This window comes from Wolbachia endosymbiont of Frankliniella intonsa, from assembly GCF_029856955.1.
In the GTDB taxonomy this organism is placed as follows: domain Bacteria; phylum Pseudomonadota; class Alphaproteobacteria; order Rickettsiales; family Anaplasmataceae; genus Wolbachia.
The window spans coordinates 1,038,086-1,095,756 of the sequence record NZ_CP097148.1; the positions used below are offsets into that span (position 1 = coordinate 1,038,086).

Below are 57,671 nucleotides of genomic sequence, written 5' to 3' on the forward strand. Positions count from 1 at the left end.
CACAAAACCCAATTCATTACTCGCAATCTTGATCCAAGTACTGGTATGACACCATCTGTTGTATCTGCTATTGAATGACAAACAGGAACTACAAAACAACCTTTGGTTCGCGAAATGGAGAATACACCTTCTTTACCTCAGATAAATGGCTACTTACTTCTGATTCACGATTTTTATAGAGAGCAGAAACATGCTGCATAATACCTAGCTTTATTTGCTCAGGAACTCTGTCATAGCCAGCTTCGTATACAACATCAGCCCTTATTATGTTCAAATAATTGAAAATTCAATATAGCTTCCTATATCACTAAAATAATAACTAAGTTTTCTATTCTTATCAGTAGCCAATATTATTTTATTCACAGGACCATAGCTTAAATAGATTCTACGAGGTATATAACCTTCATATGAAACTTGCCACGTTTGCTTTACTAGAGACTTTTCCATATGCCACTGAGCATAATCAGTTGCCATAAAAATAAAACTTGAAATCAACTTATCATCTTGATCATTTTTAATTCGTAAAAAAGATTTAACCTCTCCTAAAGTTACTGGAAAAGATTTAGGCTTAGACTTACGTTGTATATTTATAATTGGATACTTTAGTCTTGTTGACATAACAACCCTCCTTTTCTATATATAGCTAAAATAAGTAAGACTTATCCATAAAAAATCTTACTTATTTTAGTTATCACTTAATATTAAATTGCAGCAGCAACTCTATCGTACAAGTATATTGAGAAGAGAACGTATTAACGCTGTTTCTCCTTTTTTATTGATCAAGTTTACTAAGCCGGATTTTAGTAGATTGACATTCTGAGAATGAATGTTATTGAAAGTGGAGTTTATCTCTTTAGCAAGTAGAATGCGAAATTTCTGCACACTTTCATATGCGATATTTTCAAGTTCATGTGCAAACTTATCTTGAGCTACAGCTGATATGTCTTCAACTTTCTCATTGAACTCTTCTAGCCTTCTTTCCTTACCTTTAAAATTTTTCGTAAAAGTTTTCATATTAATTGGCCTCAACTATTCTTATAATTATAATGACAATAAAAAGACTACCGAAGTAAAAAATTAGCACTACAATACTGCAAACAACAGCAGCACACCAAACCGGTTCACTTTATAGCGTAAATTCAAGTGTGTCATTCAAGTAGCCCCTTTGTGTGATTCATAGAGGTTATTGCAACTAATTTGTCAGATCAAGTCTGAACTTAAAATACCTGTTAAGAGGTTTTATTTTTTGAAGTGACTTTAACTCTTGGTTGTGTTTGTAATTTTGCATGACAAATGTTTCTTTTGATGAGATATAATTTTTTTGTATTTCACTTAGACAAGGAATTGTTTTTTCCAGTTCTTTATATTTTTCCCAAGGAGTCTTTCCCTGAAGAGAGCTATGAGGACGTTGTTTATTATAATATTCTTCCCAATCCCTAAGCTTGACTTGCAATTCATAATCCTTAATGTTAACGCTACTATAAAATTCATCTAAATCTGTACGCTGCGCTCTTTCTACTTTACCATTTAAATGTGGGGAAAACGGCTTAATTGGACGGAATTTTATTTTCCATTCTTTTAGACACTCTTGCACTTCGTAAGCAAAAAATTCTTGTCCTCTATCGGTCTGAATCCTTTGACAATGAAATGGAGCCCTTTCCCTTAATTGTTTTAGGAAATCCAGAGTATTTTTTGAAGTACGCCTTGAGTATAATGCGATAACTTTATAACGCGTACAATCATCTATAGCAGTATATTGATAAAGCCCCGAAGATATTTTGCAAACATCCATTTGTACACGCTCTCCTGGCACTTTGCAGTTATAACGCTTAATCTGCTTGCGATAGTGGCGCTTAATACGTAAAAGACTTACATCGTGTTTCTTCAAAACTTTGTGTATAGTAGCCAATGCAAAAGAGATATCATGTAAACGCTTTAATTCAGCTTGAATACGTCTTGCTCCTAATTTTCTAGCTTTTCTCAGATGAAGAATGAGCTGTTCATTTGACTTGTTGATTTTTTGTAAGGGTAAAGTTTTAGTCCTGCTACTAAGGTTTGACAATCCCTGTTCACCTAGCTTTTCATAACGTTTGTACCATTTTCGTAAGGTAAAGCGTAAAATGTTATAGTGTTGACATACTTTGCCTGCATGACCTAATTTTTGTATAATTCTATCCAATTCAGACGCAACTTAACTTTGGTATCCATTTACTGATTGCCTCTTGTTGATGAATTTATTCATATTATTTTAATAAGGTATTTAAACTATCACAAGTCAAAGTTTTTATTTTATCTTACATTTTTGCTGTAATAACCTCTATGAATCACACAAACTCGTTTAATAGTAGTACTGGAAATATTGACAATAAAATTACACAAAACATCTTCAAGTAAACCTATGGTATCGTAGATACTATTGCGTAAAGTATTGTATTTGATATATTGCCACAACCTTTCAACAGGATTCAGTTCCGGTGAATAAGGAGGCAAGTATATGATGGTAATGTTTTCCTGAATTTTCAAACTTTTTGATCTATGCCAACTTGCACAATCCATTACAAGAAAGGCTTCTTTCGTGCCTAAATCTTTCGACATCTGCTCCAGAAATATATTCATACAATCAGTGTTTACATATGGAGCAAGTAGGCTAATTTTCTTACCACTTCTTGGATTTACCGCACTTTAGATATAGAAATTTTGTCTACCAATTTTCATTTTAACCTGCGTTCTGACCCCTTTTAAACCATCCGTGTCCGATTTTTGAATGGGCCCCAACTCGTGATTCATCAAAAAAACACCTCCCTTTTAGGGTGGAAATTGACTATTTTATTGAAGTATCTTTTAAACTCTTCTTGCTTGTTTTTATCTTGTTTATGGTGCATTGGCCTCGGTGTTATGTAAGAAAATTTCATCCTTTGTATCTCACGGTGCACTGTTGATTTGCTGATGTTTAGGGCAAATTCCTCTGAGATTTTTATTTGTACTTCCTTAATAGTAATATTTGGATTTCTTTCTACCCATATTTCAATTTGCTCACGTTGATTTTTGTTTAATTTGCTTTTTCTTCTCCGCTGAAACGGGGCAAATAATTTTTCTACTCTACCAAATTTTAGATGCTTTATCCATTCAGTCAAAGCAGTCCTTGAAATTTTACATATTCTTGCCACAGCGCTTATACTACTTTCTTTTCCTGCTATCACCGCTTGTAACTTTTTTGAAACATATGCGTTATTTCTTACCTTTTTTAACATTTCTTTCGCTAAATTTACAACTCTTTCGTCTAATAGTTTTGACCTTAATGCCATTTATACCTCGCTATTTCACTTACTCTAGTATGACTTTTTCCCCATTATTCTCTATCTGTTCTTTCTATAGCGGGAATTGGTATTACCACAATATAAAGAAACACCCAAGAAATTTTCGTAATATAACAGGCTTAACTGTAGAAGAATTTGAAAAGGTGATAGAAAAAGTGGGGAACGTTCAAAAAGGTGTGTCAAGCCGAAAAGAAAAGTAATAAATTGATATAAAAAATGGAGGTTTGAAATGAGTCAAGCAAATAGAACTACCGGATTAGTAGACTATAAAGAACTAGAATCAAATATTTTATCATCTATAGCTAACCCAAGAAAGGTTTAGCTATATGGCAAAATTGGTTAGAATGGTATAATAAGTAATGAGAAAGAAGAAGATGCCAAGTCCATATAGTGAGGATCTTAAAGAACGTGTTCTCAAAGGAGTCGATAAAAAAACAATGACGATAAAAAAATCAGTCAAATATTCAAAGTGAGCATAAAACCAATATATTTGTGGAGGAAAAGGAAAAAAGAAACAGAAACCATCTTCAGGCTATCACAAAGGATATGGCCATAAGATTAAAGATATGAATAGATTTATCAAATTTCTGAATGGAAATCAGGATATTAGAATTGAAAAGATAATTGAAGAATTTGGTAATATGTGTAGAAGCACAGTATATAACTACCTTAGCAAAGTAAACTATACATATAAAAAAAACTTTTCTTTATCGAGAAAGAGATAAAGAGAAACGCAAAGAGTTCATAAAAAAAAGTAGAAGAAATAAATAAAGGAAACTTGATATACATAGATGAGTCTGGAATAGAGGACAATGAATTTTATGAATATGGGTGGTCTCAAAGAGGAAAGAGGTTATTTGCCCAAGGTTTAAAAGAAAGAGGATAAGCATAATTGGAGCACTGAATGAAGGAAAAGTTAAAGCACTATAGTGCACCCATTTGTCTAGACCATTTTTTTAAAGTGATCCGATTTTTAAAATGAATATGTTGATAAATACGTCGACACACATTTAAAGTATTTATCAATATATTCATTTACTGTTTATGATAATAAAGATCAGCAGGAACTTTATAATTTAGAGTCTGATGTAGCCTTCTATAGTTATACCAACCAACAAAGTCATTTATTATAAGATTCAAATCTCTGATACTATTTGGTCTATAATAATATATAGCTTCTTGCTTTAAAGTTCTCCATAAGCGCTCAACAAATATATTGTCGAAGCAACGTCCTTTATGGTCCATACTGATTTTAATATTAGCATGCTCTAATTCCGTAATAAAGTTGTAGCAAGTAAACTGTACCCCTTGATCACTATTAAAAATCTCATGTTTACCTTGTTTTAGAGCTTCTTTGAGAGTATAAAGGCAAAATCCAGCATCGAGATATGGTGATAATGAATGAGCAATAATATAGCGACTATACAAGTCCATTATTGCCACAAAATAGACAAACTTACCTTCTACCATAATATATGTTATATCAGTAGCCCATACCTGATTAACTCTACAAATAATCAAATCTTTGAGTAGATAAGGATATATTTTATGCTTTTTCTTTAATACTTGTATTACATCTTTTCTACAATACAGCCCACTAATCTTCATTTTTTCATAATTCTTAAGATTTTTTTGCGATTGACTACTACCCCACTCGCTATGATTTCAGCAGTAATTTTACGATATCCATAACGGCAATCAGAAGCCAAATATACTTCTTGAATCAAATTTGCTACTTCACTTTCGTTATTAATTATAGGCCTATAATATAGGCTAGATCTGCAAATCCCCAATAAATCAGCATGTTTCCTAATTGACAGATCAGAATCTTTTTCTATAAACCTTACTCTATCTTTTTGCTTATTTCAGTAATTTTTTTTTCAAATAGCTATTTTCCACTGTCAATTCTCCTATTACTTTATGTAAACTTTCTATTTCTTGCGCTAAGATTCTTTGTTTTCTCGCACTTTCACTTTCTTCAACAAATAGGTCTTTTAACCTTGCCAATACTCTATCACGCCAATCATATAGATTTGTTGATGGTATTTTATATTCACTACATATCTCAGCTGTGCTTTTTTGATTTTTTATTGCTTCCAAAGCTATCTTTGCTTTTAACTCTGGTTCATATTTTTTTGTTTCCATTCTTTTACCCCTTTACCTTCCTACTCGGATCAACCATTTTTTTGTCTAGTTTATGGGGTGAATTATAGGAGTATACTGGATTACTTTATTTCAAATACTTGAGTCATATAAATTCGAGGTAAGATTGGTAAATGCACGGCATGTAAAGAATGTACCTGGTAGGAAGTCTGACGTTCAAGATTGCCAATGGCTCCAACAACTGCATAGCTAAGGACTGCTTTATGGATCGTTTAGGCCAGATAATCAGATGTGTGTATTGCGCAGTTACGTGCGGCAGCGCAGAAATCTCACTGAAAGTGCATCTACGCATATTCTACGTATGCAGAAGGCATTAATTCAAATGAATATACAATTACACAAGGTTATTAGTCATATTACTGGGATAACTGGTATGAAAATCATTGAAGCTATAATTGAAGGCGAAAGAGATTCTGAAAAATTAGCAGAATTCAGGGACGTGCGAATGAAAAATGATCAGTCTACTATTGCAAAAGCGTTAGCTGGTGACTATAGAGAAGAACACTTATTCACGCTAAAGCAAGAATTTGAACTATATAATATTTATCAAGAAAAAATAGCAGAATGTGATAGAAATATTGAAGCCTATTATAAAACGTTTGAAACAAAGTCTTGTGAAAGCAAACAGCTAAGTAAGCAAAAGAATAAAAATAGCAAAAGTAAGCCAAGCTTTGCTTTGTATGAGGAACTGCACCGAATCACTGGTATGGATTTCACTAAAATTCCTGGATTTGATGTATTAAGTATACAAACCATAATTTCAGAAGTTGGTATAAACCACAGTAAATGGCCAACAGAAAAGCACTTTTCGTCGTGGTTGGGACTCAGTCCTGCTAATAAAGTTACAGGGGAAAAAGTGTTTAATACAAGAACACGTAAAGTCATTAACCGTGCTGCAAATGCTTTGCGAATAGCTGCTCATTCTGTAGGAAAGAGTAAAAGTGCGTTGGGTGCATACTACAGAAGATTGAAAAAACGACTGGGAGAACCAAAAGAAATAACAGCTACTGCAAGAAAAATGGCATGCATATTTTATAGTATGCTCAAATACGGACAGGAATATGTAGAAAAAGGAATGGAATACTATGAAACACGCTATAAAGATAGAATTGTAAAAAATTTGATCAAAAAAGCGAGGGAATTTGGCTACATATTAGTTCAACAAGAAGAGTTAGTTGAGTGAGTTTCTTAGGAGAATTATGTAAGAAACTAGAATTAAATGCTAAAATAGAAGAAGATCTAAATAAGCTCGAGGACATAAAGAAAGAATCAGAAAAGTGTTGCAGAGAGTTAGTGAGCTATATGCCTAATTCAAATAATCCTAGAATGTTGTACACTGCTGTTATTGGTGTTGGTCTTGCTGTTGGGCTGGTAGCAAGTACTATACTTGAACATACAACTAGACTAAGTATATTAGCAATAATTGGCATAGCTACAGCATCTGCACTCGTAGCTGGTGGTGCTACATATGAAGCACTAAGACCTAATACTAAAATAGATGAATCAAAAGAAGTCCAAATAAAGAGTTCTCATCACTCACTTTCCTAATCACACTTTAATTCAAACTTTATCAGTTTTATTCAAGTTGCTTCTAAAAGGAGAATATCAAAGGTGTTCTCCTTACTGATTTGGTTAAAATGCAGAAAACGCCTATGTCAAAATTTACACAGATGTTAAGTGCTGCCACTAATTCCCAGTTAGTACAATTTGTGTATCTTATTGACATATTTAATTTATTCTGTTACAATTTTTAGTAATTAGGTTGGGGTAAAACAATGAAGAGTTTTAAATGGCTACTTAATCAAGTCAGACTTTCATGGATTAGCTTAATATCAAAAGTAAAGAGCTTTTTTCAAACTAACGATACACATTATCAAACAACTGCTAGCAATGGAAATGATCATACAAGAAAAATAAGTGTAGAAAATACAATAGAGGCGAAAGTTAATGAAGAGGATGTATGGTATGATTCTCTGAAAGAACAAGAGCCAGGTGAAAAAGAAAGAGATCTGGATGAAGAAGAATTTTTTGATGATATTGAAAATTTGGATGAAGAGGAAGTGAGTGCTAACATAGAAGGAAAAGAGTATGAAAAAAATAAGTACTATAGTCTACAAGATGGTCTACAAGAAAAAAATGAATTTGATCACACAACGCACACTCTTACACTTGCTTTTGAAATTAAAAAGCCATTTCCAGACTCTGACCTTAGTAAATTTAAGTTATGCGAACTTAAGCAAAATGGTGATAAATATACGTTTATCTTAGAAAATGATCAGAAAAATCGAATAGAATTACACTCTGAATATCTCAATATTTATTTTCCTAAGTATTTTGAGAAACACAGAAAAAAAGGAGCTTATACCGAACTTTTTTCTCAAGAAGAAAATAGAATTAGCAATGATATTATAATACCGCTACAAGTTCCAAAAGAAGCAAGCATACTTACCAAAGAGTGCAATTGGTTAATAAGAAAGGTTGTAGGTGAAATACCATATTATCCAGTGGGCAAATCGCTTGAATACTGCAGGAGTCGTGTAAATTTCTTTCTTAACTTAAACAATATTATGTCTTTTTCTCTAAAATCAGCAAAAGCACAATATGCAGCTATGCTATCAGGTACTCCAACAGAAACAAACTGGCCAATAAAGGATATTCTAGTCAGAGGTAGTTTTATTAATCAGCATATTCCTAGAGTTGAAGAAGCTTATATTGATAAGCATTATATAGTTGAAGAAACTTTTGAAGTAGTTAACGTAGAATGTGCATCAGAGCTGAAGATTTCTCAACCTAGCATATAGCCTTATATTCTTTCATCAGCATGATATAATTTTGTGCAGATTGTGTAATATGTTTTATTTCTTCATTTGACATTTTTTTGAAGAATTGTGCTGGCCTGCCAGCCCATACTTCACCACTTTTTATCACTTTTCCATGTGTCACCAGTGAACCAGCAGCTACCATAGCTTCAGACTCGACAATCGCATGATCCATTATAACAGAGCCCATACCAATAAATGCTTTATCATGTATCGTGCATGAATGTAACACACAAAAATGTCCAACCGTCACCATACTACCAATAATCGTGTCACCGCCTTGATTTCTATCTACATGAATTACGGTGCCATCTTGAATATTCGTTTCATCACCTATTTCGATTGATCCAACATCTCCTCTGATCACACAATTAAACCAGATACTCGCATTCCTTCCTATTTCAACGTTACCTATAATACGCACACCATCTGCGATAAAAGAACTTTCATCCATTTTTGGTTCATAATCTTTGTATTTTAAAATGTGATAGCTCATAATTTAAATAAGGTTTAATACATACTTGGGTTCCAGTAGTCAAGTTACTCGGGTAAAGATATTCTTGACTTATGATCCCTATGCTCCTAAAATCTTTATTTTTAGCTCTATTTATAATGTCAGTAACAGTACTTAGTGTACTTCAAATAATATTAGTTGTTGTATTGGTAATTTTAGTGCTCCTGCAGCCACCTGGAAGTAGTTCATTAAGTGGCTTTAGTAATTCACAACAGGGAATGAATTCAATAATTCCGGTAAAGTCTTCTGAAAATCCACTCAGTAGAATAACTTCTATAGTTGCTGGGCTGTTCATTATAAATACACTGTTACTATCAGGATTATGTTCAAAAGATGTACATAAAAAATCAATTGCAGAGAAGATTATATCAGAAAAGAAGCAAGAAGGCCAATCAACTTCTGTTCCATTTGAAAATTAATGAAAGAAACCAAGTTTATCTTTGTTACAGGTGGAGTTGTTTCATCACTTGGTAAGGGTTTAGTTGCTTCAAGTGTGGGAGCACTTCTTCAAGCTCATGGATTCAATGTTCGCATCAGAAAGCTTGACCCATATCTCAACATTGATCCTGGAACAATGAGCCCAGCTCAGCACGGGGAAGTATTTGTTACTGAGGATGGTGCTGAAACTGATTTAGACCTTGGACATTACGAGCGTTTTACTAAAATTAAAGCAAGCAAGGACGACAATATAACAACTGGTAAAGTATATAATAAATTATTAAAGAAGGAAAGGTGTGGTGATTATCTAGGCAAAACTGTGCAAATCATTCCTCATGTGACAGATTTAATCAAATCTTTCATTTTTAATGGTACAGAAGATTTAGATTTTGTAATATGCGAAATAGGCGGAACCGTAGGTGATATTGAAAGCCAACCGTTTTTGGAAGCTATACGCCAAGTTAATTATAAACTAGGAAAGCAAAAAGTTATCCTTATTCACTTAACTTTAATACCATATCTCACTGCAGCACAAGAATTAAAGACAAAACCGACACAGCATTCAGTTCGAGAGTTAAACTCTGCGGGGTTACAACCAGATATTATATTATGTCGCAGTGAAAAAGAAATTTCCGATAATCAAAAAGAAAAGATAGCCAATCTTTGCAATGTTTCTTTATCTAACGTAATACCTGCTCCTGATGTAAACCATATATACGAGTTACCGTCCTTGTATAATCAATGTGGGCTCGTGACACAAATTTTGGATCACTTTAACTTAAGTAAGCCAAAACCAAGCTTACCTGAATGGGACCAAATAGTACACTCTATTAGACATCCAACACAAGAAGTTATCGTTTCCATAGTAGGAAAATATACTGAATTTCCTGACGCATATAAATCACTGATTGAAGCATTAAACCATGGTGCAATTAGTAATAAAGCTAGAGTGAAGATAAATTGGGTCAACTCAAGAGAAGAGAATGGAAAATCTATAGATGCAAAGTTTATCAGAGAAAAATTACAAAGCTCTAATTCAGTCCTTGTTCCGGGAGGATTTGGTGATAATGGAATAGAAGGTAAAATATTAGCAATAAACTATGCCCGTGTAAATAACATTCCTTTTTTAGGAATATGTCTTGGTATGCAGCTTGCAGTGATTGAATTTGCTCGTAACGTTATTAAGCTTGAAGATGTACACTCTGAAGAATTTTATACTTGCAAACACCCAATCATCAAGCTCGCTGATGGTAAGAACGTTGATCTTGGTGGAACCATGAGACTTGGAACATACAAGTGTAATGTAAGTCCAAATTCAAAAATGGCAAATGTGTATAGTAGTGTCACTATTTCAGAAAGACACAGACACAGATATATAGTTAATTTAGATTATAAAAATAACTTAGAAGAGAATGGAATGATATGCAGTGGTATATCAGAAGATAAAACATGCATAGAGGCAGTGGAGCTAAAAAATCACTCATGGTTTATTGGTGTGCAATTTCATCCAGAATTTCAATCAAGACCATTTTCTCCTCATCCTCTCTTTACATCATTTATTAAGGCAGCTATTGACAATAGAGTTTAATAGAACTTAATAAACTCTATTCTAATAGAGAGGTAAAAAATGTTACTAAGAAATAGTAAAGATAGCATTACATATGGATCTGCGACCTTCGAGGAATTGAATAGGCATGTAGAACAAATAATATATAAATTAGAGGAGGATCAAATTATAGAGGATATAATGGAAGAAGTAGTTGTAGCTATAAACGAACTAAAATCGGTAGAAGAAATAAAAAAATATTTAAAGCGAGAAATAGATAGCCTTGTAAAAAGGACAATAGTCCTTAGTGAATTCTATAACCTAGAAAAAATAGAAAAGACAAGAAAAGAAAATTATATTTACCCAAGCACCTAATGTTTAAGTACCAATACATGGAACTTGCCATAGAGCAAGCAAAACTTGCTCAGAAAGATGGCGAAGTGCCAATAGGTGCTGTAATAGTTAATGGAAACAATATCATCTCCTCTGCACACAATATATCTAATGATCCAACTGCACATGCAGAAATGTTAACAATTAGACAAGCATTTTCAACTTCCACGCTTTATGAAGCTGAAATGTACGTAACGTTAGAGCCGTGCCCGATGTGCGCTCAAGCTATCTCTTTTGCAAAAATTAAACGTCTGTACTTCGGGGCTTACAATCCCAAAGGTGGAGGAGTTGAAAACGGCACTAGAATATTTCAATTCTGTAACCACATACCTGAAGTTTATGGTGGAATATTAGAAACAAAATGTTCTCTTTTGTTAAAAGATTTCTTTGAGAAATTGAGAACTTAGTTTAAGATGTGTGAGATTGTTTCAATATTTTTTGAGTAAAATCTGTATTATAACTCTTTCGTATATTTGACCAATTTGCTCATGCAACGTACATAAGGGGTGTTATTACGATAACTCCGTTGCAGAAAAGTTTACTCAAAAGGGAGCTTCTTATTGATACTTATCAACGTTCTGTTCAACAAACTAGAACTTCCATATTTAACGTAGAAATTAGATTTCTTGCACTACTGACCCCAGTTATGGATTAGAAAACAGATAAAAGCAGAATTAATAAAGAGGGAAATAGGGTAAACTCAAGTATTTTAGCAATAATTTAAGAGGTTACCCATGAAGAAAGATATTACAGAACTTTACTGCTGCGTCGAGGATTTTTGTCGTGTAGTAGATGAAAATTTTGCAAATAAGTTCTTATCAAATGGCAAAAAACGAACCAGAGTACCAGAAATAGCGCACTCAGAAATACTAACCATAATCCTGTTATACCACCAATCGACATGTAAAAACTTCAAGGCTTTTTATCTTTGTTACCTTAAGTTATACCAAAATCCATTATAATGCACCCCATAAACTAGACAAAAAAAATGGTTGATCCGAGTAGGAAGGTAAAGGGGTAAAAGAATGGAAACAAAAAAATATGAACCAGAGTTAAAAGCAAAGATAGCTTTGGAAGCAATAAAAAATCAAAAAAGCACAGCTGAGATATGTAGTGATACCAATTCCCGCTATAGAAAGAACAGATAGAGAATAATGGGGAAAAAGTCATACTAGAGTAAGTGAAATAGCGAGGTATAAATGGCATTAAGGTCAAAACTATTAGACGAAAGAGTTGTAAATTTAGCGAAAGAAATGTTAAAAAAGGTAAGAAATAACGCATATGTTTCAAAAAAGTTACAAGCGGTGATAGCAGGAAAAGAAAGTAGTATAAGCGCTGTGGCAAGAATATGTAAAATTTCAAGGACTGCTTTGACTGAATGGATAAAGCATCTAAAATTTGGTAGAGTAGAAAAATTATTTGCCCCGTTTCAGCGGAGAAGAAAAAGCAAATTAAACAAAAATCAACGTGAGCAAATTGAAATATGGGTAGAAAGAAATCCAAATATTACTATTAAGGAAGTACAAATAAAAATCTCAGAGGAATTTGCCCTAAACATCAGCAAATCAACAGTGCACCGTGAGATACAAAGGATGAAATTTTCTTACATAACACCGAGGCCAATGCACCATAAACAAGATAAAAACAAGCAAGAAGAGTTTAAAAGATACTTCAATAAAATAGTCAATTTCCACCCTAAAGGGAGGTGTTTTTTTTTGATGAATCACGATTTGGGACTCATTCAAAAATCGGACACGGATGGTTTAAAAAGGGGTCAGAACGCAGGTTAAAATGAAAATTGGTAGACAAAATTTCTATATCTAAAGTGCGGTAAATCCAAGAAGTGGTAAGAAAATTAGCCTACTTGCTCCATATGTAAACACTGATTGTATGAATATATTTCTGGAGCAGATGTCGAAAGATTTAGGCACGAAAGAAGCCTTTCTTGTAATGGATTGTGCAAGTTGGCATAGATCAAAAAGTTTGAAAATTCAGGAAAACATTACCATCATATACTTGCCTCCTTATTCACCGGAACTGAATCCTGTTGAAAGGTTGTGGCAATATATCAAATACAATACTTTACGCAATAGTATCTACGATACCATAGGTTTACTTGAAGATGTTTTGTGTAATTCTATTGTCAATATTTCCAGTACTACTATTAAACGAGTTTGTAATGTTTCTTATTTGTTCCGTCAGTAATGGATTTTGGTATGAATATAAAATACCATCAACAAATCTATATGATTGGCGTGATAGAGTATTGGCAAGGTTAAAAGACCTATTTGTTGAAGAAAGTGAAAGTGCGAGAAAACAAAGAATCTTAGCGCAAGAAATAGAAAGTTTACATAAAGTAATAGGAGAATTGACAGTGGAAAATAGCTATTTGAAAAAAAAATTACTGAAATAAGCAAAAAAGATAGAGTAAGGTTTATAGAAAAAGATTCTGATCTGTCAATTAGGAAACATGCTGATTTATTGGGGATTTGCAGATCTAGCCTATATTATAGGCCTATAATTAATAACGAAAGTGAAGTAGCAAATTTGATTCAAGAAGTATATTTGGCTTCTGATTGCCGTTATGGATATCGTAAAATTACTGCTGAAATCATAGCGAGTGGGGTAGTAGTCAATCGCAAAAAATCTTAAGAATTATGAAAAAAATGAAGATTAGTGGGCTGTATTGTAGAAAAGATGTAATACAAGTATTAAAGAAAAAAGCATAAAATATATCCTTATCTACTCAAAGATTTGATTATTTGTAGAGTTAATCAGGTATGGGCTACTGATATAACATATATTATGGTAGAAGGTAAGTTTGTCTATTTTGTGGCAATAATGGACTTGTATAGTCGCTATATTATTGCTCATTCATTATCACCATATCTCGATGCTGGATTTTGCCTTTATACTCTCAAAGAAGCTCTAAAACAAGGTAAACATGAGATTTTTAATAGTGATCAAGGGTACAGTTTACTTGCTACAACTTTATTACGGAATTAGAGCATGCTAATATTAAAATCAGTATGGACCATAAAGGACGTTGCTTCGACAATATATTTGTTGAGCGCTTATGGAGAACTTTAAAGCAAGAAGCTATATATTATTATAGACCAAATAGTATCAGAGATTTGAATCTTATAATAAATGACTTTGTTGGTTGGTATAACTATAGAAGGCTACATCAGACTCTAAATTATAAAGTTCCTGCTGATCTTTATTATCATAAACAGTAAATGAATATATTGATAAATACTTTAAATGTGTGTCGACGTATTTATCAACATATTCATTTTAAAAATCGGATCACTTTAAAAAAATGGTCTAGACAAATGGGTGCACTATAGCATTTTGTGGCAATGGAGGAGGTGGTGGAGGTAGTAGTGGTACAATGGGTATTCCAGACATTACTGGAAATGATGGTGTAGGAGTATTGCTATGTTCAAGTCCTTTTGCTTTCTGTAAATCTTGTGATTGTTTTCTACCAGGATCAACTTTTTTCTCGCTGTTTATTGCAGAAAGGTGTGAATTGATAAGATATGCAGCTAAGCTCAACATAACCGATGCAGAAACAAAAGCAATAACTGTGAAAAGTACTGGATCACTTAGTGTTACTGAAATCGAAAGATATGTATATATACCAGCTGTAACACTAGATATACATAGCAACAAAGTAGCAATTGAATATTTTAAGGCAGCTGTCTTACTTATTCCAACTAAAGTATTAATCAAAATGGGAGTATCGATTTTTTGTTCTGTTGCAAGTTGAACAGGATTCTCAGATAGCCCTTTTTCTGATTGAGTACTATTGTTAGTTCCTGAAGGTTTGTTACTATTACAATTATCTTCTTGAGGACTCAAAACTCTAGGTGATACAGGCTTGGGAGTTAATCCTCTATTTGGCTCACTATGTCTAATATTGCTTCCTTCATCTGCAGTTTCGCTATCCACATTATTTTTTTCTTATATTTTCTTAAATACTAAACTCTCTTCAAAATTGAAAGGTGATTGTTGAACAGGACTCTTAGATTGAACTTTTTTTAATTGAGTGCTATTGCTGGTTTTTGATGGAGTACTACCAAGAGTGTTTTCATTTTTATCGTTATTTTTCGCTGGCTTCGAATTTTTTCTCCAATCTGCAGGTGGTGGAGGTGGGGGTGGTGGCGGAGCTGATGATGGTGTGTTATTATTAGTAATACCAAAATCCATTACTGACGGAACAAATAAGAAACATTACAAACTCGTTTAATAGTAGTACTGGAAATATTGACAATAAAATTACACAAAACATCTTCAAGTAAACCTATGGTATCGTAGATACTATTGCGTAAAGTATTGTATTTGATATATTGCCACAACCTTTCAACAGGATTCAGTTCCGGTGAATAAGGAGGCAAGTATATGATGGTAATGTTTTCCTGAATTTTCAAACTTTTTGATCTATGCCAACTTGCACAATCCATTACAAGAAAGGCTTCTTTCGTGCCTAAATCTTTCGACATCTGCTCCAGAAATATATTCATACAATCAGTGTTTACATATGGAGCAAGTAGGCTGATTTTCTTACCACTTCTTGGATTTACCGCACTTTAGATATAGAAATTTTGTCTACCAATTTTCATTTTAACCTGCGTTCTGACCCCTTTTAAACCATCCGTGTCCGATTTTTGAATGAGTCCCAAATCGTGATTCATCAAAAAACACACCTCCCTTTTAGGGTGGAAATTGACTATTTTATTGAAGTATCTTTTAAACTCTTCTTGCTTGTTTTTATCTTGTTTATGGTGCATTGGCCTCGGTGTTATGTAAGAAAATTTCATCCTTTGTATCTCACGGTGCACTGTTGATTTGCTGATGTTTAGGGCAAATTCCTCTGAGATTTTTATTTGTACTTCCTTAATAGTAATATTTGGATTTCTTTCTACCCATATTTCAATTTGCTCACGTTGATTTTTGTTTAATTTGCTTTTTCTTCTCCGCTGAAACGGGGCAAATAATTTTTCTACTCTACCAAATTTTAGATGCTTTATCCATTCAGTCAAAGCAGTCCTTGAAATTTTACATATTCTTGCCACAGCGCTTATACTACTTTCTTTTCCTGCTATCACCGCTTGTAACTTTTTTGAAACATATGCGTTATTTCTTACCTTTTTTAACATTTCTTTCGCTAAATTTACAACTCTTTCGTCTAATAGTTTTGACCTTAATGCCATTTATACCTCGCTATTTCACTTACTCTAGTATGACTTTTTCCCCATTATTCTCTATCTGTTCTTTCTATAGCGGGAATTGGTATAAGCATTCCTCTTCCTTATTATTAATATAATATTAATAATAATTAAATCATTAGTACTTGTCAATAATTTATGAGTAAGTTAGTATTAAGATAATAAAATAAAAAGGAAAGAGAGAGGAGCAGTCTTCTAAGAAGAAATAGAAGCTATCTTAAACCTCAAGTCATCACTTTGTTACCACAGCACATCATCGATGTTTTGGTATGGAGTAATCAGAATCATAAAAATAGCTTAGTGTTAGCTATTTTTATGATAACCTCTCTTAAACAATTGATATTTTACAGTGTTTTTGGTAAAATAATAGCTTAAGGCTTAGAATAAAAGTTTATGAGTGAAGCACAAGGTCCAAATATTGCAGAATGGCAGGCACAGCAGCAACACCAGGAAGCCGCTAGTGAGAAAAGTGGTTTCGGTCTTGGTCATAGTGACTCTGTTGCAACAATTGTGGATGGAATGAAGTGGATGTTCAACTTTCATGAAGGAGCAATTGCTGCTTATAATAATGTGTTTGAAGGTTTGGTCAGTGGTAGCAGTCTAGTAACGTTATTTGGGAAATCAGGTAATATGTTTGGCATAAAATTTCTTGAAAGTCTTGCTGAATATTTTTCAGGTGGTGGTGGAGAAGATATGCCATCAGAAGCAATGGGTATGGACTACGGTGATGAGGGGCATCATCCGTATGATTATCCCCACTCTAACAATGAAATAGCTCAAAGTGCCGATGGTTTGCATGATATGCATGATGCAGGTGATCATCATGGCCAATCTTTTTCACCTGGTCCTTCACCATCTGTTGGTGATGATCATGAGCTTGGTTACTAAATAACTAAGAAGATTTTATTGTAATTAGTGAAAAAAGTTTCAGTTTTAGGATCAACAGGAAGTATTGGAAAAAAGACTGTAGATTTGCTTTCAAAGAGAAAGGAAGAATATCAGGTGGAGGCACTAAGTGCCCATTCGAATTTTAATTTACTTGCATATCAAGCAAAACTGCTTAATGCAAAATATGCTGCCATTTCTGATGAAAGGTTCTACAAAGATTTAAAAGAAGATCTACTTGGTACAAACGTCAAAGTAGAAGTTGGTGCTCCAGGTCTAGCAAATGTTGCTTCTCTACCAGTTGATCTCTCAGTTATTGCAATAGTTGGCATTGCAGGACTTGATCCAGTTATAAAGGTTATAGAAAGCGGTACTAAAGTTATTGCTCTAGCAAACAAAGAGAGTATTGTTTGCGGTGGTAAGTTACTACTTAAAAAAGCTAAAGAAAGGAGCGTACAAATAATCCCTATTGACTCTGAACACAACGCAATTTTTCAAGTTTTGCAAAATGATGATAAATGTGTAGAAAAGATTATACTCACTGCCTCTGGTGGACCATTTTTAAATTATAGCCTTGAACAATTAAGAAATATCACAGTAAATCAGGCACTAAGTCACCCTACTTGGAAAATGGGAAAGAAAATCTCAGTTGATAGTGCAACAATGATGAATAAGGCACTAGAAATAATAGAAGCACATCATTTGTTTAATATGAGTCCAAATAGAATTGAAGCAGTAGTTCACCCTGAGTCGATAGTACACGGAGTTGTAGTTTATCAAGATGGGTTCAGCTTTGCTGTGCTTGCAGAAACTGATATGGAAATTCCTATTGCATATGCTTTGTCTTGGCCAGAAAGATCAACTTTGAACTACAAGTTAGACTTAACAAAGCAAGGAAAATTGACCTTTCAAGAACCAGAACACAAATGTTTTCCTGCACTAAAGCTCAGTATGGAAGTGTTGAATTCTTCTTCTCCACATACAAACAGTATTGTTTTCAATGCTGCAAATGAGATGGCTGTTAACGAATTTTTGAAATCACGAATCGGTTTCTTAGAAATATTAGAGGTAGTAAAATCAACAATAGAAAATTTTGACAAGTACTCTGATGTTAAATCACTATCTGACATAACAAGTATCGATTTTGAAAGCCGTATTATTGCTAACAAAATTATTGAAAATAAAGGTATCCGTTCATCAGAGTGATAAAATAAGGTAGACGAGAAAAGACAACTATAGTATTTTCTAAAATGAATGGATAAATTTCCATTATGCTATTACCAACCAAAAGTTGTAAGTCTGTACATTTATACATTAGAGGTCTGAGGCGGCTTTTGATGGTATGCCAACAGTGTTCTATGGGATTCAAATCTGGTGAATATGTTGGAAGATACAGCACATGAAAGCCAAAAGACTCTATTAATGATTTTGTTTTAGTGGTCTTATGAAATGTAGCATTATCCATAACCATGGTTGTGCCAAGTGGCAATTTAGGTAATAACATCTTCTCCAACAATATATTGAATACCTCTTTTTCACACCCACCTTTGAAAGTCATTGGTGCAATAAATCTCATTCCAATCCACTCGGCTACTATACTGATTCTCTCTCGAGTTCTCCCTGGAATATCTGCATAAATTTTCTTTCCTCTTGGAGCACGTCCATATTCTCGGTATAACTTATTATCAACTCCTGCTTCATCTATATATAAGATGCTGGAATGTTCTATTTTTGAGATTTTATCAATAAATTGCTGCCTATCTTCTTGATTGCGCTCTTGATATAGTGTGACTTTTTTTTAAAGTAATTTTTAGCTGTTTTAGTCTATACCAAATTGAATTTATTCCAAATCCAAGATTTTGTTTCATCTCTGCCAGAGTATGATCTGGATTCTTTGTAACATATTCTTCGAGTATTTTTGGGTCTATTTTTCGAATAAAGCTACCGTTTTTAGATGGCTTTAAGCTTTCACCATCAGCTTTCTTTTTTAACCAGCGGTACAGAGTTGCTATTCCTATCTCCATGAGCTCTGCTATCTCAACCTTTGTCTTCCCTTTTTCTATCATCAATACTGCCTTTTCCCTTAAATCCACACTATATGCCATTATAACTCAAATACTTTGTTATACCTTTATCATTTGCTTTGGGAAATACTATAGTTCTCTAATTGCGTACAAGTCAACAATAATTTTCACATAGATCAAAATAGCATATTTCCTCCATAATCCTTGATATAAATTAAAAATAGCATGCTTCCATGGTTCTCTCCGCGGTCTGATATGGCTAGTTTAATTTTAGCCAAGCCGCACTATACTTGTTAGGGCGGAAGTGGATGGCAACATGTTGTTTACGAAGTCTACGCTTCAACCATAGCTCTTGCTTATCCCTTCCATCGGCATTACTATCTTTACTTTCAATAAAATTATTGTCCTATACTCCTTTAGTGTTTATTGATAATAAAATTCTGTTTTATCAACCAACATTCTATGCATAATTAAAGCTAGTTTTCTTGCTAATGCAACTACTGCTTTCTTTACACCCTTCTTTTTTGCAAGCTTTATTCCCCAGCTTTTAATTTGAATTTTTTCTTGCTAACTGTCAGTATTGTATGCGCAGCTTCATACAACATATTTCTACATTCTACCGGTCCCATCTTTGATATGCTACCATGACGATTAACTTCTCCAGAAGCGTACTGTCTTGGCGTCAATCCCATATAGGCTCCGACTGTATCAGATGTTTCAAACCTATGTGGATTATCAATTGTAGCCTTATACGTCATTGCTACTATAATACCAACTCCTGGTACAGTAGTTAATAATTTGCAATCTTCGTCTTTCTTGCCTTTCTCTGATAATATTTTATCAAGCTTTTTTATTGATTCTTCTATTATTTCCAAACTACAAACTAATGCTTCAATTGAATCCTTACTGACTTTATCTAGATCTTTTATTGCTTCTTGCACTTTTAAAGAAAAGATTACAATCTTTGACTTCTTGCCAAGATTTATTCCGTATATCTTCAATAGCCCTCTTATTGTTCCCATAATTTGCTCTCTGCAATACATTAACTGCCTTCTACTTCCGAGCGTTACCTTAACTTGACAAGACTCATCTGATTTTACTAATACCTCTTTATACAGCCCAGCTCTCATCATTTGTGCTATACCCCTTGCATCATTTTTATCGTTTTTATTGATTCTCGCAGACAATGATGCTGCCATATGCCTCGCATCTACACAAATTACTGGTAATTCAAAGCTCCTTAACTCTTTGCACATCGATATTGACAATTGCCCACTTTCTATTCCTATGGATTCGTATTCTCTGCTTTGACTAAGCAGAAACTCAGCTATTGCACTGCTCTCACTTGCAACAATTTCTTCTTTAACAATTTTTCCTTTCTCATCAACGATACTTACAAAAGTTTCTTTGAGTGACAAATCTAATCCGCTATAATATTTCATAAGACTACTCCTACTGTAAAGGTTTAAATTATTTTTGAAGAACAGATTCATTGAACTTGTTACTTCGTGCTAAAATAATGGAGTATGTCTCTCCATCATTCAATCGCAATTACAGTATGTTGTTTATTTGCTTCATTTTTGACTTCTAATATTTTCTTTTCTTGCTGTGAATGCTGGATTTGAGTATTTAGTTTATTTTTTTTCAGCTTTTAATTCTATATTTTCGTTCTGAGCTGTCTTCCTTGCATATTCTAAGGATCTATTTAACCCTTTAGCTCTATCCTTTTTAGTTTGTAAGTCTTTATTTTCCGCCTCTAGCTGCTCAAGTTTATTTATTTTTTGTTTCATTTCACTTTTCATTTCACTTTTCATTTCATTTTTTAATTCATTTCTTATTTTATCTTTCAATGTAGCTATTGCATCTTCTGAGCTTTTTTTAACTTCTAGTTCCAAGACGTCCTCAAGCAATTCTGCTAGTTTTATTTTTTCGTTGGAGGGCAGATAGTATGGATCATATAGAGCATTAACAAGATCTTGTAAATCAGAAAATTTAAAATCAGGCATGATAAACCTCAATACTAAAAATTTATCGTGTAATACATAAAAAACTAAAATCAAGAAATTTTGTATTATAAACTCAACAACCATCACCTACAAGGTGAAGGGTTAAATTTTAATCAATTTGAAATTGATCATTGTCATGAAGTGGCTCGCCTTCCTGGATAGATATGTACTCTTGTATAACCTCGTCTGTCAGAACTTACGGCTCATACCAAAATCCATTACTGACGGAACAAATAAGAAACATTATAAACTCGTTTAATAGTAGTACTGGAAATATTGACAATAAAATTACACAAAACATCTTCAAGTAAACCTATGGTATCGTAGATACTATTGCGTAAAGTATTGTATTTGATATATTGCCACAACCTTTCAACAGGATTCAGTTCCGGTGAATAAGGAGGCAAGTATATGATGGTAATGTTTTCCTGAATTTTCAAACTTTTTGATCTATGCCAACTTGCACAATCCATTACAAGAAAGGCTTCTTTCGTGCCTAAATCTTTCGACATCTGCTCCAGAAATATATTCATACAATCAGTGTTTACATATGGAGCAAGTAGGCTGATTTTCTTACCACTTCTTGGATTTACCGCACTTTAGATATAGAAATTTTGTCTACCAATTTTCATTTTAACCTGCGCTCTGACCCCTTTTTTAAACCATCCGTGTCCGATTTTTGAATGAGTCCCAAATCGTGATTCATCAAAAAAAAAACACCTCCCTTTTAGGGTGGAAATTGACTATTTTATTGAAGTATCTTTTAAACTCTTCTTGCTTGTTTTTATCTTGTTTATGGTCCATTGGCCTCGGTGTTATGTAAGAAAATTTCATCCTTTGTATCTCACGGTGCACTGTTGATTTGCTGATGTTTAGGGCAAATTCCTCTGAGATTTTTATTTGTACTTCCTTAATAGTAATATTTGGATTTCTTTCTACCCATATTTCAATTTGCTCACGTTGATTTTTGTTTAATTTGCTTTTTCTTCTCCGCTGAAACGGGGCAAATAATTTTTCTACTCTACCAAATTTTAGATGCTTTATCCATTCAGTCAAAGCAGTCCTTGAAATTTTACATATTCTTGCCACAGCGCTTATACTACTTTCTTTTCCTGCTATCACCGCTTGTAACTTTTTTGAAACATATGCGTTATTTCTTACCTTTTTTAACATTTCTTTCGCTAAATTTACAACTCTTTCGTCTAATAGTTTTGACCTTAATGCCATTTATACCTCGCTATTTCACTTACTCTAGTATGACTTTTTCCCCATTATTCTCTATCTGTTCTTTCTATAGCGGGAATTGGTATCAATATCCACGTGCCCAAAGGTGCCTGCCCCAAAATTGCTTACTTAGACTTGCAAAATCTTGCATCATCAACCTTGAACTTGTTCCTTTCAAAAGTTGTACAATTTTACTAACACTTTGCTGTGGTTTATATGATATAAACATATGAATATGATCTACTGCAACTTTGCCTGAGATAATTTGTATCTCATTTTCCATAGTAACCTGCCTTAGCAGCTCCCTAACTCTAACAGCAATTTGGCCTATTATCACCCTTTTGCGATATTTGGGAATCCATACCAAGTGTACTCTCATATCGTACTTATACCAATTCCCGCTATAGAAAGAACAGATAGAGAATAATGGGGAAAAAGTCATACTAGAGTAAGTGAAATAGCGAGGTATAAATGGCATTAAGGTCAAAACTATTAGACGAAAGAGTTGTAAATTTAGCGAAAGAAATGTTAAAAAAGGTAAGAAATAACGCATATGTTTCAAAAAAGTTACAAGCGGTGATAGCAGGAAAAGAAAGTAGTATAAGCGCTGTGGCAAGAATATGTAAAATTTCAAGGACTGCTTTGACTGAATGGATAAAGCATCTAAAATTTGGTAGAGTAGAAAAATTATTTGCCCCGTTTCAGCGGAGAAGAAAAAGCAAATTAAACAAAAATCAACGTGAGCAAATTGAAATATGGGTAGAAAGAAATCCAAATATTACTATTAAGGAAGTACAAATAAAAATCTCAGAGGAATTTGCCCTAAACATCAGCAAATCAACAGTGCACCGTGAGATACAAAGGATGAAATTTTCTTACATAACACCGAGGCCAATGCACCATAAACAAGATAAAAACAAGCAAGAAGAGTTTAAAAGATACTTCAATAAAATAGTCAATTTCCACCCTAAAAGGGAGGTGTTTTTTTTGATGAATCACGATTTGGGACTCATTCAAAAATCGGACACGGATGGTTTAAAAAAGGGGTCAGAACGCAGGTTAAAATGAAAATTGGTAGACAAAATTTCTATATCTAAAGTGCGGTAAATCCAAGAAGTGGTAAGAAAATTAGCCTATTTGCTCCATATGTAAACACTGATTGTATGAATATATTTCTGGAGCAGATGTCGAAAGATTTAGGCACGAAAGAAGCCTTTCTTGTAATGGATTGTGCAAGTTGGCATAGATCAAAAAGTTTGAAAATTCAGGAAAACATTACCATCATATACTTGCCTCCTTATTCACCGGAACTGAATCCTGTTGAAAGGTTGTGGCAATATATCAAATACAATACTTTACGCAATAGTATCTACGATACCATAGGTTTACTTGAAGATGTTTTGTGTAATTTTATTGTCAATATTTCCAGTACTACTATTAAACGAGTTTGTAATGTTTCTTATTTGTTCCGTCAGTAATGGATTTTGGTATTAGAGTGTGCATTATACCCATAACGTCGCATACTCGACTATTGTAACTTGCCCTTCGCCTCAAGGCGGGACAATCCCCGAAGGGGGACACTAAAATGTCAGACATTAAAATTGCTGTATTTGCTCAATTGTGCTAACTTAAAGCTTAAAACTGAAAAATATTTATGTTAGAAGAAAAGTACAGCTTTAGAGAAATTGAAAATAAATACAACATATTATGGGAAGGAAGTAAAGTTTATAAATGGAATGGTGAAGAGAATAACACTTTTACTATAGACACTCCTCCACCAACGATATCAGGAAAGTTGCACATCGGCCATATATTTAGCTATTGCCATACGGATTTTATTGCAAGGTTTCAACGCATGCTGGGAAAAGATGTGTTTTATCCAATTGGGTTTGATGATAATGGTCTTCCGACTGAAAGGTTAGTCGAGCAAACCTATAAAACCCGTGCAAAAGAAGTTGGCAGAGAAAAATTTATAGAGATGTGCCATGAAGTTATTGAGAAGTCAAAACAAGAATTTAAGGAGTTGTTTAAATCAGTCGGCATTAGTTATGATTGGAGTTTGGAATATCACACGATCAGCAGGGAAGCTGTGGCACTTTCTCAAATGTCATTTGTTGATCTATACAATAAGGGATATGCATACAGGAAAATGCAACCTATTCTTTGGGACCCAGTTGATAAAACTGCAATTGCACAAGCAGAAATAGAGGATAAAGTCTTTGAGTCATCTTTGAACACGATAGTTTTTTCCACTGAAAAAAATGAGCAGATTCATATTGCAACCACGCGACCTGAGTTACTTCCTGCATGTGTTGCAGTTTTTTGTCATCCAGAAGATGCACGATATACCCATCTGATTGGAAAAATAGCCGTAGTGCCAATTACAGAGGCAAAAGTTCCAATAATAGCTGATGATAAGGTCAAAATAGATAAAGGCACTGGGCTTGTTATGTGCTGTACATTCGGTGATGAGCTCGACATATATTGGCAGCAAAAGCATAATCTGCCGGTGACAATTATAATTGATCAGGATGGAAGGATAAACCTGCATGCAGTGTGTGATCAAAAATGGATCCCAGTGTCACGCACTGGGATGACAGGGGAGAAAGATGCCCAGTATCAAGCTACTCAGGTGACAGAGGAGACACATGCCGGTGTCATCCGAGTAGCTGACACTGGGATCCATGGACTAAAAGTTAAAGAAGCAAGAAAGAGGATCATTGAAATCCTCAGTGGAAAAGGACTTTTAATAGAAAGCACTAGCATTTCTCATTCTGTTAAATGTGCTGAAAGATCTTGTGCGCCGCTTGAAATATTACCTACTTATCAATGGTTTGTCAAGATTTTAGAGCAAAAAACTCAAGTATTAGATAAAGTGAGTAAATGTAATTGGCATCCAGAATCTATGCGTAAACGTATGGAGGTGTGGATAGAAGGGCTAAGTTGGGATTGGTGCATCTCAAGACAGCGTTATTTTGGTGTACCATTTCCAGTTTGGTATTCAAAACGTAAGGGAGAAGAAGGCAAAATCATTCTAGCTGAAGTAAAGGATTTACCTATCGATCCATTAAAAGGTTTGCCGAAAGGCTATAGCAGAGAAGAAGTTACTCCAGATCAAGATGTGATGGACACTTGGGCAACAAGTGCGATCACTCCTCAACTAAGTGCACTGGCAGTAAACAGTGAGCTCGGTTTACCAAGCCATCGGTATGATAAGATATTTCCTGCAGATCTGCGCAGCCAAAGCCATGAGATAATAAGAACTTGGGCTTTTTATACGATTTTGAAGGCACATTATCATGCAGATTCACTGCCGTGGAAAAATATCATGATTAGTGGTTGGTGTTTGGCTGATGATAAAAAAAAGATGAGTAAATCAAAAGGTAATATCATCACTCCTCATGTAATGCTTGAAACCTATGGAGCTGACGTAGTACGCTATTGGGCAGCAAACTCAAGACTTGGAGTTGACACAGTATACTCTGAAAATATCTTCAAAATTGGCAAACGACTTGTTACGAAACTTTGGAATGCTAGCAAATTTGTTTCCATGTTTATGGAAAAACATCAAGCATTGAGCATAAATTCCATCAGTGAGACGATGGATAAGTGGATATTGTCCAAATTATATAAAGTGATAGAAAAAACGACGAACAACCTATTACAGTTTGAATACTGCGAAGCTTTGAGCGCAATAGAAGAATTTTTTTGGAAAGATTTTTGTGATAATTACTTAGAGTTAGTTAAAAAACGTGCATATGGAGATGCATTGGACAACGAGGCAAACATGAGTGCGAAACAGAGTTTGGCATATGTACTCAATATTATTTTGAGGTTATTTGCACCATTTTTGCCATACATTACAGAGGAAATATATCATCAGTTGTATAGTTATAACTCCGTTCACAATAAAAGTAATTGGCCTAACAAGGAAGAACTTACCTATGATAAGTATTCTGAGGAAATGGGAGATAATTTCGTGCAGATATTAAACCTTGTGAGAAAAATAAAAGCAGATAATAACGTATCAGTTAAGCATCTTATACAAAAGTTGATGATAAAAGCGAGTGTAAAAGAGGATGAGTTAAATTATTCTGCTCAGCATGATTTGCAGTCAGTTTGCAATGCTGAAGTGATAGAATGGGTTGAGAGTACAGAAGCAGAGCTTATAACTGAGAATGGAAAATTTACTGTAAGTTTATTGATTGATGTAACTTAGCATTCGTATTACTATACTAATTATTTAGTTGTGAGGTAATAATGATTGGTAATTCATATAATAATAATAAAATTGAAGAACAAAAAGATGATTATCATGACTTCATTCAAAGGTTTTTGTTTTTGCTCGGTAAGATAAAAGAAAAGAATAAATCAATTCACACTGCTGTAGCTAGTTTTCACATATTATCTTTTTTAATAAAATACAATGCCAATTTTAATAAAGATGAAGTGTATAAAGCCGTTATCCAAGATTTCAATAATGTAAAGGAGGCGAGACTAGAGCTTCAAGATAAGGCTAAAAAAGTATTGAATGGGTATATTGAAAGTGGTGTTGAAACCATACGCGTCAAGTTAAGGAACTGTGGTAATAAACTTAGTGTAAGGAAGAGAAAGAAAAGATATAAGTTCTCTTAAATCTAACAAAGAAAACGGAGAACTTATACAATGAAAAGAATAGTTTGCATCTCAAAAAAGCTCAAAGAATTTTTTAATGAAAAAGCAGATAAAATCTCAGCTACAACAGGGTTCATAAAAAGAAAGAGGAAGCTAAAAGGCTCGTAGTTCATAAAAGCCATCGTTTTGGGTAATATAGGGGTTGATAATTGTAGTATAGAGACAGTGTGTCAATTATTGAATGAAGACTCGATAAATATAACAAAACAAGGTCTGGACTTTAGATTTACCAAGGAAGCAGTGGAATTTATGAAAAGAATGTATAATGAATCTTTAACGTTACTTAAAAATACCTTACAAGTTGATTGCAGAATCTTGAAGCACTTTGGAGGTGTTAAATTATTAGACAGCAGCTACATTAGCTTACCTAACAGTATGGAAGACATGTATAAAGGTTATGGTACCAGCTACAGTGGTTATGAAAGCAATACTAAGTCTGGAATAAAGTTACAATTAGTTTTTGACTACCTAAACCAGACATTAGACCAGCTTAATATAACTGAAGGAATAAGGTCAGATCAGGGTTATAGAAGCCATTTAAGCAATATATCGAACAACGATTTACTAATATCTGATTTGGGTTATTTTGTGCCAAGTTCTTTTAAACACATCAATGAAATAGGAGCTTATTTCATAAGTCGTTATAAATCCGATACTAACATATATGATATAGAGACAGGTCAAAAATAGATTTACTAGAACATTTGGGAGATCGATCTTTTCTAGAACAGGAGGTATTGTTAGGAAAAGAGACAAGGGTTAAAGTAAGAATTATATTTAAAAACTAACTGAAGAACAAGCTGTGGCTAGAAGAAGAAAGGCTAATAGGTTAGCAAGATCACATGGATACACATCTTCTCAAAGGAACCAAAAGTTACTAAATTGGTCAATATTTATAACTAATGTTCCAAAAGTAAGATTAATGCTGAGCAAATACTAGTAGTTTACCGAATAAGATGGCAAATTGAATTATTGTTCAAATTATATAAGAGTAATATAAGGATTGATAAGCTGAGAGGAAAGCCATACAGAGTATTATGTGAGCTATATGCCAAATTGTGTGCAATTCTTATATTTCATGGAATAGTGGGTTGCACAGAACTGAAAAAAAATACGGAGCTTAGCTTAACAAAGGCATTTATTGAGCTAAAAAGACGGGTTAGAGAGTTATTTTTAGCACTAAATAATAAAATTAAAGGCTTAAATATTTTTCTCAAAAAGCTTACCATAACTTGGTCGCAGTTTTCATTAAAAGACAAGTGCAGAAAAACTAGGGTATCCACCTTAACTTCTCTAAATTTGCTCACAATCTCTTAACTTGACGCGTATTGCCTAGGTGTACGGTCCCAGATCTTTTGCTATTTGCTTGACTTGTTTCTTTACATAGCTTCTAATTTAAATTCTGCTGTCTATTCTCTTTCATTCATAACCTTTTGCAAAACGTTTTTGCTTTCTTCTCTGCTGGTCACTATTGCTTATATAAAGCAAGTATAGTACTGAATGATGTTGCAAGCACTCAGTTCGGCAATATTATCGATTTAAGACGAAGTTAAGATTTCGATTTTTTATTCAAACTCTTCTGAAAGTTTTTATACATATTGAAGACATCTTGATAATTTAGGTGAGTGTAAACTTGAGTAGTTTCAAGGCTTGAGTGGCCAAGCAGCTGTTGTATTGATCTTATGTCAATATCTTCCTGAAGCAAATGAGTAGCAAAACTATGGCGAAATGCATGTGGAGATAAAATTTCTGGTAAGTTTAAAAATCTTCTTATTTTTTGCAAACGATTAGCAACATAAGTTCTTCCCAATTTTTTTCCTCTTACCCCCACAAAAAGATGTCCCGCTTCGTCAAAGTGGGGACAAGCTTTTATATATTTTTGTATACACTTTTTTACTACTGGAAGAATAAATACCTGCCTTTGTTTATCTCCCTTACCTGTTACTATTAAACTTTCATTGCTAATATCACTAACCTTAAGATTCAGTGCTTCAGTGATTCTTAAGCCCGTACCATATAGCAGAACGACAATTGCAATTTCTCTTTTTACCACCCAAGGCTCGCCTAGATCAGGCAATTTCATTTCTTTCAATAGAGTTTCTATGTTAGATATTGAAAGTGCTTTAGGTAGAGTTCTTCTCTGAATTGGCCTTGATAAAGAAAATACCGCTTCATTATTTATTTCATAATTGTTTTTTATATATTTGAAAAAATTTCTGATTACTGACAATGCGCGAGTGTTAGATCTCGCATTTACACCTCTTGCATAACGAGAGGTAAACCAACTTCTCAGTTCAGGTATGCTTAATTTTTCTAAAGAGCCAACATTTACTTCTTCACCAATGTGAGTATTTAGGAAACTTATAAGATCCTTGAGGTCCCTCATGTATGACTCCAAAGTGTTTGGTGAGTAAGACCTGTTGTACTTTAGCCAATCATACCATTTTTCAATGATTGAACCGAGGTCCACAGTTACTTTTTAAAGAAAGCATCGATGCACGCATCCCTAAAGGCTTCATTTATATCAGGATGAGAGTGACAAATTCTGTATATATCCTCTGCTGCTGCACCATATGCCATTGCAACCGCTGCTTCATTGATTAGCGTATCAGCGTATGCTCCTATGATATGTACACCGAGTATTGTATCTGCTTTGCTACAAGTCAGAACTTTCACGAATCCCTCAGCATCATCAGTGACTTTTGCTCTACCATTTGCAGCAAATTGACATTTACCAAGTTTATACTTTCGACCAACACTTTTCAGTTCATCCTCGGTTTTACCGATTGAAGAAACTGCAGGGTGGGTGTAAATGACTGACGGTATGATTTCATAATCAACGTGAGGCAATTGCCTTGCTAGTATCTCTGCAACTGCCACCCCTTCTTCCTCAGCTTTGTGAGCAAGCATTGCTCCACCAATTACGTCACCAATAGCAAATATTCCTTTTACGTTGGTTTCATAACTATTGTTGACTTTAATAAAGCCACGACTGTCTTTTTCTATTTTTTCAAGACCATCAGTAAATGGTTTGCGTCCTGCTGCCACCAATACCTTATCCGCCTCTATAGTGTTTGTTTGATCATCTTTTACAGAGCAAACTTTCACACTCAAAGAGTTACTACTTTGTTTTATTCCCTCAACTTTAGTGCTAAGTAAAAATTTTATTCCTTGTTTTTGTAGACTAGAAAGTAGAAACTTACTTAATTCTCCATCCATTTCTGCAGCGATTCTGTCAAAAAATTCTACTACAGTGACTTCAGACCCTAGCCTCCTCCATATAGAAGACATTTCAAGCCCTATTGCCCCGGCTCCGATTACGACAAGTTTTTTTGGTACTTCAGTTAAAGACAATGCACCAGTTGATGAAATAATATTTTTCTCATCGATATTAATTCCTGGCAAAGAAACAACCTCAGAACCGGTTGCAATTACTATATTTTTTGTCTTCAGCACCTTACCTTCAACTGAAACTTCAAGGTTGCCTTGATCAAAAGAAGTAATTTTTCCAAGTCCATTGATCTTAGTAATTTTGTAAAGGTTAAACAGATATTCTATGCCTTTTCCAAGTTCCTGAACTCTAGCGTCTTTATAGCCTATCATTTGTCTCAAATCGAGACTTACATCCTTAACTTTTATGCCAAGTTTTGATAGATTATTTTTCGTGTGAGCATACTGATAAGAGGAATGGAGTAACGCTTTAGAAGGTATGCATCCGACTCGTAAACACGTGCCACCAAAAATGCCGTTTTTATCTATACAAGCAACTTTTAATCCAAGTTTTGCAGCAGCGATAGCGCATTTGTAACCACCTGGACCACCACCTATAATAATCAAATCATAATCAGTCATAAAAAACAAACCTATTTTCTAAAGAATAAACACCATTTCCTTCAGTCGTTATATACATCTTACCATGGGTAAATACTGGAGCATGAAACACATTACCGGGTATTTTAATTACCCTTCCTGTACTTTCAGATCCAGGAAAAGCAAATATTGAACCTTTATTACTTGTTACCCAAAGCGTATGGGAATACATAATTGGAACAAACAATTGCACATTCTCTATAAAATCAGATGTCCAAACTGTTTTTCCACTTTGTATATCGATGCCAATTACCTTATTATCTTTAGTCACCATGAAAATTCTTCCGCCTTCTTTTTGTTTCTCTGCAGGAATAAGAGGGCTATAATATGACTCAATGTTTGATATACTTTTCACTTGTAGTGGCCTTGACCATAAAATATTTCCTGAGTTTACGTCAATGCTATAAATATAAGAGTTGCTCGTAGCTATTAAGATATTATCGTGTACTCTAGGTGTAGTAGTTACATCTGTAAGCTGTGTTTCTAAAAGATTTGTAGCTAATTTTTGGCTCCATAGTTTTTTACCTTCTTCATTAAAAGCTATTAACTCGCCATTTGAAAATGGTGCCATTATTTTATCATTAGAGACTGCTGGTGAGATGGAATATAAACCTCGAACCTCATTTATAACATTTTGATAAGCCCAAATGGGGCTGCCATCTTTTATATCAAATACATGTAGATAGTTATCAATAGTCAATACTACCAACTTATTGTTTATTACTATTGCTTTCCCTCTTGCCGGAGCTCTTAATTCTTTTTCCCATTGAATCTCCCCTGTTTTCGCATCTATTGTGTGTAGAATGTTATCCACTACAAAGAAAACATTTTCTTTGTAGCCCGATAAACTCATATTATCAATTTTTTTCCTACTTGAGAGGTATAATTTCCAATTTATAACTCTTGGGTTATCGATATCAAAGGAATATAAGGTACCGTGCTTGTCTGGCAAAATAACGCTATTTTCTGTAAGTATTGGAGCTACATATCCTTGAGATAATTTTTTATCTACTAAACTTATTCGTTCGCTTGCCATTGTATAGTTAGTATACAATAACATTATCATGACAATTATTATTTTCATTATTTAGTGAAAACAAGATTCATTAATATACATACTAGAAACGTAAATCACAACGAAAATGTTCTTAATTTTGGATCAAAAGCATTAACGTAATGTCATGCCATTATGTAAAGATTCTCTTACTGTAATAATTTTTTCAAGTATTGATTAAAACACATTTCGATAGCCCAGACTAACGCTGTCAGTAATATTACCATAATATGAAATGGAAATGGACGCAGCATTTTCACGATGAAAGATATTGTTGTAATGTCATTCATTTAAACTATGCATATCAATTTGAAAAATGTACATTGTCTTATGCTATAGTACCTAAAAGTAAATGCTCAACATACAAAATAACGCTTCACTTTGCAGACAATGGATATTCTTGGCAGTACTTGCTCTTGCTTGTTCTGGACTGCTGTCAATAATTGTTATTTTTCTACGATTGCCTTTTATTTCTTCTCTCATTCCTTCTGCACAATATATCTTTGATAATGCACTGGTGATACACGTAAATTTGTCAATTTTGGTATGGATGTGCTCTATAATATCTCTGCTCTTCATCATAAACTTAAAAAACACCAATCATTGGTTTAACTTCTCATGGACTCTCTCAATCCTTTCCATGCTGCTAATGTTTATATCTGCATTTGTTCCAAATACTGAAGTTATCAAAAGTAACTATATACCTGTATTACAAAACAAATTATTTTTACTTGGACTCAGTCTTTTCATTACCATCATATTGATAAATACAGCTCTAGCCTACATATCAAATAAACAAGACTCATATCTTTCAATCGGACAAATTGGCCTGGTCATTATACTTGTGTCATCATTTCTTTGTGTTGTTTTAGCACATAAAAATATGCCTCCAGGTCTATATCACTCAGACAAGAATTTATTTTATGAATATCTCTTTTGGGGAGGAGGACATTTACTCCAGTTTGCCTTTGCTCAAGCAATGTTTTTAGTTTATTTGATCATACTGAATGCTCGCTATATTAGTCTAAATAAAATTACCATTTTACCACTATTTATAAACACAATTTTGACCGTAGGTGCGCCGTTTATATACTTTATTTATTCGGCGGATAGTGCTGAATTGATACAGTTTTTTACCTGGCATATGAGAATTGCTGGAGCAGTTCTGCCGTGCTTTTTAACAATATTAGTGTATTGCAACATAAAAACTCTGCTCAATGATAAGGGCAATTATCTTCTCCACTCGTTTGTATTGTTCATTTATGGAGGTGTGCTTGGAGTGCTAACTATTGAAGGAAATGTCACCATCCCTGCGCATTATCACGGTTCTGTGGTTGGTATTACTATAGCTTTTATGAATTTTGTCTACTGGCTGTTACCAAAATTGGGCTGTAAAGAAATAAAAAGCTCCATAGTAAGATTACAGATTTATGCATATAGCTTGGGACATTTTCTCCACATTAATGGACTTGTTTGGCTTGGTGGATATGGTGCCTTAAGAAAAGTGGCAGATCTGCCAAGTATTTCATCAATGTTGGCACGTGCTTGTTTTATTACGGGTGGAGCTGTATCAGTTATTGGTGGAATGTTATTCGTAATAATTGTGATTTTACATATTCTTAAAGGCAAGGCTCGTACCAACTAACCCACAGAAACAAAACTAAAAATTTTAGTGTAAAATTACTATATTTATACCAATTCCCGCTATAGAAAGAACAGATAGAGAATAATGGGGAAAAAGTCATACTAGAGTAAGTGAAATAGCGAGGTATAAATGGCATTAAGGTCAAAACTATTAGACGAAAGAGTTGTAAATTTAGCGAAAGAAATGTTAAAAAAGGTAAGAAATAACGCATATGTTTCAAAAAAGTTACAAGCGGTGATAGCAGGAAAAGAAAGTAGTATAAGCGCTGTGGCAAGAATATGTAAAATTTCAAGGACTGCTTTGACTGAATGGATAAAGCATCTAAAATTTGGTAGAGTAGAAAAATTATTTGCCCCGTTTCAGCGGAGAAGAAAAAGCAAATTAAACAAAAATCAACGTGAGCAAATTGAAATATGGGTAGAAAGAAATCCAAATATTACTATTAAGGAAGTACAAATAAAAATCTCAGAGGAATTTGCCCTAAACATCAGCAAATCAACAGTGCACCGTGAGATACAAAGGATGAAATTTTCTTACATAACACCGAGGCCAATGGACCATAAACAAGATAAAAACAAGCAAGAAGAGTTTAAAAGATACTTCAATAAAATAGTCAATTTCCACCCTAAAAGGGAGGTGTTTTTTTGATGAATCACGATTTGGGACTCATTCAAAAATCGGACACGGATGGTTTAAAAGGGGTCAGAACGCAGGTTAAAATGAAAATTGGTAGACAAAATTTCTATATCTAAAGTGCGGTAAATCCAAGAAGTGGTAAGAAAATTAGCCTACTTGCTCCATATGTAAACACTGATTGTATGAATATATTTCTGGAGCAGATGTCGAAAGATTTAGGCACGAAAGAAGCCTTTCTTGTAATGGATTGTGCAAGTTGGCATAGATCAAAAAGTTTGAAAATTCAGGAAAACATTACCATCATATACTTGCCTCCTTATTCACCGGAACTGAATCCTGTTGAAAGGTTGTGGCAATATATCAAATACAATACTTTACGCAATAGTATCTACGATACCATAGGTTTACTTGAAGATGTTTTGTGTAATTTTATTGTCAATATTTCCAGTACTACTATTAAACGAGTTTGTAATGTTTCTTATTTGTTCCGTCAGTAATGGATTTTGGTATTATTTGTTCGGTCAGTAATGGATTTTGGTATTATTACCTAAATTGCCACTTGGCACAACCATAGTTATGGATAATGCTACATTTCATAAGACCACTAAAACAAAATCATTAATAGAGTCTTTTGGCTTTCATGTGCTGTATCTTCCAACATATTCACCAGATTTGAATCCCATAGAGCACTGTTGGCATACCATCAAAAGCCGCCTCAGACCTCTAATGTATAAATGTACAGACTTACAACTTTTGGTTGGTAATACCATAATGGAAATTTATCCATTCATTTTAGAAAATACTATAGGATTGTATTTGATCAACCAATGACTGATATCTTGCTTCAAAAGATTTATCCAGTGAATCCGCTGCATCAGAAGTTGAAGAATCTACCTTGCTAAAAAGTAACTCCATTAGCTCGAAATCTTGTAGTTTTTCTTGCTGTTGATCGTTATTAACCATAACCGCCTCCTGATTTTAACCTTTTACAATTTTTACTCTCACTAAAATTCTTTGTATGCTTTCGTTTAAGTCTAAGTAACTGAATTTTCAAAAAGAGAAACTCTACACTTTGCTTCTAACATCAGTTACCTTCTGCTGTATAGTTTCTACATCTAATGATGAACTTGGCAACTGACTATCACCTCTACCATCTAATTGCCTATCTCTAATTCTAGTGAATATCTCATGTATTGATTTATCTTCTTCCATAATAGATTGCATTTGCTCTTGATTAAGAGATTTAATAATTTCCTGCAATATCTTAATATCCCCATTCTTTTTGATCAGACAAGCAATTCTATTTCTAGATGCGTATCCTATACTCAACTCATCTAAAAAGTGTTGCTTATGAGTTCCAAAGCCAGGACGATTCCACATGGAGGTAAGCATGTCACTACCAGACTTAATAAAACTATCATCTGGTACAGAAAGAACCGAATCTAACGCTCCAAACATTGATGTACTATAAGCTTCAGGAGATAAATTTTCCGACTTCAAATGTTCAAACAGCTTTCTGGCATTTTCGAAAGAATGGTTTCTTCTTAATATACTTAAAGTATAATAACATCCGTGTTGTTTAAAATCTCTTTTTAATAATTCATGATATCTGTTAGGATCAAGATGACGTAGGCAAAAATCAACCATACCAACATCATCAGTAGAAAAACGTCCTTTATTATAGGCTACTTCCATTAATAAATCTTCTTTACTTTTTGGAGATACAGAATCAATTGATTGCAACTTATTCCAAAAGAATTCTAAGGCTTCGACATGCTTTTCTAGCATTGCACATTTAAAAGCGTAAACGTATGGATGCTCATTATTTAATTCTAACTGATGTTCTTGGTTATTTATAGCATGTGACCAGTAAATCATTAAAGCCCCATTATCAAATCCCTTAACCAAACTCTCTACTGGTTTATTACCTAATGTTAATTTAAATTCCTCAAAAATAGCTTTTATCTCGTCCTCAAAACAACACCAGCAGGCAATTCTGTAACGGTCAAAGGAATCAAGAAGAGATTTTTGTCCATCTTCAGTTTTTAAGCCTAACAATTTTTTCCCTAGTGCATACCTATCGAGTTTAACATAACCTAAGGTATAATCGACTTTCCAACAAATTTTGCTTTCTAGAATTTTCTTTAAAAAAGGTGGTAGTATTATGCTATTCCATCTACTAAATAGTCCCTGATATGCAATACAATATCTCTTAATCTCTAACCCTTTAAACCCTTTATGAGGATCATCTTCTTTGATAGACGTTAGTAATATCTTTTGTACATCTTCGTAATCCATACTTACCCCCTAACAAGATTTAATATATTTTAGTCATATTCCTACACCTTTAAAACTTTGTCAATTACCATTATGTATAGAAAAATTTTCTAACCCAAAGTAGTTTTAGGCAAAAGACCCTTAATAGACTCAATACATGACATTTTATTTATTTTGAATTTTCTTTCGTCATGAGCTTGTCTTCATTATTCTTCCGCAAGTAAATCAATATTAATTTAGCAAAATATATTATTAAGATCTTAAGCAAAACAACCATTTCCAGCACTCAAAATCAAGAGACGTGAGAAGAGTTTGTTTTGGGATGGGATGGTCTACCAAACGATACATACGAACTTTTTAATATAGTGATTTCATTATACGCTAAAATCAGCCATATTACACCATTTCATCCATATCTATATACGAACTATTTTGCCTAAGCTTATGAAAATAATTTAAATCTTCTATTTTTATAACCTTATTTTTACTCTGCTTGTTCTCACAAATATACGATGTTTTTTATGTTTTTGGAGAAAGTCAATAATTCAATTCTTTAACTAGCATGGTATCCTCACTAAAATATTTTTAAAAAAGCTAGTTGACTTATAAATAACTCTCTACTAATACTAGCATGTGTTTGTTTATTCTGCTGAAGTTGCTCCGTACAAGTTTGTTGTAAAAAAAACTTCAGCAGTTTCCGTACTCATTTAAAGCATCATGCTCTTATAGTAGTGATATCAAATATAGGTCTTAACTATTTTCATCTGTGTGATTCATAGAGGTTATTGCAACTAATTTGTCAGATCAAGTCTGAACTTAAAATACCTGTTAAGAGGTTTTATTTTTTGAAGTGACTTTAACTCTTGGTTGTGTTTGTAATTTTGCATGACAAATGTTTCTTTTGATGAGATATAATTTTTTTGTATTTCACTTAGACAAGGAATTGTTTTTTCCAGTTCTTTATATTTTTCCCAAGGAGTCTTTCCCTGAAGAGAGCTATGAGGACGTTGTTTATTATAATATTCTTCCCAATCCCTAAGCTTGACTTGCAATTCATAATCCTTAATGTTAACGCTACTATAAAATTCATCTAAATCTGTACGCTGCGCTCTTTCTACTTTACCATTTAAATGTGGGGAAAACGGCTTAATTGGACGGAATTTTATTTTCCATTCTTTTAGACACTCTTGCACTTCGTAAGCAAAAAATTCTTGTCCTCTATCGGTCTGAATCCTTTGACAATGAAATGGAGCCCTTTCCCTTAATTGTTTTAGGAAATCCAGAGTATTTTTGAAGTACGCCTTGAGTATAATGCGATAACTTTATAACGCGTACAATCATCTATAGCAGTATATTGATAAAGCCCCGAAGATATTTTGCAAACATCCATTTGTACACGCTCTCCTGGCACTTTGCAGTTATAACGCTTAATCTGCTTGCGATAGTGGCGCTTAATACGTAAAAGACTTACATCGTGTTTCTTCAAAACTTTGTGTATAGTAGCCAATGCAAAAGAGATATCATGTAAACGCTTTAATTCAGCTTGAATACGTCTTGCTCCTAATTTTCTAGCTTTTCTCAGATGAAGAATGAGCTGTTCATTTGACTTGTTGATTTTTTGTAAGGGTAAAGTTTTAGTCCTGCTACTAAGGTTTGACAATCCCTGTTCACCTAGCTTTTCATAACGTTTGTACCATTTTCGTAAGGTAAAGCGTAAAATGTTATAGTGTTGACATACTTTGCCTGCATGACCTAATTTTTGTATAATTCTATCCAATTCAGACGCAACTTAACTTTGGTATCCATTTACTGATTGCCTCTTGTTGATGAATTTATTCATATTATTTTAATAAGGTATTTAAACTATCACAAGTCAAAGTTTTTATTTTATCTTACATTTTTGCTGTAATAACCTCTATGAATCACACATATAATGATAGTAGTTCAAAGCTTCTTCTCTCTACCATTATTGGCTTATTTATCCACATCACCTTCCTTCCCTTTTATGGTTAACGTCAGAATCGAAACAAAGTCCAAAAGAATTAGCACGCTTTTGATCTTCTGCTATTTCTTGGTCAATTTCTTCTACATCGTAACCCATTTCTGATACTACTTCCGATCGACTCTTAAATCCATTCCTTACTGCCATTTGTTGTGCTTGCTGATCCTTCAGTGGATCCACCCAATCAAATCCCTGTGGTATCCATTTTACTTCTTCTTTCCCTGCTTTTACTACTTTTTCATCTATACTCAGTTCTCCAGAAAGTACTGCTAATTCTAGCCATCTATTCCAAATAGGTCTACAAAACTGGAACACTATCACGTTATGCTGCAACATTGCGCACCTTCTGCGAAACTCTATCAGTACTGCTCTAATGGATGAATAATTAACACCACTTAAATCCCCAGTTAGTTGCTCGTATGTTATCCCTGTACCTATTGCAATAGCTCTCAGCTGCTGTCTCATGAATGCTTCATAACTTCCTCCTACATCTGATGGCTCTGAAAATTTTATATCCTCACCTGGGTCTAAAAGCTGCATAGTTCCTGGCTCTAAACCTGATAGTGCTACTCCTTGCTCATTACTTTCACCTTCTCCCATAATATTTGCTTCAGGATCGAGTCTCGTAATAAATCCAGCAAACATTGCTGCTGTTTTCTTTCTCACCAGCTCTGCATCATCGTATTGATCAAGCTCATAGAGCTTCAGCAGTATATTAGAAAGCCAAGGCTCCCCTCTAATTTACCCAGGTCTTAGTGGTCTATAGATATGTAAAACATCATTTGCTGGCACTCTTACTGACTCTCCAAAGGTACTTTCACCAGGGTGTTCTCTAAATAAGTAATATGCTTCTCTCTGCCCAAGTCTATTGAACTCAATCCCGTTTCTTATTACATTACCATTTGCTAAAGTTTGATTTGTTTTATTATCTAAATGTTCAGACTCAAGTACTTGTAATTGCAGAGGTACACACAGACCATCTTCAGGTTTTCGGATCCGCAAACGTACAAAACATTCTCCTCCTTCTACCATACTTCTGCATACCAGAGCTTGTAATCCATAAAAATCACTTACTCCGCTACTATCTGCTTCATCTGTCCATTTCAGCCATAATTCTTGCACCTTCTTTCGAAATTCCTCATCTCTTGCTTTTGATTGTGGTTTTATTCCTGTTCCAATAGAGTTACTTACTATTGTATCAATAATATTTGCTGCATATGGATTTTTTCTCACCATATCACGTGATCTACTACGTAAAGTTTCAAGGTTTTGAGACAGCAAATTGTTTATACTTCCTAACTCTGGTTGAAAGTGAAAAAATCTTCTTCCCGAGACTGCTGCATCCCAGGCTGAGCTTTTTATCTTTGGTTTGTTGAATAATTGCTTGAATGATTTTAATAGCATTTTTGAATTGTTAATTATGCAGCAGGTTACTGCGCAAATCTTACATTAAAAAATTACAGCAAGCTGCTGGATAGCCTGGTTGTTAACACTTATGCATGAGGCTTGTGCACAATCTTATTCTGGGCTGCTTTCATAAATGTCCTTTCTATGTCCCATTGCAGTAATAGTTACTGTGCGTTTTGAGTAGTTTATCCTATAAATTACACGATAATCACTTACTCGTATTCTAAAATACCCTTTAAATTCATGAGATAATGCTTTACCTATTGCTTTAGGGTTGGTTGCAAGACGACTATCTACAGCTCTTCTCACCCTAGATCTTATCGTTGTTGGTAACGCAAGAAAGTCCTCCTCAAGAACTCTTTTTGAGTAGATAATATCGTATCTCAGCTTATATCTCCACCTTTAGACTGTTTTTCCAGATAATATTCTATTCCAGTCCACATCCTCACTTCTAATTTCTTTATCACCTCTAGCATCACGCTCAAGAGAAATCTTAGCTAACTCTATATCTACTTCATCTATTTCATCATCTTCTTCAGATAATTTACTTGCTTCAATTTCTTCCTCCACTAGGTCCTTTACAACTTCTTCTATAGTTCTATTTTGAACTTTCGCCATTTCTGTAAGGTACTGAGCAAATTCCCCCTCAAAATTTACATTAACATTAATCCTTCCTTGACTTTGAGCCATATTATTTATTGCAAGATACCAACCTCAAACTATAACATTTTTACATAATTTTGTCAATCCCTTTACTTGTTGAAAAAACAATCTTTCTCTTCACACCTGCAACTTTTAGCTCAGCTTTGATTAGTTGTCTTAGGCTGAGCAAATCATTTATCTGCACTTCAGCATATCTCACCACATGGTCACCATATGCAATTGAGACAACTCTTTCTCCGTTTTGCAGTTTCTTTATCGCTTCTTCGACTTGAATTAAATACTCTTCGTTGTACATCTTATACCAACATTCGTTATTGGGAACACAAATTGAGCAAGTTATAAATTTGCTTAACTTCTCAATTATAGGCAAAAATAGCTCTTTTTCATGTGTTTCATTACTAACGGGACTTGGTATTACTTCTCATTCAACCATTTGCTTTGTCTCACTTTTTTAGGTTTTTTGCTTTCCATTTTTCCACTCAAACTATTCCATTTACTCTCTGGCAAACGATCAATTCCAAGCGCAATAGATGCTGCTCTCGCATAAATTCGGCAATCCAGTACTTCATTTCTTTCTCTTACCTTTTGCCACTCCTGTTTGGTATATCCTTTCACCACTTTGCTGACTAATTGCTCTGCCGTTAGCTGCTTAAAATATTCAGGTGCATACTCAGGAAAATGACAATATCCTGGCGGTGTTTCTTCACCATCTTTTAAAATATTAAGTAATTGAAAAAGCTCTTACTTTAATATTGATACTCCAACTGGCCAGAGCTTGATTCCCCTCTCGAGCTTTTGTCCTCCAACTGTTATATCTACTCTACTTGTGCTGCTAAGTGGTACTAGTGCTTTATTTACACCTTTTACTGCCATTACTCTTCCAGATCCTTGATGACCTCTTACCCAATTGTATACTTCTTGTGTTGCATATCCAGCATCAACCGCCATCATACTTATCATATATTCAAGGCCATTTTCACCGATAAAATGATGATTGAGTAACTCCGAAAGTCTTTTCCATACTTCTCTACTTCCTGTATCTCCTTCAAATACTCGGTAGTCTATTGACCAACTTTCACGGCTTTTTCCCCAGGCTACAACTTCTACTTCTAAACGATCTTTTTGAACATCAACACCTGCAGTAAGTACCACTTCTCTCTTAGGTACTGTGCCTACGGGAAAAAATTCTCTCCTGTTAAATAATTTGTGTGATTCATAGAGGTTATTACAGCAAAAATGTAAGATAAAATAAAAACTTTGACTTGTGATAGTTTAAATACCTTATTAAAATAATATGAATAAATTCATCAACAAGAGGCAATCAGTAAATGGATACCAAAGTTAAGTTGCGTCTGAATTGGATAGAATTATACAAAAATTAGGTCATGCAGGCAAAGTATGTCAACACTATAACATTTTACGCTTTACCTTACGAAAATGGTACAAACGTTATGAAAAGCTAGGTGAACAGGGATTGTCAAACCTTAGTAGCAGGACTAAAACTTTACCCTTACAAAAAATCAACAAGTCAAATGAACAGCTCATTCTTCATCTGAGAAAAGCTAGAAAATTAGGAGCAAGACGTATTCAAGCTGAATTAAAGCGTTTACATGATATCTCTTTTGCATTGGCTACTATACACAAAGTTTTGAAGAAACACGATGTAAGTCTTTTACGTATTAAGCGCCACTATCGCAAGCAGATTAAGCGTTATAACTGCAAAGTGCCAGGAGAGCGTGTACAAATGGATGTTTGCAAAATATCTTCGGGGCTTTATCAATATACTGCTATAGATGATTGTACGCGTTATAAAGTTATCGCATTATACTCAAGGCGTACTTCAAAAATACTCTGGATTTCCTAAAACAATTAAGGGAAAGGGCTCCATTTCATTGTCAAAGGATTCAGACCGATAGAGGACAAGAATTTTTTGCTTACGAAGTGCAAGAGTGTCTAAAAGAATGGAAAATAAAATTCCGTCCAATTAAGCCGTTTTCCCACATTTAAATGGTAAAGTAGAAAGAGCGCAGCGTACAGATTTAGATGAATTTTATAGTAGCGTTAACATTAAGGATTATGAATTGCAAGTCAAGCTTAGGGATTGGGAAGAATATTATAATAAACAACGTCCTCATAGCTCTCTTCAGGGAAAGACTCCTTGGGAAAAATATAAAGAACTGGAAAAAACAATTCCTTGTCTAAGTGAAATACAAAAAAATTATATCTCATCAAAAGAAACATTTGTCATGCAAAATTACAAACACAACCAAGAGTTAAAGTCACTTCAAAAAATAAAACCTCTTAACAGGTATTTTAAGTTCAGACTTGATCTGACAAATTAGTTGCAATAACCTCTATGAATCACACAGTTGATTTGAGAGAAATACCGATGCTGTGGAGTGAACAATTAGAGAAGTTTTACGGCTCAGCGTCGTAACGTTTATAAAAACAACATGAAAAAAACATCGAAAAAAGTATGTGCCATAAAATTAAAAAAGGTTATTGCAAAAGGAGCTACTACAAAGGGCCACACAAAAAGATGTTGAAATCGATATAGAAGAGCAAATAAATGTTACAAAATCAATTATGTAAAAATATCAATACAAGTGATGAAGATTTTAGCATATTAGGTGCAACAATGGTAGAAAATGATCCAATTTTAGCTGCATATTTTAATAGTAGAACTGGAGTGTAAAAGGCAGCTCAGCCAATTGTATGTCCCATATCCTCATTTTGTAGCCAGCTTAAAAACAATATAAAAGAGTATTCTTAGAAGACATTGGTACAATTTCCTTAATCTATAAATTATAGTAGTTTGTATTTAAATAATAATCTTCAACTTTTATGGCAAACTAGCAATTTTTCCCCTAGAGTCAGAAACTCTTCTTAGCTCTTCACGTCCTACCCATGAATCTTTGTTCTTGTTAGACTCGCTTATTACTTCAGGATGCATTAATCCACCGGATCTAGCAAAAACACCTAGGTCTATAGCTTCAATAACCGATAAACCTCCCAATAAGCAATTTTGCCCTATCTTTTCATAATTTTCTATTCCTTCATTGCAATCTTCTATTGCTTCATTATAACTGTCTATTTCATCGAGTAGAAGTAGGCCTTCTTCACTCACCTCTACTTTTATCCAATTTTTATTTTCTTCATGAGGGCATAATCTAACTTCTAATTCTCCCAAACTAGTATAGAAAGTTAATACTATATCGCTGCCTTCTGTAAGATCTGTATAATTCCTTATGCCATTTTCAGTTTTAATTTCTACTTCACTTTTACCGATCTTTACTATATTTCTTCCACACTTTACCTCTCCATCGGTTAGACCTAAATCCCTTACCCCATCTGTTATCTTTATAATGTCTATTTTACTATCTTTAGAATATTCTAAGTAAAAAAGGGAGTTGTCTACTCTTGCATCTTTTAGCTCTCTATTGGTTGCACTTTTTGCGATTTAAATAAACTTATGAGAATTGCTAACATAATCTATATAAGCTTTTTTTAGGTTAGTTTTATGCTCTTTAAATTCTGATGTCAGTGTGTTAGCATCAACTATATTACCAAACACTGCCCCTTTTGATACTAATTGACATATTATACTACTAGAAACTTTAGGATTTTTTTCCAACTCACTGATTTTTTTCATCACATAATCGGTAAAAGTTTACTCATTACCTGAAAAGAAATCTTGTGAAAAAGAATAATTTAATCGTATACCAGACTTTATAGCATCATTTACAATCTCTTCAAGTTCAGCCATGTTTTGAGCTCTAAATACCTTATCAGAAAACTTATTTAACTTCTCCTTTTGATTTGAAGTTAAATTAACGAGTAATTTACTGGCCTGTCCTTCCTTTTGCTGACGATAAATATTTATACCATAATCTAATTCTCCTGCTTCTAAAAATATCTTTCTTAACTCTTGAATAAGACCTTCATTGTCCCAAGAAAAAGGATCAACATAAGAAAACACTTTTGATTCACCCATTCCTTGCCGAATATTTAGCACCACTTTTAGGTCTGAATCTCTTTTATGCTTACTTAAAAACTCCTTTAAATTTTTAGTGCAGTCTGAATCGAGTACAAGTAAGTCATACAATTCTGCATTTAACTTTTTCTGTTTATCAGTTAGAAATAATTCTTCTATATTATAGCAGAGTTTATTAGTTGCTATTTGTTGTGGAGTTCTCCCCTTTCTACTTGTTATATTAGGGTTAGCTCCTTTCAAGAGAAGAGAGTTTGCATTATCGTAATGACCTTTAGCAGCAGCAAGGTATAGTGGTGTTTTTCCTTTATTATCTTGTATGTTAGGATCTGCACCTGCTTCTAAGAGTAAATCTATGGCCTGATTTCCTGTGCGACGAAATCCACCAATATTTGCTCCTGCAATTGCATGCAATACTGTTGACTGAGATTCTCCTCTTCTTAGGTTAAGAATTACTTTTAAATCTTTATTGTTTTTATTATCATGTAAAAATTCTTCAAGGGGCTCAGTATTATCAAATGAACCACAGTTAGAAGCTAAACATTTTAGAGCACTAAGTAACTTTTTGTTTAAATTTTTTTGACTTGGCGTAAGATCGTGATCTAGAGCAAACCAAACACAAATCTGTTCACTTAATCCAAGTTTGCTATCTATCAAAGATGATGGTTCATTATAATTTCTAACTGATGGTAAATCTCCTGAGTACCACATATCATTCATCAGCTCATTTAATAAATGCTCTTTAGATGATAGATGTTCTATAATTGATTCATATTCAAAATCAGATGGCTCTGGTTTGGATTTTGGTTTTAGTAGATTGATAATAGATTTTACTATCCCATTAGACTCACCCATACTTATCCCTCTAAGCTAAGATATATGATACATTGTATGCGATATGTAACATTAAGTCAATAACCATAATCTTTTTACTACTCACGTCGTTAAGCTTTTGTGAAGTTTTTATGGTGAGTAATATAAGATCTTTAGACAATCAAGCAGTTTAGCATTTACCCTAAAGTACGGCTTGTTGTCTGTTTTGAATTTGTTACTATCTCACACCAACTATTTTTTTTCTTTTCATTAGATAAGGTAATTTTTTCAGAAGATTGACGTAGTGTTTCATGTTTTTCACAATATCCTCGTTTAATCGCATCATGTACTGAATATCCACCAAGTAAGCAATTTTCTCCTATTTCTTCCTTATCTTTTAATTGATCAAGTTTCTTCTTGTCATCGTCACTTATCTTTACTTCAATTTTATTGTTGTCTTTATCACTAGAACGTAGATGAATACTAATCTTTCCTACTTCAGTAGTAAAAGACATTTCAATGCCACCTTCTAAAACGTCTGTATAATTTCTTTTTCCTCCTACATTTTCAACTCTTACTATACTCTTTCCAACATGAAATATATGATGTCTAAAACTTAAATCTTTCACTTTTGGATTATTTATAACTTTTGCAACCTCAACAGTGCTATCTTGCGAATATTTTACATAAAAATATCCATTATCCATTTCTACGTGTAAAGCTTTGCCTTGGGCACTACTGTTTATAATACCTTCATCTGCTACACTTTTTAGCTTGTTATCGATTTCTTCACGTTCTGCAAAAATCTCATAACTGAACCCATAAGTTGCATACAATAACTTATCATCATAAAAGGAACTGCATTTTACTCTTCCACCTTTTAATAGTAAATTACTCATGATATTGCGTATAATACCTATATTTTTATCATCTGATACACCCTCGTAGGCAGGAATATCTCTTATTCCCTTAGAAACTAAACTTGTTATAGTCTCACTATCGTCTGATAAACTCTCATAAGGTGGTAATCCCTTATGCTGTAGTATTCTATCAGGGATATTTCTTATTTCCTTAAAAATTAAACTTGTTATAGTATACTTATCATCGTTATATTTTGAATTGAGTCTTATCCCTTTTTGCAAATATTTATTTGTTATGCACTCTATACGCTCTAAAGCAATACGCTCTAAAGCAGTGTTTGTAAAATTTTCATGCTTATCCCTATAACCTTGATCATTTTTTGTTACTACATCTTTTAACTCTTTACGAAATTCATCAATTAGACTTCTCTCACTTTCAGTCAGTAGTAGATCTAACTTAATTAAAGCAGAGTCTCTTGGACTAATAGGGTAATTTTTCCAATATAAATCACTATCATCAGTTTCACTCTGATACGACAATGTATGTTTTACACATGTGTCAACAGCCTCCCTAGTTTCATGTCTCTGATCAAGGTCATAACATTCCGAACGATTACTTATTCCTTGAAAAAACAAACTATAATCATCTAAATCTGTTATGTCATCTTCAGGCGTTGGTCCCTCATTGCTATTACACTCAATTTTTGAATGCCATGGCTCAGTATTTAATTCCTCTCCTAGCTTTTGTTCACTGATAGATTCTACAACATATTTTACTGACTCTGTATCCATACTACCTCCTAGCCTAGATATAGAATATATTATGTACAATATATAATATTGGTCAAGCTAATTTCAACACAATCTTTTTACTACTCATATTTTTGTTAAGTTTTTATGGTAAGTAACAATGGAGTATGTAGATAGGTTAAAAGTTGCTTATGACTGCAAATTTGAGCTAATTTTACTATAGATTAAAATAGTTAAGACCTATATTTGATATCACTATTATTAAGAGCGTGATGGATTATGCTTTAAAGGAGTACGGAAACTGCTGAAGTTTTTACAGCAAACCTGTATGGAGCAACTTCAGCAGAATAAACAAACACATGCCAGTATTAGTAGAGAATTATTTATAAGTCAATTAACTTTTTCAAAAAATATTTTAGTGAAGATACCATGCTAGCTAGTGTTATAAACAATTCAATTGTTTACTCCTTCAAAAAAGATCGTATATTTTTGAGAACAAGTTGCGTAAAAATAAGGTTATAAAAATAGAAGATTTAAATTATTTCCATAAGCTTAGGCAAAACAGTTCGTATGTATATATGGATAAAATGGTCTAATATGGCTAGTTTTAGCGTATAGCAAAGTCAGAATACAAAAAAGTTCGTATGTATCGCGCGGTAGACTAACGCATCCCAAAACAAACTCTTCTCACGCTAGCTGGTTTTTATTGCTGGCAATAAGTATAATATTTAAATATTTAGTATTATATATTGCTAAGTTAATAGAGATTCGCTAAAAATTTTCATAAAATTTATTTCATAAAAAATTTCTAAATGGGGGTTGACAAGATTTAAGAGTGGAATAGGCTATATAGCAGATTTATTTTAAGATAGAAATGGGTATAAGGTTCTTCATTAACAGAGAGCTTTATTTTTCCTTATATTGTGAGGGAGCTGTGTTAATTATAAAAGAATATTGTTGTCTAAGTTTAAATCGAATAACTTACTGTTGCTTCATTAAATTGGGTGATTTTATATGGAGGCCTAAATGATTTCTGGTAGTGATAATTATGGTCATGAATTTCTTGCTACCACGTATAGTGGAGGTGCTGAGATTGATGCTCAGGGCAATGATGCTAATACTCCTCTGCACTGGGCTGCAAAATATGATCATTTAAATGTAGTAGAAAAGCTGATAGAGAAAGGGACTGAGATTGATGCTAAGGACAATAAGGATAATACTCCTCTGCACTGGGCTGCAAAATATGATCATTTAAATGTAGTAGAAAAGCTTATAGAGAAAGGTGCTAAAATTGATGCTAAGGACAATTATAGTGGTAATACTCCTCTGCACTTGTCTGCAGAATATTGTTATTTAAGTATAGTAGAAAAGCTTATAGAGAAAGGGGCTAAAATTGATGCTAAGAACAATGATGATAATACTCCTCTGCACTTAGCTAAAAGGAATGGCTACTTAAATGTAGTAAGAAAGCTTTCAGAGGCAGGGGCTGTTAATGTTAACAACAATTATGATCACACTCTTTTAGAATTAGCACAGAGGTATAAGAGGTCAAAATTGGCAAAGGCTTTAAGAGAGGAACAAAGCGAGGGGCATTCACAACGTAGGCATCGTCATCATAATGGAGAGCAAAGGTACCTACGTTTTGCTCACCTTGAACTGGAGGGCGATGACCGTAGTGTTGAGAATGATAATCCTGCAGTAGGAAATAATCAAGCTACAAGTGGAGCAAGTAAGGTATCTTCATGGATAAATGATTTTTGTAGTTGGGTAAAAGAAAAAAGTGAAATGGTGGTATCAAATGTAGTAAATGGGTTATACGGAGATAGTACTAATGTATCGCATTCTGGAAAATCATCAGTGCAAGGTATATCAAAAGAGAATGTTTCTAATAAAGGTTTGTCTTCTAGTTGGAAAAAAGTTGAAGGATCGACAAATTTTGGAGCTGCTTTACCTAAAGGAGCGTCAAGTACTGCAAGTTCAATATCACAAGTTTATGCACAATCAGATATAATTGGTCTCATGCTACTTGTTCCTATCTTTATGAATACAATGGGTAGAAAATTTGTTCTTCCACTTCTTTCAGCAGATCAGCCTATATCACCAGAAAAAGTACAGGTATATGCATCAAATATTACAAATGGGTTTAGGGAAGTATTAGAGCAGCAAGCTAAATTGAAAGATGGTATACAAATGCACCGGTTAAATATTGATTTTTGGGAAATGCAAGAAGTGGTTACTGGAAAAATCATAGGTAGTAAATTTAATGAGATTCCAGAGATTTTAAATTCATATGTGGAGAAAGCATTACCTATAGTATTTCCCAAAGCAAATGATAAAGGTATAATAAAGTATTTGAGTTATAATGGCATATAGTGTGGATTTAAGGGAAAAGGAAGTATTGATGATAGAAAAAGGGAAGACAAAGGTTGAGATAGCAGAGCTCATGGAGATAGGAATAGCAACTCTGTACCGCTGGTTAAAAAAGAAAGCTGCTGGTGAAAGCTTAAAGCCATCTAAAAACGGTAGCTTTATTCGAAAAATAGACCCAAAAATACTCGAAGAATATGTTACAAAGAATCCAGATCATACTCTGGCAGAGATGAAACAAAATCTTGGATTTGGAATAAATTCAATTTGGTATAGACTAAAACAGCTAAAAATTACTTTAAAAAAAAGTCACACTATATCAAGAGCGCAATCAAGAAGATAGGCAGCAATTTATTGATAAAATCTCAAAAATAGAACATTCCAGCATCTTATATATAGATGAAGCAGGAGTTGATAATAAGTTATACCGAGAATATGGACGTGCTCCAAGAGGAAAGAAAATTTATGCAGATGTTCCAGGGAGAACTCGAGAGAGAATCAGTATAGTAGCCGGGTGGATTGGAATGAGATTTATTGCACCAATGACTTTCAAAGGTGGGTGTGAAAAAGAGGTATTCATACCAAAATCCATTACTGACGGAACAAATAAGAAACATTACAAACTCGTTTAATAGTAGTACTGGAAATATTGACAATAAAATTACACAAAACATCTTCAAGTAAACCTATGGTATCGTAGATACTATTGCGTAAAGTATTGTATTTGATATATTGCCACAACCTTTCAACAGGATTCAGTTCCGGTGAATAAGGAGGCAAGTATATGATGGTAATGTTTTCCTGAATTTTCAAACTTTTTGATCTATGCCAACTTGCACAATCCATTACAAGAAAGGCTTCTTTCGTGCCTAAATCTTTCGACATCTGCTCCAGAAATATATTCATACAATCAGTGTTTACATATGGAGCAAGTAGGCTAATTTTCTTACCACTTCTTGGATTTACCGCACTTTAGATATAGAAATTTTGTCTACCAATTTTCATTTTAACCTGCGTTCTGAACCCTTTTTTAAACCATCCGTGTCCGATTTTTGAATGAGTCCCAAATCGTGATTCATCAAAAAAAAACACCTCCCTTTTAGGGTGGAAATTGACTATTTTATTGAAGTATCTTTTAAACTCTTCTTGCTTGTTTTTATCTTGTTTATGGTCCATTGGCCTCGGTGTTATGTAAGAAAATTTCATCCTTTGTATCTCACGGTGCACTGTTGATTTGCTGATGTTTAGGGCAAATTCCTCTGAGATTTTTATTTGTACTTCCTTAATAGTAATATTTGGATTTCTTTCTACCCATATTTCAATTTGCTCACGTTGATTTTTGTTTAATTTGCTTTTTCTTCTCCGCTGAAACAGGGCAAAAAATTTTTCTACTCTACCAAATTTTAGGATCTTTATCCATTCAGTCAAAGCAGTCCTTGAAATTTTACATATTCTTGCCACAGCGCTTATACTACTTTCTTTTCCTGCTATCACCGCTTGTAACTTTTTGAAACATATGCGTTATTTCTTACCTTTTTAACATTTCTTTCGCTAAATTTACAACTCTTTCGTCTAATAGTTTTGACCTTAATGCCATTTATACCTCGCTATTTCACTTACTCTAGTATGACTTTTTCCCCATTATTCTCTATCTGTTCTTTCTATAGCGGGAATTGGTATCAATATATTGTTGGAGAAGATGTTATTACCTAAATTGCCACTTGGCACAACCATAGTTATGGATAATGCTACATTTCATAAGACCACTAAAACAAAATCATTAATAGAGTCTTTTGGCTTTCATGTGCTGTATCTTCCAACATATTCACCAGATTTGAATCCCATAGAACACTGTTGGCATACCATCAAAAGCCGCCTCAGACCTCTAATGTATAAATGTACAGACTTACAACTTTTGGTTGGTAATACCATAATGGAAATTTATCCATTCATTTTAGAAAATACTACACCAGAAAAGAGCTAGAAAACATGTGTTTTAAATTCAAGATATCTTTTTAGTATCATTGTATTAGTACATTCTTTGCAAAATAACCTGCAATTATTACTTTTTTAAATAACTTGCACTTTTCAGACTCCCTTTTCTTAAAAATTCACCGTAGTATTTACCATAATTATCAATCACTTCAAATTTTTTGTCCAATCTTAACTTCTCTTTCCCTTAACTTAATGGCAGTGTAGTAGTAATACTGCTTCCTTACCTGACCTTTTTCTATCTTTAACTCATCCATACTACAGCTTGGCAAGCTTGAATAGCATAAGGAATCTTTTTGTTCTTGCGTTTGTCTTGCCAAGGCCTTATTTCTATAAAGTAGGGGTTGAAAATGATCATGGCCTCCATTTACAATATGTAAGACACTATTGTGACTATAATCTATCTTACCTGCTTTTGATCCTGAGCTATCTATTAACTGATGCAAGAACGGATCTTGTTGCTTATCAATAGTGTGCAATGGGTTACTTTCTGCAACATGCAATTTCACACCATACTTATCACAAAGTATTCTGCCCTCGATATCGGAACGTCCCCAAAATTCATTCTTTCCAATGCTATTGATATATTGGTTACACGTAATTCCACGATTTACGAACTCACCTTCAACCTCATCAAAGTCATTGCCAATTTTACTTATAAACCATTCTGGAGGATTGTCTTGTGCAAATCTCTTACACTCATTCCTTAACTGCTTTACAGTAACTTTGATTCCCTTCTGTTGTTCCAGACTTTGCCTGAATGAATCAAAAAAACAGCTTCCATTATTGATTGCGTGCCCTAAATAGAAGTCATCAGGTATGTTTGATTTTTGCTCTTTATCACCTTGTTTTTCTGCTTTTTCAGTATCTTCTTTCTCTAAATTAAAAATCCCATTCCAATTGTATCTACCTTCTAGTCCTAACCTTTTACTCTCTCTTTCTGCCTTATTAACTAAATCTATTTTAGAAATATCCTCTTTTTCTTCAGATAACCTAGATAGAGTTTTAAAGATATCTACCAGATGAGTTTTTATGTCAAAGCTCTTCTCCTTTTTAACAATACTAGATTCAATATTACGTAAATCTTGTAATAACTTATGCCTTTTAGCAATTTCCTCCTTAGAATCCCTTCTTAACTCTTCACGTTTTACCCATGAGCCCTTCTGCTTGTTGGATTCGCTTATTACTTCAGGAAGCATTAATCCACCAGATCTAGCAAAAACACCTCGGTCTATGGCTTCAATAACCGATAAACCTCCCAACAAGCAATTCTTGCCTATTTTTTCGTTATAGTTTTCTATTTTATCCAGCAGATCTTTATCATTCACCTCTACTGTTATCAAATTTTCATTTTCCTTATCAGGATATAATCTCACTTCTAACTCCCCAAAACTAGTATCGAAAGTCAGTACTATATCACTACCATCTGCAAGGTCTGTATAATTTCTTATTCCTCCTTGAGTAATAATTTCTACCTCACTTTCACCAATCTTTATTATATTTCTCCCACACCCTACTTCCTGAGTGAATCCTAAATCTCTTTCTCCATCTGTAATCTTCGCAACATCTATCGTGCTATCCTCTGAATATTCTAAATAAAAAGAGGAGTTATCCATTTTTGCATTTTTTATCCTACCATTGGTTGCACTTTTAGCAATTTCCATAAATTTTGTAGTACGATTGATATAATCTTCATAGGCTTTTACTATATTTTTTTTGTGGCCTTCAAATTCCCATTCCAGAGTATCAAATAAATCCTCAGCATCTACGCTATATAACATTGCTCCTCTTGATAACAATTTAAATAATATTTCACTAGCAATCTCAAAGTTACTGTCTAATTTGCCAATTTTGTTTACTACAAGATCCATAAAATTATATATTTCTTCTCCAGATTCATCATAAAATGACCTGGGAAGATTAAATCTTACTCCAGACTGTATAGCTTGATCTACAATTTCTGATAGTTGGTACATATTTTGAACTTTAGATGCTTTTTTAAATAATTCATCCAGCTCCATATTTTGATTTAATATTAAATTATACCATAAGCTAGATTCTGGAACATATTCTTCCATTCTACAGACCATTTTGTAAGTTACTCCTACTTCTGAAAAAAGTAATCTTCTTACTTCCGGGACGATTGCAAATTCACAAAGATTGAAAACCACTTTTAAATCTTGATCATTTTTATGTTTATGTAAAAACTTCTTGAGACCTTCAGTAAGGCCAACTGAATCACCTTGAAAGTGCAACTTATTAGATAATTCCTTTTTTAATCTTTTCTGATTGTCAGTGAAAAAGCACTCTATATATTTGTTATCATTATCAATTGCAACATCTAGAGGAGTTTTTCCCTGTTTATCAAGTATATTGAGCTTAGCCCTGCTCTCTAGAAACAAATTTATACTTTCTTTATCTAACCCAACTTTAGCAGCATAATGCAAAGGAGTTTTCCCTTGATTATCCTGCTGATTAGGATTAGCTCCTGCTTTTAGAAGAGAAGCTATACTGTTAAATCCATTAGCACAATGCAAGGGTGTCTGCCCTCTATCATTATGTATATTAGGGTCAGCTCCTGCTTTTAAAAGCAAACCCACAGCATTATCATAGTCTTTATCTTTATCAGCTACGCTTGATAATGCATGTAGTACAGTTAATCTAGACTCTCCCCTTCTGAGATTCAGAACAGTTTTTAAATCTTGATTGTCTTTGTTGTCGAGTAAAAACCTCTCAAGATTCTTAGCATAATTATTTCCTGTAGAGCTTAAAATACTTAACAATTCTTCATTTAACTTCTTTTCATTTTCACTTTTTATTAAGTTAGATCTGTGAACAAACCATATACGCATTAAGTTATCAAACGTATCTTCAGTAATATCCATTAAAGAGCAATCACGAAATGTGAAACTGCAACGTTCAAATGAAGAGCATAAATATTCTTTAATCAGTTGATACTTGTTATTGACTTGCTCTTCCTTGAACTTTTTTAGTAGCCTTTTCAAGGTTTTATCTTTTTTTGAACGTTCTTGATCAGTACTTAGTTCTGTTTCTTGCTCAGAAAAACTGTAATAACCTTTATCGAGTAATTTACCTGCTTCATTAATTTTTTCCTGGTGACAACTACCTCTATTATAACTGATTTCCTTGTGAGTAAACTTGTCTGCCTTGATCTTTACCTCACTGAGTTCATCTGAGAGTAACATTCCAGTCTGAAAACATAGAGGTTTAGACTTTAGATCATCATTTTCTTTTTGTAATCTATTCAACTCTTCAATCAAATCATGATTTTTTAATTTCTCTTGATTTACATCACCTCTCAGATATTCAACTTCTTGTAAATACTTATTATCATCTGTTAAATTCTTTATTAAATCTTCCAGCTGCTTTTCCTTCTCTTCAGACTGATCTTTTAACCTATTTATTAAAGTCTCAGCTTGATCCAAATCTTTGTTTAGCTTTTCATTTGTTATCTTCATGAAATGAATTTCATCTTTCTTATCCTTTAACTCCTCATTTAAGAGGTTAATTGTAGAATTATTAATAGAGACCTCATTTCGCAGACATCCTTCTAGTCTTTCATTTTTTTCATAGATGTTACGTGCATTTCTTTCCTGTTTCTCCATTCTAACTTCAAGCCTTTTAATTTTCCCTTCTAGGGTTTGCTTATCTTCGGTAAGCTGACTTACTTCTTCGTAATACTCTTCTTCTCTTTCCTTATAGTGTCTGTGTAACTCTACTTTTTGTTTAAGATCAAAATTTTCTTGTTGTAGATTTTCTATTGTACTTTCCGAACTATCTATTACTTGATTTTCTTCACTGCTAATCTCAAATACTTCTTCAGGCAAATCTTCAAATACACGAGAAGTAGTGTCTTCACAACCATTACTAACATGTGCTATCTGATTTGAATTAAGCATACCTATACCCCCCTACTAAAATAAACATATTCTATATTCTATATTATATATCATAATTATAATTGGTTGAAATATGAATTTTTACAGAATAGGTTTATATGCAAAACATTATGATACCATTAAAGCAATGAGTAGTCTTTTTGGAAGAATAACTTTAGTGAAAGTAACATGCTAATTAGTGTTATAAAGAATTGAATTATTTACTCCTTCAAAAAAGGTCATACATTTGCGAGAACAAGCCACGTAAAATAAGGTTATAAAAATAGAAGCTTGAAATCTTTGCAACAAAGTTATGCAAAACAGTTCGTATGTAGATATGGATGAAATGGGCTAATATGGCTAGTTTTAGCGTATAATGAAATCACCATACAAAAAAGTTCGTATGGTACAATTGGTAGACCAACCCATCCCAAAACAAACTCTTCTCTCATTAGCTGGTTTTGAGTTCTGGAAATGGTTATCTTATTAAAATTTTTAGTGAAATATGTTGCTAGATTAATATTGATAACAAAAAGAAAATTGGGGGTAAGTTAAAGCAAAAACAAAATTTAAAGATGGAATGAAGCTCTTCTACAAGCTTAGCTCAAAAACTTAAATAAAATAGCCTGAAAATAAAATGTCAAAATATGCGTAGAAATTACTTGCATTGCCGATTTTATTTATTATAATGGGTAAATATTAGGTTTTGTATATGGAGGCGGTAAGGGTTCTATGTCGCACATAGCATTTCCAATAGATTATTTAAAAAAGAGGAAATTGGCTTCAGAAGTATTGAAAGAAGTGCAATATGTAAAGCAGATGGTTTCGCAACGCAGGACTCTCCTCGTCAAACGCTCAGATGACAATTAATCCAGTTGACAGATTTGCTAAGGCTATAGGTAAAAAAAATGTAGCTCCTTTTAGGGAATTTTTAGATACAGAAGAAGGAAAAAAAATGTTTTCGACTGTATTCGAAAATAATGTTCATACTCGTATGTCCAGTATCTTAAGTGGATCAGGGGCTAAGGCACCAAAAGCTTTTAAGGATTTGTATCATCTTTGGTTTGATGATGAAGGAGAGAAGAAAGGATACCTAAAAAAATTGAAGGAAGCAGGAGTAGATCTGGCTAGCGTGTCCGGTATCTTACATGGAGCAGGGGCTAAGGCACCAAAAGCTTTTGAGGATTTGTGTGATCTTTGGTTTGATGAGAAGAAAGGATACCTAAAAAAATTGAAGGAAGCAGGAGTAGATCTGGCTAGCGTGTCCGGTATCTTACATGGAGCAGGGGCTAAGGCACCAAAAGCTTTTGAGGATTTGTGTGATCTTTGGTTTGATGAGAAGAAAGGATACCTAAAAAAATTGAAGGAAGCAGGAGTAGATCTGGCTAGCGTGTCCGGTATCTTACATGGAGCAGGGGCTAAGGCACCAAAAGCTTTTGAGGATTTGTGTGATCTTTGGTTTGATGAGAAGAAAGGATACCTAAAAAAATTGAAGGAAGCAGGAGTAGATCTTGCTAGTGTGTCCAGTATCTTAAATGGATCAGGGGCTAATGCACCAAAAGCTTTTGAGGATTTGTGTGATCTTTGGTTTGATGAGAAGAAAGAATACATAAAAAAATTGAAGGAAGCAGGAGTAGATCTGGCTCGCGTGTCCGGTATCTTACATGCAGCAGGGGCTAAGGCACCAAAAGCTTTTGAGGATTTGTGTGATCTTTGGTTTGATGAGAAGAAAGAATACCTAAAAAAATTGAAGGAAGCAGGAGTAGATCTGGCTCGCGTGTCCAGTATCTTAAGTGGATCAGGGGCTAAGGCACCAAAAGCTTTTGAGGATTTGTGTGATCTTTGGTTTGATGAGAAGAAAGAATACATAAAAAAATTGAAGGAAGCAGGAGTAGATCTGGCTCGCGTGTCCGGTATCTTACATGGAGCAGGGGCTAAGGCACCAAAAGCTTTTAAGGGTTTGTGTGATCTTTGGTTTGATGAGAAGAAAGGATACCTAAAAAAATTGAAGAAAGCAGGAGTAGATCTGGCTCGCGTGTCCAGTATCTTAAGTGGATCAGGGGCTAATGCACCAAAAGCTTTTGAGGATTTGTGTGATCTTTGGTTTGATGAGAAGAAAGAATACCTAAAAAAATTGAAGGAAGCAGGAGTAGATCTGGCTCGCGTGTCCGGTATCTTACATGGAGCAGGGGCTAAGGCACCAAAAGCTTT

At 33.8% G+C, this 57,671-nt stretch carries 42 protein-coding genes and 18 pseudogenes (1 of these 60 cut by a window edge); 26 read left to right on the forward strand and 34 right to left on the reverse strand.

The window, feature by feature from the left end; translation table 11 throughout:
• Positions 1-270: 270 nt before the first annotated feature.
• From M3L71_RS05795 to M3L71_RS05810, 4 genes and pseudogenes are all read right to left on the reverse strand, one after another.
• Positions 271-618 carry a head-tail connector protein gene (locus tag M3L71_RS05795; RefSeq protein WP_280143353.1) on the reverse strand — a complete coding sequence of 116 codons (348 nt, stop codon included), beginning with the start codon at positions 616-618 and terminating at the stop codon, positions 271-273.
• A gap of 102 nt (positions 619-720) precedes the next feature.
• Positions 721-1,014 (reverse strand): SPFH domain-containing protein, encoded by a 294-nt coding sequence (locus M3L71_RS05800; protein WP_280143354.1) that lies wholly within the window; start codon positions 1,012-1,014, stop codon positions 721-723.
• 178 nt (positions 1,015-1,192) lie between these two features.
• Positions 1,193-2,208 (reverse strand): annotated as a pseudogene (locus M3L71_RS05805) (IS481 family transposase).
• An 81-nt stretch (positions 2,209-2,289) separates the two neighbouring features.
• A pseudogene (locus M3L71_RS05810) lies at positions 2,290-3,305 on the reverse strand (IS630 family transposase).
• On the opposite strand from M3L71_RS05810, the gene M3L71_RS05815 reads away from it, so the two are divergent.
• The gene (locus M3L71_RS05815) at positions 3,299-3,517 is read left to right on the forward strand and encodes a hypothetical protein (protein ID WP_280143355.1); all 219 of its coding nucleotides are present in this window, start codon (positions 3,299-3,301) and stop codon (positions 3,515-3,517) included. The pseudogene M3L71_RS05810 and the gene M3L71_RS05815 sit on opposite strands and share 7 nt — an antisense overlap.
• Before the next feature lie 835 nt (positions 3,518-4,352).
• Here the strand turns inward: M3L71_RS05815 and M3L71_RS05820 are convergent.
• Positions 4,353-5,462: pseudogene (locus tag M3L71_RS05820) on the reverse strand (IS3 family transposase).
• A gap of 67 nt (positions 5,463-5,529) precedes the next feature.
• Between M3L71_RS05820 and M3L71_RS05825 the strand changes: the two are divergent.
• The 3 genes and pseudogenes from M3L71_RS05825 to M3L71_RS05835 all read left to right on the forward strand — a co-directional run.
• Positions 5,530-6,663 (forward strand): annotated as a pseudogene (locus M3L71_RS05825) (IS110 family RNA-guided transposase); the annotation flags it as partial.
• Positions 6,660-7,028 carry a hypothetical protein gene (locus M3L71_RS05830; RefSeq protein WP_280143356.1) on the forward strand — a complete coding sequence of 123 codons (369 nt, stop codon included), beginning with the start codon at positions 6,660-6,662 and terminating at the stop codon, positions 7,026-7,028. The pseudogene M3L71_RS05825 and the gene M3L71_RS05830, both read left to right, overlap by 4 nt.
• Before the next feature lie 227 nt (positions 7,029-7,255).
• Positions 7,256-8,281: a hypothetical protein gene (locus M3L71_RS05835; RefSeq protein WP_280143357.1), complete on the forward strand. Its 1,026-nt coding sequence runs from the start codon at positions 7,256-7,258 to the stop codon at positions 8,279-8,281.
• Here M3L71_RS05835 and M3L71_RS05840 read toward each other — a convergent pair.
• Entirely contained in the window at positions 8,271-8,795 is a 525-nt protein-coding gene (locus tag M3L71_RS05840; protein WP_280143358.1) for a gamma carbonic anhydrase family protein, read from the reverse strand. The genes M3L71_RS05835 and M3L71_RS05840 overlap by 11 nt on opposite strands.
• Before the next feature lie 116 nt (positions 8,796-8,911).
• Here M3L71_RS05840 and secG point away from each other — a divergent pair, with 116 nt between their 5' ends.
• The 5 genes and pseudogenes from secG to M3L71_RS05865 form a co-directional block, all read left to right on the forward strand.
• Complete coding sequence (gene secG, locus M3L71_RS05845) at positions 8,912-9,232, forward strand: preprotein translocase subunit SecG (protein WP_007302593.1); 321 nt, start codon at positions 8,912-8,914, stop codon at positions 9,230-9,232.
• Entirely contained in the window at positions 9,232-10,839 is a 1,608-nt protein-coding gene (locus M3L71_RS05850; RefSeq protein ID WP_280143359.1) for a CTP synthase, read from the forward strand. Before secG ends, M3L71_RS05850 begins: the two co-directional genes overlap by 1 nt.
• Positions 10,840-10,935: 96 nt before the next feature.
• Positions 10,936-11,172, forward strand: coding sequence for a hypothetical protein (locus M3L71_RS05855; protein WP_280143360.1), 237 nt, complete (start codon positions 10,936-10,938; stop codon positions 11,170-11,172).
• A 17-nt stretch (positions 11,173-11,189) separates the two neighbouring features.
• Positions 11,190-11,597 (forward strand): nucleoside deaminase, encoded by a 408-nt coding sequence (locus M3L71_RS05860; protein WP_010404879.1) that lies wholly within the window; start codon positions 11,190-11,192, stop codon positions 11,595-11,597.
• A gap of 327 nt (positions 11,598-11,924) precedes the next feature.
• Positions 11,925-12,137: pseudogene (locus M3L71_RS05865) on the forward strand (IS982 family transposase); the annotation flags it as partial.
• Positions 12,138-12,165: 28 nt separating this feature from the next.
• On the opposite strand, the gene M3L71_RS05870 reads toward M3L71_RS05865, so the two are convergent.
• Entirely contained in the window at positions 12,166-12,396 is a 231-nt protein-coding gene (locus tag M3L71_RS05870; protein ID WP_280144197.1) for a hypothetical protein, read from the reverse strand.
• Here M3L71_RS05870 and M3L71_RS05875 point away from each other — a divergent pair.
• Positions 12,390-13,395 (forward strand): annotated as a pseudogene (locus M3L71_RS05875) (IS630 family transposase). The gene M3L71_RS05870 and the pseudogene M3L71_RS05875 sit on opposite strands and share 7 nt — an antisense overlap.
• A 13-nt stretch (positions 13,396-13,408) precedes the next feature.
• A pseudogene (locus M3L71_RS05880) lies at positions 13,409-14,429 on the forward strand (IS3 family transposase); the annotation flags it as partial.
• An 88-nt stretch (positions 14,430-14,517) separates the two neighbouring features.
• Here the strand turns inward: M3L71_RS05880 and M3L71_RS05885 are convergent.
• The 3 genes and pseudogenes from M3L71_RS05885 to M3L71_RS05895 form a co-directional block, all read right to left on the reverse strand.
• Positions 14,518-15,144: a hypothetical protein gene (locus M3L71_RS05885; protein WP_280143361.1), complete on the reverse strand. Its 627-nt coding sequence runs from the start codon at positions 15,142-15,144 to the stop codon at positions 14,518-14,520.
• Positions 15,145-15,156: 12 nt separating this feature from the next.
• Entirely contained in the window at positions 15,157-15,402 is a 246-nt protein-coding gene (locus tag M3L71_RS05890; protein WP_280143362.1) for a hypothetical protein, read from the reverse strand.
• A pseudogene (locus M3L71_RS05895) lies at positions 15,402-16,406 on the reverse strand (IS630 family transposase). The gene M3L71_RS05890 and the pseudogene M3L71_RS05895 overlap by 1 nt, the downstream one beginning before the upstream one ends.
• 408 nt (positions 16,407-16,814) lie before the next feature.
• Here M3L71_RS05895 and M3L71_RS05900 point away from each other — a divergent pair.
• Positions 16,815-17,309: a hypothetical protein gene (locus M3L71_RS05900; RefSeq protein ID WP_280143363.1), complete on the forward strand. Its 495-nt coding sequence runs from the start codon at positions 16,815-16,817 to the stop codon at positions 17,307-17,309.
• Between the two features lie 27 nt (positions 17,310-17,336).
• Entirely contained in the window at positions 17,337-18,512 is a 1,176-nt protein-coding gene (gene dxr, locus M3L71_RS05905) for a 1-deoxy-D-xylulose-5-phosphate reductoisomerase (RefSeq protein WP_280143364.1), read from the forward strand.
• Here dxr and M3L71_RS05910 read toward each other — a convergent pair.
• The 6 genes and pseudogenes from M3L71_RS05910 to tnpA form a co-directional block, all read right to left on the reverse strand.
• Positions 18,478-19,053: an IS630 family transposase gene (locus M3L71_RS05910; protein ID WP_349292747.1), complete on the reverse strand. Its 576-nt coding sequence runs from the start codon at positions 19,051-19,053 to the stop codon at positions 18,478-18,480. The genes dxr and M3L71_RS05910 overlap by 35 nt on opposite strands.
• 10 nt (positions 19,054-19,063) lie before the next feature.
• Positions 19,064-19,411, reverse strand: a complete 348-nt coding sequence (locus M3L71_RS05915) for an IS630 transposase-related protein (protein ID WP_280143264.1) — start codon at positions 19,409-19,411, stop codon at positions 19,064-19,066.
• A gap of 452 nt (positions 19,412-19,863) precedes the next feature.
• The gene (locus tag M3L71_RS05920; RefSeq protein ID WP_280143365.1) at positions 19,864-20,772 is read right to left on the reverse strand and encodes an IS110 family RNA-guided transposase; all 909 of its coding nucleotides are present in this window, start codon (positions 20,770-20,772) and stop codon (positions 19,864-19,866) included.
• Between the two features lie 192 nt (positions 20,773-20,964).
• Positions 20,965-21,336 (reverse strand): hypothetical protein, encoded by a 372-nt coding sequence (locus M3L71_RS05925; RefSeq protein WP_280143366.1) that lies wholly within the window; start codon positions 21,334-21,336, stop codon positions 20,965-20,967.
• A 218-nt stretch (positions 21,337-21,554) separates the two neighbouring features.
• Positions 21,555-22,563 (reverse strand): annotated as a pseudogene (locus M3L71_RS05930) (IS630 family transposase).
• An 85-nt stretch (positions 22,564-22,648) separates the two neighbouring features.
• A pseudogene (gene tnpA, locus M3L71_RS05935) lies at positions 22,649-23,002 on the reverse strand (IS200/IS605 family transposase); the annotation flags it as partial.
• 29 nt (positions 23,003-23,031) lie between these two features.
• Between tnpA and M3L71_RS05940 the strand changes: the two are divergent.
• From M3L71_RS05940 to M3L71_RS05955, 4 genes and pseudogenes are all read left to right on the forward strand, one after another.
• Positions 23,032-24,038: pseudogene (locus M3L71_RS05940) on the forward strand (IS630 family transposase).
• A 176-nt stretch (positions 24,039-24,214) separates the two neighbouring features.
• Complete coding sequence (locus M3L71_RS05945; protein ID WP_280143368.1) at positions 24,215-26,779, forward strand: valine--tRNA ligase; 2,565 nt, start codon at positions 24,215-24,217, stop codon at positions 26,777-26,779.
• Between the two features lie 41 nt (positions 26,780-26,820).
• Complete coding sequence (locus M3L71_RS05950; protein WP_280143369.1) at positions 26,821-27,195, forward strand: hypothetical protein; 375 nt, start codon at positions 26,821-26,823, stop codon at positions 27,193-27,195.
• 30 nt (positions 27,196-27,225) lie between these two features.
• Positions 27,226-28,551, forward strand: a pseudogene (locus M3L71_RS05955) (IS4 family transposase).
• Between the two features lie 232 nt (positions 28,552-28,783).
• Here the strand turns inward: M3L71_RS05955 and M3L71_RS05960 are convergent.
• The 4 genes from M3L71_RS05960 to M3L71_RS05975 form a co-directional block, all read right to left on the reverse strand.
• Complete coding sequence (locus M3L71_RS05960) at positions 28,784-29,704, reverse strand: tyrosine-type recombinase/integrase (protein WP_010401376.1); 921 nt, start codon at positions 29,702-29,704, stop codon at positions 28,784-28,786.
• Positions 29,705-29,706: 2 nt separating this feature from the next.
• On the reverse strand, positions 29,707-31,086 hold the full coding sequence (gene lpdA / locus M3L71_RS05965; protein ID WP_280143370.1) for a dihydrolipoyl dehydrogenase: 1,380 nt from the start codon (positions 31,084-31,086) through the stop codon (positions 29,707-29,709).
• Positions 31,079-32,188 (reverse strand): outer membrane protein assembly factor BamB family protein, encoded by a 1,110-nt coding sequence (locus M3L71_RS05970; RefSeq protein ID WP_280143371.1) that lies wholly within the window; start codon positions 32,186-32,188, stop codon positions 31,079-31,081. The genes lpdA and M3L71_RS05970 overlap by 8 nt, the downstream gene beginning before the upstream one ends.
• Before the next feature lie 312 nt (positions 32,189-32,500).
• Positions 32,501-32,641 carry a hypothetical protein gene (locus M3L71_RS05975; RefSeq protein ID WP_237398596.1) on the reverse strand — a complete coding sequence of 47 codons (141 nt, stop codon included), beginning with the start codon at positions 32,639-32,641 and terminating at the stop codon, positions 32,501-32,503.
• Here M3L71_RS05975 and M3L71_RS05980 point away from each other — a divergent pair.
• On the forward strand, positions 32,601-33,803 hold the full coding sequence (locus M3L71_RS05980; protein ID WP_280144160.1) for a cbb3-type cytochrome c oxidase subunit I: 1,203 nt from the start codon (positions 32,601-32,603) through the stop codon (positions 33,801-33,803). The two genes, M3L71_RS05975 and M3L71_RS05980, sit on opposite strands and share 41 nt — an antisense overlap.
• On the opposite strand, the gene M3L71_RS05985 is transcribed toward M3L71_RS05980, so the two are convergent.
• Positions 33,778-33,939 carry a hypothetical protein gene (locus tag M3L71_RS05985; protein ID WP_280143372.1) on the reverse strand — a complete coding sequence of 54 codons (162 nt, stop codon included), beginning with the start codon at positions 33,937-33,939 and terminating at the stop codon, positions 33,778-33,780. The two genes, M3L71_RS05980 and M3L71_RS05985, sit on opposite strands and share 26 nt — an antisense overlap.
• On the opposite strand from M3L71_RS05985, the pseudogene M3L71_RS05990 reads away from it, so the two are divergent.
• Positions 33,933-34,936 (forward strand): annotated as a pseudogene (locus tag M3L71_RS05990) (IS630 family transposase). The gene M3L71_RS05985 and the pseudogene M3L71_RS05990 sit on opposite strands and share 7 nt — an antisense overlap.
• A 37-nt stretch (positions 34,937-34,973) precedes the next feature.
• A complete protein-coding gene (locus M3L71_RS08465; RefSeq protein WP_410543472.1) occupies positions 34,974-35,270 on the forward strand; it encodes a transposase in 297 nt (98 codons plus the stop codon).
• 234 nt (positions 35,271-35,504) lie between these two features.
• Here the strand turns inward: M3L71_RS08465 and M3L71_RS06000 are convergent, their stop codons facing one another.
• The 7 genes and pseudogenes from M3L71_RS06000 to M3L71_RS06030 form a co-directional block, all read right to left on the reverse strand.
• Positions 35,505-36,737, reverse strand: coding sequence for a hypothetical protein (locus tag M3L71_RS06000; protein ID WP_280143373.1), 1,233 nt, complete (start codon positions 36,735-36,737; stop codon positions 35,505-35,507).
• A gap of 770 nt (positions 36,738-37,507) precedes the next feature.
• A pseudogene (locus M3L71_RS06005) lies at positions 37,508-38,522 on the reverse strand (IS481 family transposase).
• Between the two features lie 181 nt (positions 38,523-38,703).
• Positions 38,704-40,122, reverse strand: a pseudogene (locus M3L71_RS06010) (phage portal protein).
• 114 nt (positions 40,123-40,236) lie between these two features.
• Positions 40,237-40,434 carry a type II toxin-antitoxin system RelE family toxin gene (locus M3L71_RS06015; protein ID WP_280143374.1) on the reverse strand — a complete coding sequence of 66 codons (198 nt, stop codon included), beginning with the start codon at positions 40,432-40,434 and terminating at the stop codon, positions 40,237-40,239.
• 93 nt (positions 40,435-40,527) lie between these two features.
• Complete coding sequence (locus M3L71_RS06020; RefSeq protein WP_280143375.1) at positions 40,528-40,815, reverse strand: hypothetical protein; 288 nt, start codon at positions 40,813-40,815, stop codon at positions 40,528-40,530.
• A 40-nt stretch (positions 40,816-40,855) separates the two neighbouring features.
• Positions 40,856-41,083 (reverse strand): gpW family head-tail joining protein, encoded by a 228-nt coding sequence (locus M3L71_RS06025; RefSeq protein WP_280143376.1) that lies wholly within the window; start codon positions 41,081-41,083, stop codon positions 40,856-40,858.
• A 119-nt stretch (positions 41,084-41,202) separates the two neighbouring features.
• Positions 41,203-41,994, reverse strand: a pseudogene (locus tag M3L71_RS06030) (terminase gpA endonuclease subunit); the annotation flags it as partial.
• Between the two features lie 122 nt (positions 41,995-42,116).
• Here M3L71_RS06030 and M3L71_RS06035 point away from each other — a divergent pair.
• Positions 42,117-43,130: pseudogene (locus M3L71_RS06035) on the forward strand (IS481 family transposase).
• Between the two features lie 500 nt (positions 43,131-43,630).
• Here the strand turns inward: M3L71_RS06035 and M3L71_RS06040 are convergent.
• The 4 genes from M3L71_RS06040 to M3L71_RS06055 all read right to left on the reverse strand — a co-directional run bounded on the left by M3L71_RS06040 (position 43,631) and on the right by M3L71_RS06055 (position 47,244).
• Positions 43,631-43,978 carry a hypothetical protein gene (locus M3L71_RS06040; protein WP_280143377.1) on the reverse strand — a complete coding sequence of 116 codons (348 nt, stop codon included), beginning with the start codon at positions 43,976-43,978 and terminating at the stop codon, positions 43,631-43,633.
• 270 nt (positions 43,979-44,248) lie between these two features.
• Positions 44,249-44,440, reverse strand: coding sequence for a hypothetical protein (locus M3L71_RS06045; RefSeq protein WP_280143378.1), 192 nt, complete (start codon positions 44,438-44,440; stop codon positions 44,249-44,251).
• An 18-nt stretch (positions 44,441-44,458) separates the two neighbouring features.
• Entirely contained in the window at positions 44,459-45,634 is a 1,176-nt protein-coding gene (locus M3L71_RS06050) for an ankyrin repeat domain-containing protein (RefSeq protein WP_280143379.1), read from the reverse strand.
• 155 nt (positions 45,635-45,789) lie between these two features.
• Positions 45,790-47,244: a hypothetical protein gene (locus M3L71_RS06055; RefSeq protein WP_280143380.1), complete on the reverse strand. Its 1,455-nt coding sequence runs from the start codon at positions 47,242-47,244 to the stop codon at positions 45,790-45,792.
• A gap of 984 nt (positions 47,245-48,228) precedes the next feature.
• On the opposite strand from M3L71_RS06055, the gene M3L71_RS06060 reads away from it, so the two are divergent.
• Together M3L71_RS06060 and M3L71_RS06065 are read left to right on the forward strand one after the other, a co-directional pair.
• Positions 48,229-49,575: an ankyrin repeat domain-containing protein gene (locus M3L71_RS06060; protein WP_280143381.1), complete on the forward strand. Its 1,347-nt coding sequence runs from the start codon at positions 48,229-48,231 to the stop codon at positions 49,573-49,575.
• Positions 49,565-49,912 (forward strand): IS630 transposase-related protein, encoded by a 348-nt coding sequence (locus tag M3L71_RS06065; RefSeq protein WP_280143382.1) that lies wholly within the window; start codon positions 49,565-49,567, stop codon positions 49,910-49,912. Before M3L71_RS06060 ends, M3L71_RS06065 begins: the two co-directional genes overlap by 11 nt.
• 248 nt (positions 49,913-50,160) lie before the next feature.
• Here the strand turns inward: M3L71_RS06065 and M3L71_RS06070 are convergent.
• A pseudogene (locus M3L71_RS06070) lies at positions 50,161-51,166 on the reverse strand (IS630 family transposase).
• Here M3L71_RS06070 and M3L71_RS06075 point away from each other — a divergent pair.
• On the forward strand, positions 51,160-51,282 hold the full coding sequence (locus tag M3L71_RS06075; protein WP_280143383.1) for a hypothetical protein: 123 nt from the start codon (positions 51,160-51,162) through the stop codon (positions 51,280-51,282). The pseudogene M3L71_RS06070 and the gene M3L71_RS06075 sit on opposite strands and share 7 nt — an antisense overlap.
• Complete coding sequence (locus tag M3L71_RS06080) at positions 51,257-51,553, forward strand: transposase (protein WP_410543474.1); 297 nt, start codon at positions 51,257-51,259, stop codon at positions 51,551-51,553. The genes M3L71_RS06075 and M3L71_RS06080 overlap by 26 nt, the downstream gene beginning before the upstream one ends.
• A gap of 160 nt (positions 51,554-51,713) precedes the next feature.
• On the opposite strand, the gene M3L71_RS06085 is transcribed toward M3L71_RS06080, so the two are convergent.
• On the reverse strand, positions 51,714-55,481 hold the full coding sequence (locus M3L71_RS06085; protein ID WP_280143384.1) for an ankyrin repeat domain-containing protein: 3,768 nt from the start codon (positions 55,479-55,481) through the stop codon (positions 51,714-51,716).
• 838 nt (positions 55,482-56,319) lie between these two features.
• Between M3L71_RS06085 and M3L71_RS06090 the strand changes: the two genes are divergently transcribed.
• On the forward strand, positions 56,320-57,671 hold the beginning of the coding sequence (locus tag M3L71_RS06090; protein ID WP_280143385.1) for a hypothetical protein. 1,660 nt of this gene lie beyond the right edge of the window; the window shows 1,352 of its 3,012 coding nt (coding positions 1-1,352); its start codon is at positions 56,320-56,322; its stop codon lies beyond the right edge, outside the window.

Coding starts and splice junctions, on each gene's coding strand:
- lpdA (WP_280143370.1), bottom strand. CDS start 31,086: ATGACTGATTATGATTTGATTATTATAGGTGGTGGTCCAGGTGGTTAC.
- M3L71_RS05860 (WP_010404879.1), top strand. CDS start 11,190: ATGGAACTTGCCATAGAGCAAGCAAAACTTGCTCAGAAAGATGGCGAA.
- M3L71_RS06025 (WP_280143376.1), bottom strand. CDS start 41,083: ATGTACAACGAAGAGTATTTAATTCAAGTCGAAGAAGCGATAAAGAAA.
- M3L71_RS06045 (WP_280143378.1), bottom strand. CDS start 44,440: ATGAAAAAAATCAGTGAGTTGGAAAAAAATCCTAAAGTTTCTAGTAGT.
- M3L71_RS05975 (WP_237398596.1), bottom strand. CDS start 32,641: ATGAGAGAAGAAATAAAAGGCAATCGTAGAAAAATAACAATTATTGAC.
- M3L71_RS05840 (WP_280143358.1), bottom strand. CDS start 8,795: ATGAGCTATCACATTTTAAAATACAAAGATTATGAACCAAAAATGGAT.
- M3L71_RS05850 (WP_280143359.1), top strand. CDS start 9,232: ATGAAAGAAACCAAGTTTATCTTTGTTACAGGTGGAGTTGTTTCATCA.
- M3L71_RS05985 (WP_280143372.1), bottom strand. CDS start 33,939: ATGCCATTTATACCTCGCTATTTCACTTACTCTAGTATGACTTTTTCC.
- M3L71_RS05915 (WP_280143264.1), bottom strand. CDS start 19,411: ATGGCATATAGTGTGGATTTAAGGGAAAAGGCAGTATTGATGATAGAA.
- M3L71_RS05890 (WP_280143362.1), bottom strand. CDS start 15,402: ATGGATTTTGGTATTACTAATAATAACACACCATCATCAGCTCCGCCA.
- M3L71_RS05795 (WP_280143353.1), bottom strand. CDS start 618: ATGTCAACAAGACTAAAGTATCCAATTATAAATATACAACGTAAGTCT.
- M3L71_RS06060 (WP_280143381.1), top strand. CDS start 48,229: ATGATTTCTGGTAGTGATAATTATGGTCATGAATTTCTTGCTACCACG.
- M3L71_RS05950 (WP_280143369.1), top strand. CDS start 26,821: ATGATTGGTAATTCATATAATAATAATAAAATTGAAGAACAAAAAGAT.
- M3L71_RS05815 (WP_280143355.1), top strand. CDS start 3,299: ATGCCATTTATACCTCGCTATTTCACTTACTCTAGTATGACTTTTTCC.
- M3L71_RS06020 (WP_280143375.1), bottom strand. CDS start 40,815: ATGGCTCAAAGTCAAGGAAGGATTAATGTTAATGTAAATTTTGAGGGG.
- M3L71_RS06000 (WP_280143373.1), bottom strand. CDS start 36,737: ATGGATTACGAAGATGTACAAAAGATATTACTAACGTCTATCAAAGAA.
- M3L71_RS05800 (WP_280143354.1), bottom strand. CDS start 1,014: ATGAAAACTTTTACGAAAAATTTTAAAGGTAAGGAAAGAAGGCTAGAA.
- M3L71_RS06085 (WP_280143384.1), bottom strand. CDS start 55,481: ATGCTTAATTCAAATCAGATAGCACATGTTAGTAATGGTTGTGAAGAC.
- M3L71_RS05870 (WP_280144197.1), bottom strand. CDS start 12,396: ATGCCATTTATACCTCGCTATTTCACTTACTCTAGTATGACTTTTTCC.
- M3L71_RS06055 (WP_280143380.1), bottom strand. CDS start 47,244: ATGGATACAGAGTCAGTAAAATATGTTGTAGAATCTATCAGTGAACAA.
- secG (WP_007302593.1), top strand. CDS start 8,912: ATGTCAGTAACAGTACTTAGTGTACTTCAAATAATATTAGTTGTTGTA.
- M3L71_RS06065 (WP_280143382.1), top strand. CDS start 49,565: ATGGCATATAGTGTGGATTTAAGGGAAAAGGAAGTATTGATGATAGAA.
- M3L71_RS05970 (WP_280143371.1), bottom strand. CDS start 32,188: ATGAAAATAATAATTGTCATGATAATGTTATTGTATACTAACTATACA.
- M3L71_RS06050 (WP_280143379.1), bottom strand. CDS start 45,634: ATGGGTGAGTCTAATGGGATAGTAAAATCTATTATCAATCTACTAAAA.
- M3L71_RS05900 (WP_280143363.1), top strand. CDS start 16,815: ATGAGTGAAGCACAAGGTCCAAATATTGCAGAATGGCAGGCACAGCAG.
- M3L71_RS05925 (WP_280143366.1), bottom strand. CDS start 21,336: ATGCCTGATTTTAAATTTTCTGATTTACAAGATCTTGTTAATGCTCTA.
- M3L71_RS05945 (WP_280143368.1), top strand. CDS start 24,215: ATGTTAGAAGAAAAGTACAGCTTTAGAGAAATTGAAAATAAATACAAC.
- M3L71_RS05920 (WP_280143365.1), bottom strand. CDS start 20,772: ATGAAATATTATAGCGGATTAGATTTGTCACTCAAAGAAACTTTTGTA.
- M3L71_RS06075 (WP_280143383.1), top strand. CDS start 51,160: ATGCCATTTATACCTCGCTATTTCACTTACTCTAGTATGACTTTTTCC.
- M3L71_RS05835 (WP_280143357.1), top strand. CDS start 7,256: ATGAAGAGTTTTAAATGGCTACTTAATCAAGTCAGACTTTCATGGATT.